The sequence below is a fragment of the Trichothermofontia sp. genome (assembly GCF_053493415.1).
In genome coordinates this window covers 1-49,808 of record NZ_JBRCAD010000039.1, presented here as the reverse complement: position 1 = coordinate 49,808, position 49,808 = coordinate 1, and the positions used below count along the sequence as shown (strand labels likewise).

The 49,808-nt window shown below is 56.3% G+C and carries 39 protein-coding genes; 18 read left to right on the top strand and 21 right to left on the bottom strand.

Annotated elements, in window-relative coordinates:
* A partial coding sequence (locus tag ACWIUF_RS03940; RefSeq protein ID WP_448570924.1) for a glycoside hydrolase family 10 protein occupies nt 1-1,433 on the top strand: 1,433 nt, incomplete at its 5' end.
* Nucleotides 1,434-1,719: 286 nt separating this feature from the next.
* Here ACWIUF_RS03940 and ychF read toward each other — a convergent pair.
* Nucleotides 1,720-2,811 (bottom strand): redox-regulated ATPase YchF, encoded by a 1,092-nt coding sequence (ychF, locus tag ACWIUF_RS03935; RefSeq protein ID WP_448570923.1) that lies wholly within the window; start codon nt 2,809-2,811, stop codon nt 1,720-1,722.
* 226 nt (nt 2,812-3,037) lie between these two features.
* Between ychF and ACWIUF_RS03930 the strand changes: the two genes are divergently transcribed.
* On the top strand, nt 3,038-6,016 hold the full coding sequence (locus ACWIUF_RS03930) for an MFS transporter (RefSeq protein ID WP_448570922.1): 2,979 nt from the start codon (nt 3,038-3,040) through the stop codon (nt 6,014-6,016).
* A 170-nt stretch (nt 6,017-6,186) separates the two neighbouring features.
* On the top strand, nt 6,187-7,023 hold the full coding sequence (locus ACWIUF_RS03925; RefSeq protein ID WP_448570921.1) for a Uma2 family endonuclease: 837 nt from the start codon (nt 6,187-6,189) through the stop codon (nt 7,021-7,023).
* Nucleotides 7,024-7,094: 71 nt separating this feature from the next.
* Here the strand turns inward: ACWIUF_RS03925 and ACWIUF_RS03920 are convergent, their stop codons facing one another.
* Complete coding sequence (locus ACWIUF_RS03920) at nt 7,095-9,344, bottom strand: CHASE2 domain-containing protein (RefSeq protein ID WP_448570920.1); 2,250 nt, start codon at nt 9,342-9,344, stop codon at nt 7,095-7,097.
* 612 nt (nt 9,345-9,956) lie between these two features.
* Between ACWIUF_RS03920 and ACWIUF_RS03915 the strand changes: the two genes are divergently transcribed.
* Nucleotides 9,957-10,343: a hypothetical protein gene (locus tag ACWIUF_RS03915; protein WP_448570918.1), complete on the top strand. Its 387-nt coding sequence runs from the start codon at nt 9,957-9,959 to the stop codon at nt 10,341-10,343.
* A gap of 80 nt (nt 10,344-10,423) precedes the next feature.
* Nucleotides 10,424-11,641, top strand: coding sequence for a homocysteine biosynthesis protein (locus ACWIUF_RS03910; protein WP_448570917.1), 1,218 nt, complete (start codon nt 10,424-10,426; stop codon nt 11,639-11,641).
* 15 nt (nt 11,642-11,656) lie between these two features.
* Here the strand turns inward: ACWIUF_RS03910 and ACWIUF_RS03905 are convergent, their stop codons facing one another.
* Together ACWIUF_RS03905 and ACWIUF_RS03900 are read right to left on the bottom strand one after the other, a co-directional pair.
* Nucleotides 11,657-12,106, bottom strand: coding sequence for a GNAT family N-acetyltransferase (locus ACWIUF_RS03905; RefSeq protein ID WP_448570916.1), 450 nt, complete (start codon nt 12,104-12,106; stop codon nt 11,657-11,659).
* 43 nt (nt 12,107-12,149) lie between these two features.
* The gene (locus ACWIUF_RS03900) at nt 12,150-13,505 is read right to left on the bottom strand and encodes a hemolysin family protein (RefSeq protein ID WP_448570915.1); all 1,356 of its coding nucleotides are present in this window, start codon (nt 13,503-13,505) and stop codon (nt 12,150-12,152) included.
* Nucleotides 13,506-13,884: 379 nt separating this feature from the next.
* Between ACWIUF_RS03900 and ACWIUF_RS03895 the strand changes: the two genes are divergently transcribed.
* The gene (locus ACWIUF_RS03895) at nt 13,885-14,394 is read left to right on the top strand and encodes a DUF4330 domain-containing protein (RefSeq protein WP_448570914.1); all 510 of its coding nucleotides are present in this window, start codon (nt 13,885-13,887) and stop codon (nt 14,392-14,394) included.
* Nucleotides 14,391-15,878: a lysophospholipid acyltransferase family protein gene (locus tag ACWIUF_RS03890; protein ID WP_448570913.1), complete on the top strand. Its 1,488-nt coding sequence runs from the start codon at nt 14,391-14,393 to the stop codon at nt 15,876-15,878. The genes ACWIUF_RS03895 and ACWIUF_RS03890 overlap by 4 nt, the downstream gene beginning before the upstream one ends.
* On the opposite strand, the gene ACWIUF_RS03885 is transcribed toward ACWIUF_RS03890, so the two are convergent.
* Both ACWIUF_RS03885 and ACWIUF_RS03880 read right to left on the bottom strand, forming a co-directional pair.
* On the bottom strand, nt 15,875-16,441 hold the full coding sequence (locus ACWIUF_RS03885; RefSeq protein WP_448570912.1) for a hypothetical protein: 567 nt from the start codon (nt 16,439-16,441) through the stop codon (nt 15,875-15,877). The genes ACWIUF_RS03890 and ACWIUF_RS03885 overlap by 4 nt on opposite strands.
* Before the next feature lie 130 nt (nt 16,442-16,571).
* The gene (locus tag ACWIUF_RS03880) at nt 16,572-17,516 is read right to left on the bottom strand and encodes a glycosyltransferase family 9 protein (RefSeq protein ID WP_448570911.1); all 945 of its coding nucleotides are present in this window, start codon (nt 17,514-17,516) and stop codon (nt 16,572-16,574) included.
* Nucleotides 17,517-17,829: 313 nt separating this feature from the next.
* Here ACWIUF_RS03880 and ACWIUF_RS03875 point away from each other — a divergent pair, with 313 nt between their 5' ends.
* On the top strand, nt 17,830-18,114 hold the full coding sequence (locus ACWIUF_RS03875) for a hypothetical protein (protein ID WP_448570910.1): 285 nt from the start codon (nt 17,830-17,832) through the stop codon (nt 18,112-18,114).
* Between the two features lie 152 nt (nt 18,115-18,266).
* Nucleotides 18,267-19,394: a HetZ-related protein 2 gene (locus ACWIUF_RS03870; RefSeq protein WP_448570909.1), complete on the top strand. Its 1,128-nt coding sequence runs from the start codon at nt 18,267-18,269 to the stop codon at nt 19,392-19,394.
* 49 nt (nt 19,395-19,443) lie between these two features.
* On the opposite strand, the gene ACWIUF_RS03865 is transcribed toward ACWIUF_RS03870, so the two are convergent.
* From ACWIUF_RS03865 to ACWIUF_RS03845, 5 genes are all read right to left on the bottom strand, one after another.
* Nucleotides 19,444-19,911 carry an SRPBCC family protein gene (locus ACWIUF_RS03865; protein WP_448570908.1) on the bottom strand — a complete coding sequence of 156 codons (468 nt, stop codon included), beginning with the start codon at nt 19,909-19,911 and terminating at the stop codon, nt 19,444-19,446.
* Nucleotides 19,908-21,359, bottom strand: coding sequence for a GTP-binding protein (locus ACWIUF_RS03860; RefSeq protein ID WP_448570907.1), 1,452 nt, complete (start codon nt 21,357-21,359; stop codon nt 19,908-19,910). The genes ACWIUF_RS03865 and ACWIUF_RS03860 overlap by 4 nt, the downstream gene beginning before the upstream one ends.
* A 201-nt stretch (nt 21,360-21,560) precedes the next feature.
* On the bottom strand, nt 21,561-21,740 hold the full coding sequence (rpsU, locus tag ACWIUF_RS03855; protein WP_265902774.1) for a 30S ribosomal protein S21: 180 nt from the start codon (nt 21,738-21,740) through the stop codon (nt 21,561-21,563).
* A gap of 249 nt (nt 21,741-21,989) precedes the next feature.
* Nucleotides 21,990-22,736: a DUF4230 domain-containing protein gene (locus tag ACWIUF_RS03850; protein ID WP_448570906.1), complete on the bottom strand. Its 747-nt coding sequence runs from the start codon at nt 22,734-22,736 to the stop codon at nt 21,990-21,992.
* A 181-nt stretch (nt 22,737-22,917) separates the two neighbouring features.
* On the bottom strand, nt 22,918-23,553 hold the full coding sequence (locus tag ACWIUF_RS03845) for a GerMN domain-containing protein (RefSeq protein WP_448570905.1): 636 nt from the start codon (nt 23,551-23,553) through the stop codon (nt 22,918-22,920).
* A 121-nt stretch (nt 23,554-23,674) separates the two neighbouring features.
* Between ACWIUF_RS03845 and ACWIUF_RS03840 the strand changes: the two genes are divergently transcribed.
* Entirely contained in the window at nt 23,675-23,815 is a 141-nt protein-coding gene (locus tag ACWIUF_RS03840) for a hypothetical protein (RefSeq protein ID WP_448570904.1), read from the top strand.
* Between the two features lie 311 nt (nt 23,816-24,126).
* Here ACWIUF_RS03840 and ACWIUF_RS03835 read toward each other — a convergent pair whose 3' ends face one another.
* The 5 genes from ACWIUF_RS03835 to ACWIUF_RS03815 form a co-directional block, all read right to left on the bottom strand.
* Nucleotides 24,127-25,074 carry a protochlorophyllide reductase gene (locus tag ACWIUF_RS03835; protein ID WP_448570903.1) on the bottom strand — a complete coding sequence of 316 codons (948 nt, stop codon included), beginning with the start codon at nt 25,072-25,074 and terminating at the stop codon, nt 24,127-24,129.
* Nucleotides 25,075-25,168: 94 nt separating this feature from the next.
* Nucleotides 25,169-25,729, bottom strand: a complete 561-nt coding sequence (locus ACWIUF_RS03830; RefSeq protein WP_448570902.1) for a zf-TFIIB domain-containing protein — start codon at nt 25,727-25,729, stop codon at nt 25,169-25,171.
* Between the two features lie 134 nt (nt 25,730-25,863).
* Nucleotides 25,864-27,819 (bottom strand): PAS domain S-box protein, encoded by a 1,956-nt coding sequence (locus tag ACWIUF_RS03825; RefSeq protein WP_448570900.1) that lies wholly within the window; start codon nt 27,817-27,819, stop codon nt 25,864-25,866.
* Nucleotides 27,803-30,979 (bottom strand): ATP-binding protein, encoded by a 3,177-nt coding sequence (locus ACWIUF_RS03820; protein ID WP_448570899.1) that lies wholly within the window; start codon nt 30,977-30,979, stop codon nt 27,803-27,805. Before ACWIUF_RS03820 ends, ACWIUF_RS03825 begins: the two co-directional genes overlap by 17 nt.
* Before the next feature lie 406 nt (nt 30,980-31,385).
* Nucleotides 31,386-35,033, bottom strand: a complete 3,648-nt coding sequence (locus ACWIUF_RS03815; RefSeq protein WP_448570898.1) for a hypothetical protein — start codon at nt 35,031-35,033, stop codon at nt 31,386-31,388.
* 231 nt (nt 35,034-35,264) lie between these two features.
* On the opposite strand from ACWIUF_RS03815, the gene ACWIUF_RS03810 reads away from it, so the two are divergent.
* Nucleotides 35,265-35,951, top strand: coding sequence for a DUF3318 domain-containing protein (locus tag ACWIUF_RS03810; protein WP_448570897.1), 687 nt, complete (start codon nt 35,265-35,267; stop codon nt 35,949-35,951).
* A 60-nt stretch (nt 35,952-36,011) separates the two neighbouring features.
* Complete coding sequence (locus ACWIUF_RS03805) at nt 36,012-36,905, top strand: hypothetical protein (RefSeq protein WP_448570896.1); 894 nt, start codon at nt 36,012-36,014, stop codon at nt 36,903-36,905.
* Nucleotides 36,906-37,012: 107 nt separating this feature from the next.
* Here ACWIUF_RS03805 and ACWIUF_RS03800 read toward each other — a convergent pair whose 3' ends face one another.
* Nucleotides 37,013-37,375 (bottom strand): DUF4351 domain-containing protein, encoded by a 363-nt coding sequence (locus ACWIUF_RS03800; RefSeq protein WP_448570895.1) that lies wholly within the window; start codon nt 37,373-37,375, stop codon nt 37,013-37,015.
* Between the two features lie 73 nt (nt 37,376-37,448).
* Here ACWIUF_RS03800 and ACWIUF_RS03795 point away from each other — a divergent pair, with 73 nt between their 5' ends.
* The 5 genes from ACWIUF_RS03795 (at nt 37,449) to ACWIUF_RS03775 (ending at nt 41,181) form a co-directional block, all read left to right on the top strand.
* Nucleotides 37,449-38,621 (top strand): low temperature requirement protein A, encoded by a 1,173-nt coding sequence (locus ACWIUF_RS03795; protein WP_448570894.1) that lies wholly within the window; start codon nt 37,449-37,451, stop codon nt 38,619-38,621.
* 86 nt (nt 38,622-38,707) lie between these two features.
* Nucleotides 38,708-39,274 (top strand): photosystem II reaction center PsbP, encoded by a 567-nt coding sequence (psbP, locus tag ACWIUF_RS03790; protein WP_448570893.1) that lies wholly within the window; start codon nt 38,708-38,710, stop codon nt 39,272-39,274.
* Nucleotides 39,275-39,286: 12 nt separating this feature from the next.
* Nucleotides 39,287-39,922, top strand: a complete 636-nt coding sequence (locus ACWIUF_RS03785; protein WP_448570892.1) for a Maf family protein — start codon at nt 39,287-39,289, stop codon at nt 39,920-39,922.
* A 41-nt stretch (nt 39,923-39,963) separates the two neighbouring features.
* Nucleotides 39,964-40,638, top strand: a complete 675-nt coding sequence (surE, locus tag ACWIUF_RS03780) for a 5'/3'-nucleotidase SurE (protein WP_448570891.1) — start codon at nt 39,964-39,966, stop codon at nt 40,636-40,638.
* Between the two features lie 9 nt (nt 40,639-40,647).
* Nucleotides 40,648-41,181 carry a Tab2 family RNA-binding protein gene (locus ACWIUF_RS03775; RefSeq protein ID WP_448570890.1) on the top strand — a complete coding sequence of 178 codons (534 nt, stop codon included), beginning with the start codon at nt 40,648-40,650 and terminating at the stop codon, nt 41,179-41,181.
* A gap of 681 nt (nt 41,182-41,862) precedes the next feature.
* On the opposite strand, the gene ACWIUF_RS03770 is transcribed toward ACWIUF_RS03775, so the two are convergent.
* Complete coding sequence (locus ACWIUF_RS03770; protein WP_448570889.1) at nt 41,863-44,100, bottom strand: DUF4347 domain-containing protein; 2,238 nt, start codon at nt 44,098-44,100, stop codon at nt 41,863-41,865.
* A gap of 371 nt (nt 44,101-44,471) precedes the next feature.
* Between ACWIUF_RS03770 and ACWIUF_RS03765 the strand changes: the two genes are divergently transcribed.
* Nucleotides 44,472-45,143 (top strand): class I SAM-dependent methyltransferase, encoded by a 672-nt coding sequence (locus tag ACWIUF_RS03765; protein WP_448570888.1) that lies wholly within the window; start codon nt 44,472-44,474, stop codon nt 45,141-45,143.
* A 19-nt stretch (nt 45,144-45,162) separates the two neighbouring features.
* Here the strand turns inward: ACWIUF_RS03765 and puuE are convergent, their stop codons facing one another.
* The 3 genes from puuE to ACWIUF_RS03750 all read right to left on the bottom strand — a co-directional run bounded on the left by puuE (nt 45,163) and on the right by ACWIUF_RS03750 (nt 49,660).
* Nucleotides 45,163-46,092 carry an allantoinase PuuE gene (puuE, locus tag ACWIUF_RS03760; RefSeq protein ID WP_448570887.1) on the bottom strand — a complete coding sequence of 310 codons (930 nt, stop codon included), beginning with the start codon at nt 46,090-46,092 and terminating at the stop codon, nt 45,163-45,165.
* Between the two features lie 160 nt (nt 46,093-46,252).
* Nucleotides 46,253-47,416, bottom strand: a complete 1,164-nt coding sequence (locus ACWIUF_RS03755; RefSeq protein WP_448570886.1) for a hybrid sensor histidine kinase/response regulator — start codon at nt 47,414-47,416, stop codon at nt 46,253-46,255.
* A gap of 465 nt (nt 47,417-47,881) precedes the next feature.
* Entirely contained in the window at nt 47,882-49,660 is a 1,779-nt protein-coding gene (locus ACWIUF_RS03750) for a R3H domain-containing nucleic acid-binding protein (RefSeq protein ID WP_448570885.1), read from the bottom strand.
* Nucleotides 49,661-49,808: the final 148 nt, after the last annotated feature.

Below are 49,808 nucleotides of genomic sequence, written 5' to 3'. Positions count from 1 at the left end.
CCCCCAGCCCGCCCAGCCTACCGCCCAGCCGTCCATCCCAACCCGGAATTTCCCTTCCCCAGGGCGCGATCGGGCATCAACGGGAATTTCGCGGAATCTGGGTAGCCTCTGTAAGTAACATTGACTGGCCTTCGCGCAAGGGGCTGAGTGCGGCCCAACAGCAGGCCGAACTGATCCAGATTTTGGATCAAATGCAAACATTAAACCTGAACGCCCTGATCCTGCAAATTCGTCCGGCGGGGGATGCGCTGTATGCCTCCCCCTACGAACCCTGGAGTAGCTGGCTGACGGGCACCCAGGGACAGGCCCCCGGCTACGATCCCCTCGCCTTTGCGATTCGGGAAAGCCGGAAGCGCAATATCGAAGTCCATGCCTGGTTTAATCCCTACCGGGCGCGGGTTAGCCCCAATGAGCAACTGGCGGCTAACCACGTTTCTAATCGCTACCCCCAATATACCTATCGCTATGGCAACCAGCTTTGGATGGACCCTGGGGCCAAGGAAGTCCAGGACTGGACCTACACCGTCATCCTTGATGTGGTCAACCGCTACGATATCGATGGCATTCACCTGGATGACTATTTCTATCCCTATCCCCAGAGTGGGGTCACCTTCCCCGATAGCAAAACCTACGCAGCCTACCGTCAGGCGGGTGGCACCCTATCCCTGGCGGATTGGCGGCGGGATAATGTGAACCAACTGGTCCAACGTCTTGCCACGGGGATTCGCGCAACTAAACCCCAGGTTAAGTTTGGCATCAGTCCCTTTGGGATTTATCGCCCTGGCCAACCGGCAGGCGTTCAAGGACTTGATCAGTACAATGCCCTCTATGCTGACCCCAAACTCTGGTTGCAGCGGGGCTGGGTAGACTACCTCGCCCCCCAACTCTACTGGCGGATTGACCCGCCCCAACAAAGCTATGCCCGTCTCCTTGACTGGTGGAGCCAACAAAATTCCCTCGGACGCCACATTTACGCCGGTAACTACCTGAGCCAACTGGATGGCAAAACCTGGACCAAGACGGAATTTGAGCGGCAGGTGGCGCTTTCCCGACAAAAGGCAACCCAAAATTCCTTGGGCAATATTTTCTTTAGTGCTAAGGTGCTGCGCGACAACCGTTTGGGGATTCAAGAAACCTTTAAAAACGCGCTCTACCCATCACCGGCCCTCCCCCCTACCATGCCTTGGCTCGACAATACGCCCCCCGCTCCCCCAACGGGTGTACAGGCCAGAGCGGGTCAAATTACCTGGAATCCAGGGGTTGCGGAGGTACGCGGGTGGACGCTCTATCAGCAGCAAGGCCCCACGTGGCAGTTGCTACAGATCTTGAACGCCAATACCACGAGTATGGCCGTCCCCCCCGGCACCTATGCCCTGCAAGCCGTCGATCGTCTTGCGAATGAAAGTGCCGCGATCGTGGTTACCGTCAATTAGCCTGTATGTAGCCTGCATGATGCATGAGCAACGACCAACAGACCAACTGGCCCTCACGAGTGCCACCAGTTGTAGCGAGTACTCGGTCAGCCGTTTCTAATCGGTCAACTTAGCGAACATTGCTACCACTCCCCGGCGAGGGTGGGATCAGGCGCGATCGCCTGCACCTGATTAACCCTCAGGCCATGCAGCCCAACGCAACAGCCTGAACTTCCATCCCTAAAGCCGCGCCACTACTGCCAACGTGGCCCACACCACCTCCCCTGGCGATCGGCATAAGCGATCGTTAAACATTAAACCGAAAGAGTAGGACATCCCCTTCTTGCACCACATAGTCCTTGCCTTCACTGCGGACGAGGCCCTGTTCCTTGGCGGCCTGCATCGAGCCAGCCTTAACCAGATCGGCATAGGCAACGGTTTCCGCCCGGATAAAACCCTTCTCAAAGTCCGAGTGGATCACCCCAGCGGCCTGGGGGGCCAACATCCCAGCGCGGATCGTCCAGGCGCGGGTTTCCTTAGGGCCAGTGGTCAAATAGGTGCGGAGGCCCAACAGATCATAGGTCGCTCGAATGAGGGATTGCAGACCTCCTTCCGCAACCCCCAGGGCAGCCAGATAGTCAGCCTGCTCCGCTGGGGGGAGTTCCACCAATTCCGACTCGACTTGGGCAGAGACGACCACCACCTTAGCCCGCTCCTGATTGGCGATCGCCCGTACCCGTTCGACTTGGACGTTCCCGGTGGCTAATTCATCTTCAGCCACATTGGCTGCATAGATCAGGGGTTTGGCCGTCAACAAATCGAGGGGCTGGATCACGCTGGTCTCTTCTGCCGTGAGGGGCAGTTGCCGGACGGAAGTTCCCTCGTTCAGCGCAGCGCTGAGTTTATCTAAAACAGTTAACTCAAATTGGGCTTCCTTGCTGGTGCGGGCCTGTTTGCGAGTGCGCTCCATGCGCCGTTCAATCTGGGCGAGGTCCGCCAGGGCCAATTCCAGGTTGATCACTTCGATGTCCCGCACAGGATCGATCGACCCGGACACATGGATAATGTCGTCATTCTCAAAGCAACGCACCACCTGGACGATCGCATCAACCTGGCGAATGTGGGAGAGGAACTGGTTCCCCAAGCCTTCCCCCTGGCTGGCCCCCTTCACCAAGCCCGCAATATCCACGAACTCAATCCGGGTGGGGATAGTCTGTTCCGAGTGGGAGAGTGCCGCCAACACGGCTAAGCGCTCATCGGGGACTGCCACAACGCCAACATTGGGTTCGATCGTGCAAAAGGGGAAATTAGCGGCCTGGGCCTTGGCATTGGCGACGAGGGCATTAAAGAGAGTGGATTTCCCCACATTGGGCAGTCCAACAATTCCGGCTCTTAACATGACGCTTAACGGGTTAGGGTGAAATTCAAAGGGTGCGGCAATGGGCCAAGCTGACTGATGCTACCATGTTCGCCGCCTAGCTCACGGCCACACCCTTTGGGTTTGCCCCTGGGCTTAGCGCAGTTTTAGCCCAGACGTAACTTGTTCTCGGCGGCGGCGCGTACAAGTCAGCGTAGGCAGGCTAAATTAAAGGCATTCCAACTAGGGGTGTCTCGACTTAGCTGGCATGATTTCAAAGATTCAGCGGCAATTCACGACCTCTTGGCTTGAGCAATACCTGCCTGGCTGGCTGAGGCAACGGCTAGACGCAGCACTGCAACAAGTCTTAACTTGGGTCAACCTGCGTCCTGACGAAGCCGGACGGACGTTTCTCATGTTTGCCTTCTATACCTGTTCCTCCGTGGGGTTGATCTGGTTAGAAGCGTGTGCCGTTGCCCTATTCCTCGATCGCTATGGGGCCAACTCCCTAGCCTGGATTTATATCGCCAGTTCGGGGATTGGATCGGGGCTGGGGTTCCTCTATGCCTGGTTACAGACAGTGTTGCCCTTGCGGCGGGTGGTGGTGCTCATTGCCCTGCTGCTGGCGGTGCCCCTCCTCTTTTTCCGCGTGGGGTTGGGGGTGGCAGCCTGGGTTGTGGTGACGGTGCCGCTGATGCGGTTGTGGGTGGAGGCTATCTATGTCCTCAGTGATTTGAACACCTCCATTACGGCAAACCAACTGTTCAATATCCGCGAGATCAAGCGCTCCTATCCCTTGATCAGTAGTGGGTTACTGGTGGCCGATGTGGTCAGTGGCTTTTCACTCCCCTTGCTGTTGCGGTGGATCGATCTCCCCAATGTCATTTTGGCTGCGTTTATTGTGATGACGATCGGGGTACTGATTCTGTTCTATGTCAGCCGTGCCTATCGTCAATCCTTTCCCGACACAGTGCGGAAACAACCCAAGCGCTCAGACTTTAATCGCCGCGTTCAGGGACCTCTGCGCCGCTACGTGGTCTTGATCCTCACCTTTTTCGTGTTAGCCCAAGTCCTCTTAGTCCTGATTGATTTTCAATACCTGACGCAGATTGAAAAGCGCTTTAGTGGAGCCGAAATTGCCAGCTTCTTAGGACTCTTTGGCGGTATTCTGGGGCTATGTGAATTGGGGGCGCAGTTATTTTTGGCTAGCCGCGCGATCGAATGGCTAGGGGTGTTCTTCTCCCTCATGCTACTCCCGGCGGTGATTATCCTGATTGGTCTGGCCTCCTTCCTCAACCTCTTTGTGGGGTTGCTGGGGCTGAAGTTTTTTGATGAGTTGCTGCACTATACCCTGGTGGCCAGTGTCGGCCCAGTGCTCTTCCAACCCATCCCAGGTTCCCTCAGCGCCCGCGTCCAGTCGGCAGTGCGGGGCATTGCGGAACCCCTCTCCAATGGGTTTACGGGCGTAGCCATTCTACTGCTCATTTGGCTCACGGGCCTGGCCTTCCCAGAACAGTCAGCCGCTTTTTTACAGCTCATCCAAAGTCGCCTATTTGTCTCTGGCATCATTATTCTGGCCGCCATCTGGCTAGTCGTGATTACCCTGCTCCAGCGTAACTATGTCAATCTGCTGGTCCTCAGTGCCGAGCGGGGACAACTGAGCTTACCGGACTCGGAGTCGGGGCTAAAGCAATATAAGGCTGCCTTTGTCAAAACCCTGGAGCGTCCTGGTCCGGATGCCGAAAAACTCTCCTGCATTGAACTGTTGCTCCAAATTGATCCCAAAAATGTGGGGGAGGTGCTGGCCCCACTGCTGCCTAGTTTCTCGCCGACGCTTCAGCGGAAAAGCCTGGAGGCGATGCTCACCCATCCCAATCCGGTATATCTGGCCCCGGTCCAAGCCCTGATCAGTCGATCGCTGCCGCCGGATGTCCTGGCCATTGCCCTGCGCTATGTGTGGCTGACGGACCCGGAACCGGATCTTAATCTCAACAAACTACGCCCCTACCTGCGTCCAGAGGTGGACCCGATCGTGCGCGGCACGGCAGCGGCCCTGATGTTGCGGCGGGGCAATCGGGACCAAAAAGCCGAAGCCACCAACTGTCTACGCCAAATGGTTACCCACAAGCGGGAACGGGAACGGGTCATGGGCTGCCGTGCCCTAGGGGAGGCCGACTATATGCAGGCATTGCGGCTGTATATTCCTAGTCTGCTTCAGGATGAGTCACTCCGGGTGCGGTGTGCCTTACTAGAGGCGATCGCCGCTACCCGCCTAGAGGAATACTATCCCTCCTTACTCCGGGCGTTGCACTACAAGTCCACCCGTAAAGCCGCCATGCAAGCGCTCGTGCGTTTAGAAAATGCTGCCTTGCCCATGCTCCTGGAGGTGGCTGCCGATCCGAGCCGCCCCCCCCGGATGCAGGCCGATGCTTGGGATGTGATTGGTCAAATTGGCACCCTGGAAGCCCTCGATGCCCTGGTGACTCATCTGGAGACTGCCTGGGATGCGCCTCGGCGGAATTTGTTGCGCATTCTGCTGAAACTTCCCTATGAAGCAGGCATTGAGGCCGTACTCGATCGCCTAGGCCGCAGTGGGGTGGAGCAGCTGATCAACCAGGAGATTATGTTTGTGGGCCAACTCTACGCCGCCCTGTTGGATTTTGACCCCATGCGGTTAATGGGGGCCGAGGCGGACCTCCTGCGACGATCGCTACGGGATATGATTACCGACGCCGAGGAGCGGCTCTATCTCCTCATGCGTTTTCTTTACCCAGCAGAGGCGATTCAAGCGGCCCGGTTTAACCTGCGGGATGCCTCCCATGCCAGTAAGGCGCGGGGGTTAGAAATCCTCGACAATACCCTGGATATTCGCAGTAAGCGGACCCTACTGGTTTTGCTCGATCGCCGCTCGGATCAGGAAAAGCTGCAAAGTTTAGCCGCCGATTTCCCCTATCAAATGCTCTCCCCCAGCGATCGCCTGCGACACTTGGTGGACCTGCGCCATTTTCTCGCTGAGTGGCCCCTGGCTTGCTGTTTCCATCTAGCCCGTCGGGAACGCTGGAGCCTAAGCCCTGAATCCATCCTGGCCTGTTTACACCATCCAGCCGGAGTGGTGCGGGAGGCCGTGCTGGCCTATCTACGCATGGCGTCCCCACGAACATTACGGGAATTGTTGCCGCAACTCAACCATGATCCCAACCCCATCGTCCTTAGTCTCGTACAACAAATGGTCGCTGAACTGGGTTAAAGGCGGACTCGGCCAGGGGCTTTATCCCCACGGCTCAGTATCCTCACAGCCCGGTATGGGTTTGGCCACCGTGTCCCCCCCTTAGCCGTGGGGATTGCGGCTGCCGATCGGTCCCTATGTTTCAGGCAAACCGATTAAAGTGAAAGATAATACCCATGTGCTAACTGCCTATGCCTGCGTCCGCCCATCCCACTCCGCCCCAAGAGGCCCTGCCGGTTATCGTGCCAACCTCTGACACTGACTGGCCTGAAAGCAATTGGGACCCGTTCGCGGGTGAAGAAATTATCATTCCACCGAGTGCTCTGGAGAGCGACGAACCCCCCTTGGAAAGCGACCTACATCGCAGTCAGATTGACCTGCTGATCCGCCTACTGCACTGGCTATGGCGAGCGGGGCAAACAACCCCACCCGCCAACTATCGCACGGATTACTATGTTTCCGGTAACACGACGATTTACTACAGTCCGAATCGGCAGAAAACTGAAAGGTTTCGCGGTCCCGATTTTTTCGTAGTCCTTGGCACCGAGAACCGTCCCCGCAAGAGTTGGGTCGTGTGGGAAGAGAAAGGCCAGTATCCCCATGTGATTATTGAATTACTGTCCCCCTCAACGGCTAAGGTCGATCGTGGCTTAAAAAAACAACTCTACCAAGAGACCTTCCGCACGCCTGAATATTTCTGGTTCGATCCTTATAGCCTCGAATTCGCGGGTTTTTATCTCGTGCAGGGGACCTACGAAGCGATTGAACCCACCGCACAGGGTTGGTTGTGGAGCCAGCAGTTGCAGCTATATTTAGGTATTTATCAAGAGCGGCTGCGGTTTTTCACGCAAGCGGGTGAGCTAGTGCCCACCCCCGAGGAAACAGCCGCAATCGAACAACAGCAGGCAGAGGCAGAACGGCAACGGGCCGAAGCGGCCCAACAGCAGGCAGAGGCAGAACGGCAACGCAATCAAATGCTGATGGCCCAATTACGAGCGTTGGGGGTTGATCCAGATCAGACAATCTAGTGCTAGCGCGATGGCGGGAAGGTCAAACGGCATCTCCCCTAGGCGGTGAAGGCGTGGGGGAGATGGGGTGCTTAACGGTTATCGGTTAATTGTTTTAAATCCTGGAGAACTTCCATCGCCGATCGATAGCGATCGGTAAAGAAATACCAGGTCATTTTGTCAATAATCGCCCCAAATTCTGGGGTAACCTTTGCCAACGGTCGCCAGTTCAGTTCCCCTGAATCCTCATCCCGTGGCAACTTCGTAGGGGGAATGCCCGTGAGTGCCTGAATGCAGATCATTCCTGTGGCATATAAATCACTACTGAGATTGGGTGAACCTAACAATTGCTCTGGCGGCGCATAGCCACGGGTTCCGATCGCGACCGTCAGCGCCTCCTCATCTTCATTTGCATAGGGGTTGAGTTGTTTGACCGCACCAAAATCAATCAAAACGGGGTGCTGATCACGCTTGCGAATAATGACATTACTGGGCTTAATATCCCGATGAATGACATGGGCGGCATGAATCGGAACCAAAATTTCCAGCATCCCCTTCAGCCAGGTCAATACCCAATCCTCCGGCTGGCGTTTATCCGCTGGCAATAAATCACACAAAGATTGACCTTCAATAAACTCTTCAACCAAGTAAAAATCATTCTCCGCTTCGTCTTCAAAATACGCCAGAAGTTGAGGAATATATTTTTGCTTACCGAGGGTTTCCAGGATCTCAGCTTCCGCCTTAAACAACCGTCGAGCAATCTCCATATGGCGGGGATTCTTTTGCGCCAGCAGTAATCGCTTCACCACACAAATAGGTTTGCCGGGACGGTGGGTATCCTCCGCCAGGTAGGTTTGGCCAAATCCCCCGGTTCCCAGTAATTGGGTGATCTGATAGCGATCGGCCAGCAACGGTTGGGTATGGCTATCCCGCAATATCAACGATACCGGGCGATCGACTAACCCGGTGTGTTCTTCCAGGACGGTCTGCATCAGCAGCAGTTCATCATCCCGCACCTGCACCAGCTTCGCCAGCCGTTGTTGTTCCTGGTAAAGCTGATAGGTGACACAGGCCATGACACCGCCCCCCGTGGCTACCCATGCGATCGCTGGGGTGACGACGGGAATCCAACCGCCCAGCAAAAAGCTGCCCATGCCGATGCCCGTGATCAGGCCCAAGCCCACCAGGAACAGCCCGCCCAAATGGAGGGGATGGCGAACCCGATAGGCCAGGATGGCACCGCCAATACTCCAAGCGCTAATCCAAACCACCTCTAGCCATTCCGGCCAAAACCAGAATAGGGGCCGCTCCCCCAGGACTGCCGCCATAATTTGACTGGCTTGCTGGGCATGGATCATCACCCCCGGAATCATGAAGTCCCCCGCCTCCGTGGCACTATACGGGGTCGGAAACAGATCCTTGCCGCTAGGAGCCGTTGTTCCAATCAGGACAATCTTATCGGCGATCCAACTGGGGTCAACTTCCCCTGCCAAGACCTCACCCAAACTGACAAGCCGCGCCCCTTGCTTATAGTTGCGGTAGTTCAGCAGCAGTTGATAGCCCGCTGCGTCGGCATGACGATATCCACCAGAATGGGGTTGCAAGGGCTGAAAGTGGGCTTGGCCCCATTGGAAGCGACCCCGGGAGTCGGCGGGAGTCGGCAATAGCCCCTCCTGGGATAAGTAGGCTTGGGCCAGCCGCAGCGAGAGGGAATACATGGTTTGATCGTCATCAACCGTGCCAAACAGCAGATTCCGCCGCACCACATTGTCCGTATCCACCACCACGTCGTTAAACCCAATTTGCTCTGGATCAACGCCCGGTGGGGGAGGCACTTGGGTTGTTGCTAAATCGCCCAAGCTGGTAATGACGATGACATTATCCAGTTGAAGTTGGTGAATAAAGGCCGCATCCTGGGGATTATCCCGCAGGATATCTAAGCCAATCAGGCGAGCCTGTTGCGCCTGCAAGGTAGCCAGAAGTTGGGCCAGGATGGCGTCAGGGATCGGCCAGCCATGCGTCTGAATATCGGCTTCGGTGATCCCCACCACCAACATACGCGGATCAGGGGGGAGCGGTCGCCGTAAACGCACCATTTGATCGTAGGTGGCGACTTCCCCTGCTTCTAGCCAACCCAGTTGCCGTGTCCCCAGCACTAACCCCAGGGTAATCACCGTTGTGACCACGATCGGCTGCCGTAACCCGTGGCCCAGTTGGCGGAAGGCGGCCCCCGATCGGACCTGGGCCATCACCACGTTCGCCGAGCGGGTGATGAACGATCGCACCCCCTGCCAGGATTTCAGCAGGCGATCCTTACGGGTTTCTGAGAGCGGTTCGTTCATGGACTCAGACAGCACTTAGGTTCTTCTGACAATCCGTAAGCATCCCTCCAGAATCAATGTCTGGGGAGGTTGAAGCTGGGCCAACCTCATGGCCAACTCTTCTCTAGTCTAGGGTAGTCTAGTCTAGGCAACGCAGGCAGCGATGCACCCATCCCTACACCGCATCTCTGCACGGCATCCCTGCACCGAACACCCCCTCCCGCATGGGACAAGGATGGGCTGATTGTCTTGCGATCGCTGAACAGGGCGGTCTATGCCCGCTGTCTCAATGTCATCCCGGATATCGCCTATCCCAGATATCCCCCCAACTGACAACTTCCCCCCATAACAACAGGGATGAAATATGAAAAAAAACAACACTCAGTCAGAGCAGCCTATCCACAGGGTAGACTACGAATAGTATAGATAGTGCGTCAGTGAAATTGCTGAGTACGCCCAGGACAACACCGGATAATGGTTATAGAAGTTTATGAGAGAGTGTTGACATTACTACTTTTACATTCTTGATTGATTGCTAATTCCGATCGCTCATTCAGCCGTAAAGCGCGTCAGAATTTGTGTCAGATTTGCATCAGATTTGCGTTAAGTTTGTTGGAACTTCGGAAACTGCTCATGACTGCTCACGCCTTTGATAGTCACGCTGCCACCTGCCCGGTCTGTAATCGGATTCGGGCGGAGTTATCAGGCCAACTTTTGAGTGGTTTGTTTGTTTGTCACCAGTGTCAGGAACGGTTAGTGATTAGCCAGAGTGGGCATTTTGTGCGCGATCCGTTCCAAGCTTCCCAACGGGCGATCGACCAAATGCTGCGCCGTCAAAGCCACCCGCTTGTCCGGATGTGGCGGGATGTCGGGTTTCAGCGGCAACCGTTGTGGTGGGTGGTGCTGAGCAGCTTTTGCCTGTTGGCACTGGCGACGTTCCTGTTTACGCCTACCTCTGATGCGTTACCGGAACACTTTGATTTTTTTGATCCAGCCATACAGGCCCAGAAGTCGGATTAGTCGGGATTCGTCGGGATTCGTCAGCTTAGTTCGGATTCGTCGGCTGAGGCAGTAGGGGGAGCGGAGCAGGGGGAGAGCGCGTGCGCACGCTGGCCGAAATCAATCAGAAAATCCGTCAGCAACGGGCTGTGGTGTGGACGGTGGAGGAACTTAAGGCGCGGGTGGCTGAGATGGGCATCACCGCAGCGGCTCAGCAAGTGGACGTGATCACCACAGGTAGCTTTGAGCCAGCGGAGTCTTCTGGTGCCATCCTCAACCTGGGACATACGGACCCACCGATTAAGATTCGCCAGTGTTGGCTGGATGGGGTGTTGGCCTATTCCGGCTTTGGGGCCGTTGATCTCTATCTGGGGGCAACCCAGGCGGCCCAAGAGGTCCCTAGCCATGAGGCGATCGATCTCGATGATGGCTATGCCCTCTCGCCGCGCACCCGTGGCGGTGGCCATGTGATTGCCGATCTCATTGCGGGCAAACCGATCGCATTGCGGGCGATCGGGCAGGTGACGGATTGTTACCCTAGGGCTTCGTTTGAAACCACCATTACCCGTGAGACGATTAATCAGTTTTATTTGTTTAACCCGCGCAATCTCTACCAGAATTTTATTGTGGGGGTGAATGGGGGCGATCGCCCATTGGCGACCTACTTGGGGCCGCTGCAACCCAACCTGGGCAATGCGGTCTATTCCAATGCTGGCGAACTGGCCCCCCTGTTTAATGATCCGGAATTGCAATTGCTTGGGATCGGCAGTCGGATCTTCCTGGGAGGAGGGATTGGCTATGTGGCCTGGGAGGGTACCCAACATTTTCCTTTGCAAAAACGCCTGCCTAACCAGACCCCGATCGGACCTGCGGCGACGCTAGCCACGATCGGCGATGCGAAACAAATGGACCCGGCTTGGGTGCGGGGCTGTTACTTCAAGGGCTATGGTCCCTCGCTGATGCTGGGGATTGGCATTCCTCTGCCCGTATTGCATGAAGACGTGGTGGCCCGGTGTACGGTTCGGGACGCGGACTTGGTGGCCCCGATCGTGGACTTTGCGATTCCCCGCCGGGTGCGGCCTACCTTTGGGCTGGTCAGCTACGCCCAACTGAAATCCGGCTGGATCACGATCGAGGGTAAACGGGTGCGCACGGCCCCCCTGACCAGTATTTACCTTTCGCGCCAAATTGCCGGGGTACTCAAACAATGGATTGAAGCAGGGACTTTTTTGTTGACCCAGCCGGTTGCCCCCTTGCCCAGCGATCGCACGTTCCTGCCCCAGGATGTCTGGGGTGCCCAGAGTATTCACGAACCCTAGCCCAGGGAGGACTGGCTAGATTAGCCACTGGGTCATGATGTGACGATCGTGGGCTTCATAACCCGCATTCTGGTAAACCTTTTGTGCCCGTTGGTTGCGATGGGCGACAGCCAAATGGACGGCGCTGATTCCTTCACTGCGACAGGTCGCGGCGATAAAGGCCAGGGTGGCTTTACCAATCCCCTGCCCCCGGTAGGCAGCCCGTAAATACAATTCGTCAATCCAGGCATCGCGCCCGTGGAACTCCAGGCTAAAGCCAAAGGTTAAGACCACATACCCCGCGATCGCGTCCGCCACTTCGATCAAGTAGATTAACCCGTAGCGTCGTTCAGCCAAAATTTCCTGCAACGCCTGACGAGCTACCGCCGCATCAAAAGTCAGGTGTTCGATCGCATAAAACTCCGCCAATAGCCCCAGGAGTGTATCTGTATCGGCGGGGCCAGCTAAGGTAAAGTTGGGTGCCATGCCCTTCCCCCAGAATGCGGCTGTGGCAGTCTCTAGAGACGACCTAGTCTAAATTATCCTTCTCTTTGGGATCTTCACTGGATTCACTGGTTTGGGGATGCAGGGGAATCACCAACACTTTATCCACCCGGTTGCCATCCATATCCGCCACTTCAAACCGGAAATGATCCCACTCAAAATAATCCGCTGCCACGGGAATGCGACCGAGATGGGTGATCACAAAACCGCCCAAGGTATGAAAATTCCCCCGTTGCTCCCCCGGTAACTCTGGCAACAGGAATAACTCGCGAAAATCCTCGATCGCCATCATGCCATCCAACAACCAGGACCCATCCTCCCGCTGGACCGCCTCCGGTTCCTCCGGGGTACCCACCGAGGGAATATCCCCAATAATCGCCTCCAGAATATCGTTGAGTGTCACTAACCCCTGAATCACGCCGTATTCATCCACCACCAAAGCAATGTGGGTACTCGCCTGTTTGAATAATTCCATCACCTTGAGGCCCCGCGTACTTTCTGGCACGTAGACGGGTTGGCGGAGGGCCGAGGTGAGTTCAATGGGTTCGCCCGCTAGCCCCCGCATCAGTAAATCATTCACCTGGACAACACCGAGCAGATGATCCAACCCGCCCTGGCAAACAGGGAAGCGCGTGTGGGGACTTTCAAAAAGCTTGCGGTGGTTCTCCTCGGCGGTATCTTCAAGATCGAGCCAGACAATATCAGGACGGGGGGTCATCAGGGAACTCACCCGCATATCGCCCAACCGAAACACCCGCTCCACCATTGCCTGCTCCACTTCCTCAAAAGTGCCCGCTTTGGTCGCCTGCTGGATCATGACCTTGATTTCCTCCTCGCTGATGGAGGGTTCGGCCTCGGAATGCTCGATCCCAAACAGGCGCAGGATAATTTCCGTAGAGGCACTGAGGAAGGTGACGATCGGATAGGCCGCCGACTCCAGACAAAGCATGGGACGGGCCACGATCATGGCAATGTGTTCGGGGTGGTGTAGGGCCAAGCGCTTGGGAACCAGTTCGCCAATCACCAGGGAAAGGTAGGTGATGCCCACCACCACCGTGACTAGGGCGATCGCATCGGCATAGGGGGCCAGAAAGCGCACCTGTTGCAGAGCCGTCGCCAAGGTTTGGGAGAGGGTAGCCCCCCCAAAGACCCCGGCAACAATCCCAATCAGGGTAATGCCGACTTGCACAGTGGACAGGAACCGGTTGGGGGATTCAGCCAATGCCAATGCCGCTTCCGCCCGACGATCGCCGCGATTGGCCAGGTGTTGCAACCGCGCCCGACGGGCCGAGACAATCGCAATCTCGGACATGGCAAACACGCCATTGGCCAACAGGAGCAAAAAAATGATCAGGAATTCCAGAATCACAACAGGGGGCATGACACCTCAGGACATAACGCGCCTCACGCAATGGGCTAACCCCGGCCAGAGTCCCCTGCCTTTGCCTCGCGCCCATCCCATCACCCGATATTGGGTGTGTAGTTGCCCCGATCGCCAGTGACAACTATGCAGCCCATCTGCCCACGGGGGCAAATCATCGGCACCTGGATGCCGGTGTCCTTGCTTCATGGCTTACTGAGGGACGGTAGGCTATCGTTGGTTATGATCGTATCGCGCTGATTCATTGCGGATAACCTATCCACAACTAGGGTGAGCATACCACACAAAACCCGTGTCACCCTAGCGTTGACAGGCACCGGACCCAAACCTGATACCATAGCAGTCGAGTTAGCAGTCGCGTCATTCTAGGGCAGCGGGTATGAAGATATTAGATGCTCACGGTCGTCTCTTTGGGAAGGTCAATGTTTTAGATTTGGGGGCAGTCCTCATCATCCTTTTAGTGCTGATCGGCATCTTTTTCAGCCCTGGCAATCCCACTTCCTTAGCACAAGTAAGTACCGTTCCGGTTGAGTTTGAGGTGATGGTGCGCGGGTTGAGTGTGCGGAATCCCCAAGCCTTGTTCCAAGTGGGGGACAATACCAGCCTGGTGATTCGGAATCAACCATCAGGCAGTGTCAAAATTACCAAAATTGAAGATCCGGGCCGCAGTGTATTTGTGCCCCAGCCGGATGGGTCGGTCGCCCTTAAACCCGCCCCTGGTCTAGAAACCCCCTTTACGGCGGATTTCCTACTGACCCTCGCGGGACAGGGACAACTCACCGGGGATGGCCCCGTGCTAGGGGGCAGTAAGGTCAAAATTGGCCTACCCGTGCGCCTAGAGGGCAAAACCTACGACTTCAACGGCACGATCATTGATGTCCGGGCATGAGGGACCAGCGGCGGCAGCAATGGGTTGAATCCCGTGCTCAACCAGCTCTTGCCTTTATTCCACCCCAGCTAAACCGTTGGGTCTTATGGGGTGCCTATGCGGCGCTACCGCTGCTACTGCGGGTGCGGTTACGGCGCTGGTTACCGGCGGGTATCTGGCCCATTGTTTGTGACGACCCGGCCCCGTTGGTCCAGTGCTTCCAGCAATTTCAAGCGGGGGAAATCCGTCTACTGCTTGCCTTTCGCCATAGTCAGGTGGATGATCCCCTAGTCATGGCCTATCTGTTCTCGCGCATTCTGCCCCAAGCCGCCCGTCGTCAGGGGATCTCCCTAGGTTCCCCGCTCCATACAGCCTTTATGTACGATCGCGGCATGACCCTGTGGGCAGGGCGGTGGCTGGGTTGGTTTTTCTCCTGTTTGGGCGGGGTCCCGGTACGGCGGGGGCGACAGATGGACCTCAAGGCCCTGAAAACCATCCGGGCCTATCTCCAGCACGGGGAATTCCCCCTCACGATCGCGCCGGAAGGGGCCACCAACGGCCACAGTGATCGGGTCAGTCCGTTAGAACCGGGCACCGCCCAACTCGCCTTTTGGGGGGTTGAGGATCTACGCAAGGCGGGCCAGTCCCAACCATTGCTGATTGTGCCGATCGGCCTGCGCTATAGCTATCCCCACCCCAATTGGTCGGCCCTCGATCGCCTGCTCAGTCAGTTAGAAAGGGATACAGGACTGCCCCTAGCATCATTGGCCCACCCCCACACCGCCTCCCTCACAGCCTACTATCAACGCCTATGCCATCTGGGGGAACATCTGCTAACGCGGATGGAGCAGTTTTATCAACGCTTTTACCCCACCCAAGCTGGAGCGCTTGATCGGCCTGCATCCGTGGGAGCCGCTGGGGAAGGGGCTACGGGTGCAGCCGAGCCGTCTACCGGCGAGCGGGGAACAACCGCGGGGGGAACGCTCGCCCCCCGCCTTGCCCAGGTGTTAGAGACGGCCCTACGGGTGGGGGAAAGCTACTTTGGGTTAGCCAGTCAGGGGAGCCTCGCCAGCCGTTGCCGCCGGTTAGAGGAAGCCGGATGGACCCAAATCTACCGCGAGGATCTGGGTGCCCTGTCCCACTTGCCGCCCCTAGAGCGGGGACTCGCGGACTGGGGTGCCACCACGGCCAGCCTCCACCTGCACCACATGCGCCTAGTGGAAAGTTTTGTCGCCGTTACGGATCACTATGTGCGCGATCGCCTCTGTTTCGAGCGGCTGGCGGAAACCACGTTGATCCTGTTTGATCTGGTGGAGCGGGTGAAGGGCGTAACGATTCCCCGACGCCCCCAGCTTGGCCAGCGTCAGGCGGTTTTTACCATCGGGACACCGATCGAGGTGAGTCAGCGTTGGCCCAGTTATGCCCGCGATCGGCGATCGGCCAAGGCTGCTGTCGCGACCCTCACGGCTGACCTGCAAGCGGCCCTGGAAGCCTTGATTCCCTAAAATTCTTCCTGCGAAGGCGATAGGCCACGCCGTTTGCGAGCTTCCATTGCCCGCTCCAGCAAATTCAGCAAACCGGGAGCTTCCTCCTGCAGTCGCAGCAGCAAACGCTCCCCCTCTTCCAAATCGCCCGGATCTTGGCCGGTGCGCATCACCTCACGCAGACGGGGCATAGCAATCTCATCCACAATGCGGACAAGGGCATCCAAACAACGATTAAACTGGCGCTCCGTGAGTGTGGCATCCTCTAGGGGGAATTCAATAATGGCGCGAATTTCACCATCCGAGGGATCATATTCCCACTGCAACATCTTGGTTTCCCAGGAAATACAAAGCATCGTCTGCAAAATTGCCGCCTTATAGGGATGATCCTTTACTCCCGTGAGAACCTGGGGCGCATAGATCTCGAAGAATTCCCCCTCTTCACCTAACTCAATGACGATCAGGAACCGCTCGACATTCTCAGCTTGGACGCCCGTGATAATTTGCGAGGCTTCCGTATCAATGCGATAGGTCCAACCGTGGTGATCGAGGTAGCCAGCAATTTGCTGTAACGTTGCGCCCATAAAAGTTTAGTGGTCGTTGTCCGCGCCGATGGTGTGTAGTGTACCCCAGATTGACATCCTTCCCTGCTGGGTCGCACTGCGTTTGACCCAGCCTACCGAAATTAAGTTGACAGGGCACTGGGCGATGGGATTAGCCGCCAAACATTTTAGCCAGAATGGTGTCCGGGCTGATATCCGCCAGCTTCGGGGTCGTCGATCGCACAGTCAAGTACTTATCGCCCTTGGGCACAACGGGGAGGGCGACGCTGCTTAAGAGGGCGATCGTATAGGACTGCACCGCTATGGCTAGCTGTAGGGGAGCGCTATCGGGCGCAATGACTAAGTTAGCCGCCGCAATCATGGCCGCTTGTTGACCGATCGCCGCCGGGGCCGTCGCCTTGATCGTTGGGCAAAGCTTCAGCACTTCGGCCACGATCGCCGAATTGTCTGGGGTTTGCAAGATCACGACGGGTTGTTCTGGCTGACGCGCCTGAATCCCTTGAATGACCTGCTGCCAAGCACTGGCGGGATAGGTGGAGGTTGCCGCCTCAACCAGTTCGTCATACAGCAAAATATAGCCCGTATCTTTAACGCCGAGGCGGGTTTGTTCCGCTTCCGCCCAGTCAATATCCTTACGCGGGACATTGATGGCCAGGTCGGGGCAAGGGGTGGCGATCCCTAGCCCCTGGAGCAAGTCATGGTAGGTATGGGCGAGGTACTGCTCTGGTTTGAGGGGGACCGGATGGGTGAGGAAAAGACTGCCCGGTTGCTCGGCATAGCCGACCCGTACTGGAATCCCCGTTAGCCAGAGTAAAAAGCCCGTCACCCAACCGGAGGCCAGGGAAATCACGGCGTCAAACTCCCGATCGCGCATAATACCCAAAAGGTTGACCAGATCCGCTGGACTGCTGCGATCCTGATAGTCAAAGGGCAGCGCCTCATGGACCGATCGACACACCCGATAGGCCGCCTTGGCACGGGGTTCCACGAGGACATCCAATTGCGCCTTGGGGTAAATGTGCTTGAGATCGTCCAGGGTGGGAAAGCAGAGAATTTGATTGCTGATGTCACCGGGAATAAGAACTAGTATCCGCATGGGGGCTAGGAAGAGATAGGACACGGGACCTAACTAATATACTCTGATCCTTCCACCCCAAACGGGGTGATCGAGCGGGGAGAGCGGGGGAAATCAGGTTGGCAGTTCTGGCGGATCTCCGGTTTATGTCCATGCCCAGGGTACCCACAACGCTTGCGATCGGGACTGTTTTCCGGTCCTGTGCGTATTTGCCTATGGACATTCGGGAAAATTTTTGCTCGATCGGGACCCCTAAGCAGATGTTCCTGGGGAGAGGGCGCTAAACTATGAAATGATCGTTAACGATTAAGGTGTGGTGGGAGTGGACGTTCAAATGAATCGCCTTGAGGCGATCGTGCAGCAAATCGGCGATGCCGTGCTGGCGACGACGGAAACGGTCGAACGGCTTTCCGAACGGGTTGATGCGCTGTCGATCCAGGTTGAGCAGCAGGCCAATCAGGTGCAGCAGCAAGGTTATCAAATTTTTGCGTTGGGGGATGCCGTGCAAACACTCGCCAATAATCAGGATAACTCGCTCCAACGACTAAATCAGTTGACTGAGGCTTTGCAATCCCTGTTGGAATTCTTGGAAAACCACGAATCGGTGGGCAGTCCCTAGGGGGCTTGTCTAGCGGAGAATCGGGACGGCTGGTGCGGGCCATTGCCCCTGGCTCGTCCGCAACAGACATCATTAACACCGAACGATTCCTCGCATTGTTACAATCTGTCACTATCATTGAACTTAACGTGCTTATGCAGGTCGCCCCTCCCATGACATTGGCTGCAACTCTGACCGCAGAATGGCAACAGCGCCTTCAGGAAGACTGTCCAACGCTTAAGCCTGCTGCCAGAACAGCCATTATCAACTGGCTCTTGGGGGAGCATCCCGAAACGTTGGAGCAACTGGATGCTGATTTCCAGGTCATTACCCGTCAGGCAATGGACTATCGTTATCGTATCCTCCGCGCCCGCTACTTGGAGGTGTCGCCGGAGGCGGGCCATCGATCGCTGATGAAGCGCTTGGGCAGTCTTTTCTTGATTCGCCAAAAGATCAAAACCTGGGTGGCCCTCAGCCGCGATCGCCAGCGCACGGTGATGGATGTGGTGCAGGAGGTGGTGCAGGAGTTATTGCAAAACGATCGCAAGCTCCAGCGGCAAATGCAGTGGATCTCCCAATGTACCCCCGATCCACGTCTGCGCAATGCCTTGCTATTAGCCAGCCTAGAGGAATATTGCCTGCGGCCCGTGCGCAACCAACCCCTCTTTGTCTATCGTTTTGTCAACTACCTACGACGGACCCAACGGGGGGGCCTCACCCAAGTACCTGCCGGGGATTTGGTGCGGTTGGTATCAGAGGAAGTGGCCCTGGATGAAACGGATAATCCGGTGAGTTTGTTCGATGCCCAGGCGATCGTCCAGTACCAGGAGGCCCAGGAGTGGGAAGAGCGGCAAACGGCGCGTTTGAAGGTGCAGCGGGAATTTATGACCTACCTGGAGGAGCAGGTTGAACCGTTAGCGGCCCAGTGGTTACGGCTTTACCTACAAGGGTGTACCCAAGAGGCGATCGCGGAAACCCTCAAGGTGCCGATCAAGCAAATCTATCGCCTCCGGGAAAAGGTGAGTTACCATGCTATCCGTGTCTTTTCCATCAAGTCCCAACCGGAACTGGTGGCCCACTGGCTAGAAACGTCACTGAAGGAACATAACCTGGGCCTTACCCCCAATCAATGGCAACACTTCTGGGATAACCTCACGCCGACCCAACAGCAACTCCTAACCCTGCTACGGGCAGGGGCCAAGGTCGAAGCGATTGCCCAACAGTTGAAGTGGAAAACCAGCCAGGTGACGAGTGAATGGGGCAAACTCTACCTCGCGGCGCTGGATCTGCGGAATCAGTAAATCGGCGGCTGGAGAGATTTTGCCCCCGAAAGTTGCCTCCTAAAATCGATTAAGGGTGCCCAATGGACTCGGCTACCTGCCGTAACCGCTGCAATTGCGCCTGCATATCGGCCTGGGTTAGCCGACGGGCCAATAACTGAAACCCTAACGCCACGATCGCATTGGGAATGACAAACTCAAACCGGTTCAACAACCGTGTTCCCGTTCCCTCCGGTTGACATACCCAGCGATCGCGGCCTTGGAAAAACCCCTCAAATTCCCACACAATCAGCCCTGGTTGCCGCTCGACAACTCGATTCTGTAGGGTAGGTTTGAACCAGGGAATCTGGATCACAAAGCGACTCTGGCAACCAATGTCGGTACACCACAGCCCGATCGGTTCACAGCGCAACAATGGGTTTAACCAGCGATGCATCAACGTCAAGTCGGTTAAACATTGCTCCACCGCCGCCACTTCAGCCTCAATCCAAATCGACTGCTCTAACACTTGGGGAACATCTGAAGGGGTAACGGTCATGATTCCGCTCCCGCTTGTCCTTGTAACCGCGCCCGTAATTCCGTCTTAATCCGACTCAAAATGGAGGTTTCGTCCAAGGCGGCCAAAATCTCACTCACCACGGCTTTCGGACCATCCGGCCCCCAGGTCGCTCCCTGGGCTAAATAGGTTTTCGTAATCTGCCCAATGCTATAGGACGATACCCCTGCGACCCCGGCCTGGGTCACAGCCACCGATAGGTAGGGGGCTAAGGTTGCTCCGCCGGTTACAGGAGCCGATGCCCCCAGGATGCCCTTTAGCCCACTCAGGCCCAAATTCGCCAGCAGTTCACTTGCGCCTATACTCCCCATGCTCAGGGCGATTTTTTGCAGCAGGTTCACGGCTCCGGTCTCGGTCATGGCAATCCCATATAGCCGGGAGAGGGTCAAAATCATGGCAACATCGATGATCGCCCCGCTGAAAATATCGACCACCGTCACCGGATTCAGGGCGATCGCCAATGCCTTCATCATCACCGCATTCCAAATAACCTGGTTAGCCGCCTGTTCCCGGATGGCTAACTTCCGCTGGACAACCTGCTCATTCACCTCGTCGGCATAAAGCATGGTATTCAGGGCAATGAGCGCCTTGCCTTCACGATCGAGAATCTCCAGGATCTTCAACTTGAGGGCCTCCACTTGCGGGGGACCGGGTTGCAGTTGGAGGCGACTTTGGCCGTCCCGCTGGACCCATCGCGGGACGAGGGGAGCCGCCGCCGCCATGACGATCTCATCCGGGGAGAGGAGTTCCCGTACCCGTTGATCCCGAATGGTGGCGTAGATCAGGTCGCGATCGGTGTCTGGATACTGATCCACCTTGTTAAACACCAGGAGAATCGGTTTACTGGCCTGCCGCAGTTCCGAGAGGGCCTGGTGTTCCACCCGCGTCATGTCACCCGTGATTACAAACAGGATCAGGTCCGCCTGACGGGCCAGTCGCTTGGCGAGTTGCTCCCGTTCCTCCCCAGCGACTTCATCAATTCCAGGGGTATCGATCAGTTGAATCTGGGCCTTACCACGTGCTGATAACGTGACTCGCACAATGGTGCGATCGCGATCGTCGGGATCGGCACTGGCCATACCGGCTAGATTTTCCCGTTCTACTGACCAGTCCACCCGCTGGATCGATCGCGTGACTCCATGTGTCGGTCCGGTGGTAAAGACGGGTTGCCCCACCAGCGCATTCAGCAGCGACGATTTCCCTCGGCCCACCAGGCCAAAGGCGGCAATATGGATCACCGATCGTTCGAGTTTATCCAACATCTGAATGAGGCCCCGAAGCTCCGGCTCTAGGCCCGCTTGCTCCTGGGGTGTCAGATCAAGCCGCACGAGTAACTCCCGCAGGGCATCCTGGGCGTGTTTGTAGTGAAGATCCGCTTGAATCGCGGTGAAATCGAGGATCGTTTGCTCTAGCTCTTGCTCTGCACTCATCACGGGACCCCTGAAAACCAAAACGGACTTTGCCACTCGACAAAGTCCTGTCCAATTTCTGACGCCGATTTTGCCTGACGCCGACTTGATGCCAACGCTAACCCTTTACTGAATACTCAACTGAATACTCAACCGCCGACTGGGTCAGCCCAAGACCGCTTCTGGCGAACAACGCCACTAGCGTGCCTACCCTAAAACGGGTTAACGATAGCGGCGCTTGCGGCGGGCGGCAACGGCTTTGCGCTTCCGCTTTTCTTGGGGGGTTTCGTAATGACGGCGATACTTCACATCTGCCAAAATCCCGGCTTTGGAAACTTGGCGCTTAAACCGACGTAATGCCGACTCAATTCCTTCATTTTCACCGAGAACTACCTGAGTCATTCCTTGACCACTTCCTCCTGTTTTGACACTAACGACAAGGTATGGGTCCCCCACTGCCGCGCGAACCGCGATCGCAGGGGCTAACCGCCGATGATAGCTATTCTCTGATTCTAGGGTACAACGACTCCCTCCGTACTCTAGCAACGATTTCGGTCTCTAGGGACGATCGGGCAGGGCACTCCCTGGAGGTGGCGCACCCCGGCTTATCCCCCTGCGCGACTCTCAACCCTGTAGAACCTCAATTTGATTTTAGGGCGTGGCTACTGTTACCCCATCGGGTTGGCAAGCGTCGGCAGCGGGGGCTTGGGTTTTCACCTGCACAGTATCGTAACCAGACAAGGTCAGCAGTTGGGTGACGGCCACTGCCGCCCGTTCATTGGCGTCCTGCAAAATTCCCTGATTGCAGGCGGTGGCCAGGATACGATCGAGGGTGGTGCGTTGGGCCAGTTGTTGCAGTGCGGGTCCGGTATCGGGGCCTAGGCCCAGAAAGCCGCGATCGTATTCATATACCGACGATTTGGTCACATCAATTTTGCGATCCAACACTTGCGGTGGGGGCAATGTAATGACCACCTGGCGATCGTTCACCTCCACATGGGCCGGGGTTAGTTGGCTCAAATCAACCCCCGCCCGCACCTCACCGTGGGCAAGGTAGAGCAAGGTGGTCGTACCAATAGTCAACTCACCCAATTTCCGCTCCTGTTGGGCTGGCACCATTGTCTCCATTGCAAAGACCGCCGTCGTTAACTCGCTGGCATCCCGAATCTGATGCACGATCAGAGCGCGACGATCGAGCGTTGGCTCCGGTTCCGATAGGGTTAACCACTGCCCCACCGTATTGATCACATTGGCCCCCGTCTGCCACATCCCAAGCAGAATCAGGGCCGTCGTCAAGCCAGCTCCCCCCGCTGCCAGCAGTAGGAAATTACGCAGGAGTAACCCCGTATGGGCAGCGGGGGACGGGGGCGCGATCGGGTCCTGGCTGGATAACGGCATAAGTGTTAAGGGTTCCTTAGATAAGGGTGAAGACTTCGGCGAGCGCGTGACCGACGGTGCCATGCCCCTACAATCGCCTATGCCTATGATGCCGAATTTCCCTGGCCTTTGTGGGGGATTTTGCCTAACTATCCCCCTGCATGAGCTGTCAATGCTACGGCCAGAGCCGTGGGCTGCCAGGTCAAAGATCGTAGTTTTCTTCAAAGGCAACACGGGTCATGGGTTGATCGACCATAATGCCTTCCCCACCTAAGACTTCCAGCGGTTTACCCGCGATCGTCAGCCAAACATTAGCATTGGGATCAAGGGTTGTAGCCGTATAGAGCACCTGGGCCAATCGCCCGGACATGGAGCTACTGCCCCCCCCCGTGGTGAACTCCGGTGACAAATCCACATGAACGCCATCCGGTGCCACCTTCAGGTCGAGGAGTTGGGTACCCGTCGGAATCGTACTGACCATGCCTGCCGTTTGCGCCTGAGGACCCGCCAGCAGTTGATTAAACGCCGCCGCTAGGGCGGCCTCTCCCTTCAGGGATTTGGCAATGCCGACTGGGCTGGGAACGACTTCTAAATGGGTGCCCGTATCCCGTAGCCAGTAAACTGCTAGGGTCTGCTCGGCAGGGGCCGTGACCTTGGGCGGCGTTACAGACGAGACTTCTTCTTCAGGGATGGGGAGCGGTGGTGTCTGGGAGGGATTAAACGATCGCCAGGTCCACCAAGCGGTTACCCCCGTCGTCAACAGCAGGAGAGTTGACAAGCTGACCAGGATGCCGGGAGGGGGCATACGGCGAGTTTTGGGAATCCGTTGGTCTTGCATATATACGCCTCCTGGGAACTGGTTGTCGGCTGGATACCCGATCTGGGCTGGGGTTGCGCCAAGCACGATCGGGCTACTCAAATCTACAGGCTTACGGGAATGGCTTCCTGACAAATTAGCGATGACTCAGCCATTGGTCAAAGCCGCCATAGCGGCGAACCGCGATCGCTCGGCTACACGGGATCTATTCCGATTTTATCGCTGCCCCCCAGCCAATGAGGATGGGATACCCGTGCGGTGCCCCGATCCCAATCCCCTATAGTAGGGACGGATACCCAGCCGATTCGTTTCCCCATCCCCACCGCTCAGGATAGCTGGAGGGTCCCCCTGTCTCCTCGTGCAGCCCACAACGACAGGAGGCCATGTTTGTCGTGCTGGCTTTAACCGACAACAACTAAAGTCGTTACTACGAACGTTGGGAAGCTGATGTTGACTGTACGAGTACAGCGTCAGGCTTAAGATGAGAGGCGCTCGACAAGGCTTCAGCTCGAATGGATAAGTCCCGTTCGCCCTGAGCCTGTCGAAGGGTCTTGGAGTCTATCTACAACCCTACAATTTAAGTCTGACAGCACCCTAGGTCAGGTAGACCAACTTAGCGCTGAGATCCCACACCCGTTGGGCCATCTCGTCATCCCGCGCTTGGGGCGAGACCCGTTGTTGGAACGCCTTGCGTCCTTCCTTTTGGCGGTTCCCCCAACTCCAGTAGGCTCCCGACTGGCCAAACTCTGGATCAGCAACCACCATCGCCAACCGCTCCCCAGCTAGCTCTTGGGACACATAGCCCTTGGTGATGTACTTCTGGAATAGGGGGAAGAGTTTCTGGAAGAGGGGATAGTGGTTGCGGAAGAGCGGCGTCTCGGCCACGCAACCGGGATAGAAGGAACTGAAGACAATGCCCGTAGACTCGTGGTAACGGCGATGCAATTCCCGCATCGTGAGTACATTGCAAACCTTGCTTTCTTTGTAGGCCCGGACTGGCTCAAACTTTTTGCCATCAATCATCGAAATCGGCGGCTTAAACCCAGCGGTAAACCCTTCCAGATTACCCAGATTGGGACGAGGATACACCTTACCCCCCACCTCATCCGGGTTGTGGGTCACCGTCCCCAGCAGAACCAGGCGCTTAATGGGTGATTGTTTCAGATCCTCCAGCATTAAATTACACAGGAGAAAATGCCCCAGGTGATTGGTGGCGACCGTTAGTTCATAGCCCTCTGGACTCCGCAGGGGTTCCTTGAGCAGCGGCATATAAATGGCGGCATTGCAGACCAAAGCATCCAGCCGTCGCCCCGTGGCCCGAAAAGCTTGGACAAAGGTGCGCACACTGTTGAGGTCAGCAGTGTCGATCGGCAAAACGGTATAGCTACCGGCGGGCATCCCCATCTCCTGGGCCGCGTTCTCGGCTTTCTCCAGGTTGCGGCAGGCCATAATCACATGCCAACCGCGTTTCGCCAGTGCTTTGGCCCCGTATAAACCAACGCCAGACGAGGCCCCGGTAATAATGACAGTGTTTTCTCCCATGCTCTTCTAATTCGTTTCACAAACGGCTACATTTTCCAGGATCGCATACCCCTGAACGGATCGCACCGCTTTCCCTAATTTCCCTAGCCCCGACTTACTGATCAAACCGCCGCATGAGGTAGGCCACGCCAAAATCTCCATTGGGATGCTGCTTCAGGGCTTCAGCTAGCTCAAACACCTGCGCCGCCAGTTCTGGACCAAGTTTGGCGATCGTGGCCTGTCGCTCCTGATCGGTTTGGGCTTTCTCCCGTACCCGCGCCTGCCATTCACTGGAAAATAGCCGTTCGATCGTGGTGTGTAGTCCTAATTTCTCCAACACTTCCCACTCGCCGTGATCGCACCAAATCCCGGCACAGTTGGGACAGCGCTCAACATAAAAGGGGGTTGATAGTCCAACCTTGGCACGGGCCAGATAGTGTTGGCATTCGGGGCAAAGGGCGGCCTTCGTGTCAAAAGGTGATTGCACAAAATCCACATCAAGGACCGCTGGTAGCTCCTGGGGTAGCGAGACCAATGGCGGCTGGGTTGCCTGCCAAGCCTCATAGTCGGTAGAGCGAATCCATGTCCCCTTACAGTCTGGACAGGACTGAACTGGTAGCTTCTCGGCTAAGGTGTTGGCCACTAGGGGAGTTTTGCGATCTTTAGGGCACTGCACGGTAATACGACGATAGGGTCTGCAAAGGCCAAAAGCGGCTCGTTCCCCATGATGCTGGATTCAGGGACGTTAAGCAATAAGGCAATGGGTTCACTGGGGGTAGGGTAGGGCCATGAGGCGTGGCGGCTGGTGCCTTAGGGCGCAACTAAGGGAAAATGGACCGTAAATTCGGTTTGATTATTGGCACTGATCAGGCTTAAGCTGGCCCCCAAGGTGTTGACAATCCGTTTCAGGATAGCTAACCCCAGCCCGGTTCCACCATGTTTGAAGGGATCGCTGTTGGGAATACGGTAAAATTTCTCAAAAATACGATCGTATTCGGAAGGGGGAATCTCAACACCCGTATTGCACACGGTGAGGTGGAGATGCTCGTCCGATGCTTCCGCATGAACCTTGATTGTCGCGTCCATCGGCGAATATTTACATGCATTATTGACCAACTCAGCGATAATCCGCTCTAGAAAAGTTTGACTGGTGACTAATTCGGGCAGTTCAGGCGGGACTTCAATCACTAAATGTTGGGATTTCTCCGCCATGCGATCGGCAAAAGCATCTAAAATTTCCGTCAACAGCGAGGGCAGGTAAATGGGCGCTAGTTCTAGGTCATAACGTTCCGCATCTAGACGTGATAACTCCAGTAGATCATCAACCAGATCAGCTTCGCGTTTCGCCTCGGATTGGAGAATCTTTAGATAATGTTGCAAGGAATCTTTATCCCGATCGCTATTCACGGCAATTTCTAGCATTTTGGCTGCCATCCGAATATTGGTAATCGGCGATCGCAACTCATGGGATACGTTACTCAAAAACTCATCCTTAAACTCGTTCAATTTTTCCAGTTCCACCAAATGTGCTTCCGTTTGCTTGCGAGCAGTGATATCACGAAAATAGACCGATATGCCACCAGAGTAGGGATAGGCATGAACTTCAAACCAGGCATTCAGGAACGGGAAAAAATCTTCAAAAGTAAGATCCTGTTTTCCGGCTACGGCGCGTTGGCATTGGCGGCAAAATTCCAGGTTGGTAATATCGGGTAGAGCTTGCCAAATATTTCGGTGCAGCAGGCTTTCGCGATTGCACTTAAACAGTTGAGCGGCTGTTTCATTTAAGTAGGAAAAACACCACTCGTTATCTAAACTGAAAAAGCCATCGTTGATACTGGCTAAAATATTACTAATCGTCTGTTGCGAGTACCGCAAGGCTTCCTCCGCCTGTTTCCGTTCGGTAATATCGGTAATCGTCCCCACAAAGCCCGTTACGCGCCCTTTGCTATCCTTCTCGGCGGTGGCCTGCCCCAGTACCCAGGTCACCACCCCATCGGCTCGCTGAAAACGATATTCCATGCGAAACAATTGGTTACGCTGGGCCGCATCATACCAGGCGGCAATCACCCGCTCCCGATCGTCCGGATGGAGGGCCTGGGTCCACGCAAATCCCTTCGCATTTTCTAAGGAAAGACCCGTAATTTGGCACCACAGATCATTGACATAGACATAATGGCCATTGGCATCGGTTTGCAGGATACCGACGGGGGCCACGGCGGCCAGTGAGGCATAGCGTTGTTCACTCCGTCGTAGGTCGGCTTCTGCCCGCTCTCGCTCCGCAATTTCCTTCAGTAAATTTTGGTTGGTTTTTTCGAGTTCTAGGGTGCGCTCATAGACCCGTTGCTCCAGATCTGCATTCAGTTCTAAAATTTCACTCCGTGCTGCTTGGAGAGCCAATTGGGTTTCAACCCGTACCAGAACCTCCGGTACTTGAAAGGGCTTAGTAATGTAATCAATACCCCCAACCGTAAAGGCTTTTACCTTATCGATCGCCTCATCTAAGGCACTTAAAAAGATCACCGGAATATCCTTCGTCTTGTCCTGACCTTTGATGATTTGGCAAACCTCATAACCGCTGATACCGGGCATTTTAATATCCAACAAGATCAGATCAATCTTGGCCGATTGAGTCACCATCAGAGCCATTTCGCCATTAACCACCCCCCGTACTTCGTAACCATGTACAGTTAGCTCCTGGGATAAGAGGTGCAAATTCTCAGGCGTGTCATCAACGACAAGAATGGTGGCTTTAGGAACGATCGGCACGGCCATTGCTCTCTTGAATCAGGGTCACAAGCTTGTCAAAGCGGAAATTGGTAATCCAATTCTGTAGGGTTTGATAGACATGGGCTTTTTCATCTGGAATATCCTGGATAAGGCGTAACAGGGTTTTGTGGTCAGCTTGACTGGCGGCTTCATACACTGTGGCAATCCAAGCGGATGGCATCATATCCAAGCTATCGATCGGCAAGTCGATGACCAGACCGCTGGCCTCTGTCTCTACGGTTGCGGACTCAGCGTAGATAAACTTAGCCCCTAGATGCTGCTCAAGTTTTTCGACGATCACCTCCTGACGAAATGGCTTGCGGACAAAATCATCGCAACCAGCCGATAGGACAATCGACTTCTCCTCGTCAAACACACTGGCAGTCAGAGCAATAATGGCTGTTGCTTGCCCTCGCAGTTGTTCCTTAATACGACGCGTGGCTTGGTAGCCATCTAAAACTGGCATCCGCATATCCATCCAAATCAAATGGGGTTGCCATTCCTCCCAGACAGCGATCGCTTCTTCCCCATTCGTGGCCTCACGGACCTCAAAACCTAGCTTATTCAGTAATTTGCTCAGAAGCAATCGATTACTGACCCGATCGTCTACTACTAGACTACGATACTCGGGCTGACCAGGGACAAGACCGATCGCCATCGGACGCTTGGCATTGCTCGTGAGCACCGCCGTACTGATGACCTGGACGGGGATCGTAAAGCGGAATATTGAGCCTTTACCCACCATACTACTGACGGTAATCCTCCCCCCCATTAACCGCACAAACTGATCGCTAATCCGTAGCCCCAAGCCCGTACCTTCATGCATCGATCGCCCCAGGTCAGTTTGGGAAAAGGCTTTAAACAGGAGGTTGAGATCTTCCTGGGCAATGCCCGGACCGGTATCTTCAACTTCAAATTGCAGGTACTTGCGGGGGGAAACTTCTTCAGCCTCAGTTGGTGTAGCATTGCTCGTTGCGGCGGGGGCAGTTAGGGGCGGATCGGCTACCTGTACCCGTAAGGTAACGCTGCCCATCTGGGTAAATTTAATCGCATTACTGAGTAGATTTATCAGGACTTGACGTAGCTTCCGTTCGTCAGCTTGGATATAGGTAGGAACCTCAGGGTTGCGCCTGAAGCAAAGTGGTAACTGCTTTGTATTTGCCCGCAGTTGGAACATTTCCTCCAGGGTAATGAGTAATTCATTCAGATTGAAGGCGGTTTCATGCAGACTGAGGTGACCCGCCTCAATTTTGGCCATATCTAGCACATCGTTGATCAAATCCAGCAAATGCTCGCCACTGTGAGCAATCAGTTCCAACTCAGCTTGATGGTTAACCAGCGCTGGCTCATTGCGTAGCAGTTGGGCAAATCCCAGGATGGCATTCAATGGCGTTCGTAATTCATGGCTCATATTGGCCAGAAACTCACTTTTGGCTTGATTGGCCACATCGGCAGCCTGTTTGGCCCGTTGTAACTCCTGGAATTTTTCGGTTAAGGTAGCGGCCATTTGCTGGAAGTTGTTGACCAACGACGCCAGTTCGACAACGGGGCTGGCGGGCCACTGAATTGCCCGCTCTGATTGCAGAACTTGATTAGGCAAGTTCGTTGTCACGTGGGCCAGTTGGAATAAGGGGGTGACTAGCCGCCGACTGAAGCCAGTTGCCAGCAATAGCCCCAGCCCGGAGATGACTAACAACAGGGTGAGGTTTTTGATATGAACCTGCTGGAGCGTTTGGGCATCGGGGCGTGCCGGAGACTCCAGCAGCAACTGCCAACCATCTAGGTTAGGGATGGGGGTCTCGTGAACAAAAAAAGAATTGGTCCAACGCACCATGAACAGGGGGCTGCCACGGGTTGGTAGCCACTGGTAGGTTTGGCGATCAATGGGGATGATTTCTCCGGTTTGCCGTAAATCGAGCGGTTCGCCCCAGGGGCGATCGGGCAGGGTACTCACCATGATTGTTTGACCAGGCCCCAGCAAGGTAATCCGGAACTGTTGCATTTCCGTTCCTTCCGCCATCAGGGTCTTGAGCCACTCTGGATTAATGGCACTGATGACCCAGCCTCGGAGTTGGTCCTGGGTGCGGACGGGGTAGGTGAGGAAGAGCGTGGAGGGTGGGGAGGCGCTCTGGCTTAAGGGTAGGCTGGGGGCGAGGCGGGGGGCTTGTCTGGCGATCCCTAGTGTGGCGAGATCGGGCGCGATCGCGCGGGGATCGGGGGCCGCAGTGATAACCCGCTCCTCTGCATCCACGAGCCAAAGTTGGGTCAGGGACGGATGCAGCCGTTGAATAACATTGGTATAGGATTGCCAAGCTTGCGGTGAGTCGCTACTCGCGACTAACTGGGCAAGGGTATCTGCCGCCCGTAGCTGACGATCGTACCAATTTTGCAACTTGCTACTGAGGTGATCAGCGGCAATTTCGAGGCGAGCCTGTTGCTCCTGCTGAATCGTATCGACAACCCGATAACTGTCAATCACCATTAGGGCCAGGGTTGGAAAAAAGACAAACGCAACTAGCAGGTTAAATAGGGTTTGCTGGAGGGAAAGGGTGGCGGCGGCAGGGGGACGACCAAACCATTGGTGGACAGGGGTATAGGCCATCAGCAAACTCGCCACCAGTGCATTAAAGATGCCATTGACAGCCTGTTTAAGCAGGATGATCTGGGTTTGCACCGGATCAACCTGCAACACCTGGCCATAGAACAGCCATACCAGGGGCATCCCCAAGAGTAACCAGTACAAACTATCCAGCAGGACTAAGTTCTGGTGATAGCGCCGGTACAATCCCCCAACGACTAAAACTTCAGCGGTAAAGATCACGATCGCGTAGGGATGATTCCACAGCACATAGGTATAGCTAGCCGATACAACCCCAGCCACAATGCTCCAACGCCAGCCATACAAGCACAACACAATCCAAACCGCGATCGTGCCAAACAGAAAGTCAATATGAAAGAAAAAAGACCAACGGAAATAGTTACCCAAAACCCCCAAGATTAACAGCAGGATAAGTCCCCCGATCGTAGAGAATGGGGGGGGCGGAACTTCTGCTGTTCCCAGATGAGATGGCGTCGTGGTCACAGTGATGGGTAAACTCTCCAGGCTATGCAACTGGCCGGCGATCGTGGGCAGGCAACCGTGGCGATCGCAGGATGACAATTGGGTATCGGCTCCCTAGGCAGAGACAGCCTCCCGCAGTGATGCCAACCCGGTAACATTCTTAACCAGGCATTCCCAGTGTAATGGGTAGGGTTGCCGACGCACCCAAAATATTCCCCAATCTAACCTACCCCAATCGTTGCGTTCGCCTTGGCCTAGGGATACTTCAGGCCATTCCGGCTCTCGGCCATCCGCAATCCCCCCGCAATCGGGCCGGGTGGGCGGTCATGCTGCACTTGACGGGGGGTGGGTTGAGGGCGAGCCGACGCCACCCAATGTCCCCCCTAGCTGGGGTCGCACGGCATTGCAACCCCTCGACACGATTAATCTAATAATCTAAGTTTGACAGCGAACGCTTCTCGTTCTGCGGGAGCTTTCTCTAGAGTAACATCCAGCCAGAGGGACCTTAGGGCTGCCAATAGCCCTGGCTCCCCAGATTGGGCAGGGCTAAGTCCGGTGGCATCACAGAGCGGTTCAGACTTGTTTTATGGCTCTCTCGCTGGCTATAGATTTCGATCGCGATCGCCTCGAACTGGATCTCCAGGCAGCCCAAGGGGACGGTTAGCTGCGTCCAGGCTTCCACCACCGCTTGCCCACAGGGGAAGAAATCGACCAACCAGCGGGGGCCATCCAAAACCTGCCGGGTTTGGCGATCCTGTACCCACACCTTGACCTGGATACGGGCAGGCGTTTTGGCCAGCCGGACACAAAGCGTTATTGATTGGCCAGCAACGAGTTCCTGGTTGGGCAACGAGATCAGGGGCACGGGCACGGGTTCATCATCCGCTAGGCGGTAGAACAGGGAAGGGTGGGAAAGAACTCGCCCTGGGGATAGGGAAGTGGGTAACGGTGCCTCATCTTCAATCAGGATTTCCGCATGGGGTGATGGCCGAGGGGCCGGGGGCGGTGGGACCGCGATCGCCGCTTCAGGGGTCAACATGGCTTCGATCTCCCGTGCCGTGAGGCCAGCCGCCGCCATTGGATTAGATCCCGGCTCTGGCGCAGCAGGCCCCGCGACGAGATCGGCTACCCCCGCGTTCGCTGAGGCCGGGATATCCTCAGATTCTGAAGCTTCTGAAGCTGGGGCTGCATCGGGGCGGGATTCCCCATCAGGGCTGGCTGCCGCTGCTGATTCTGGGGGTGTTTCAGCGTGACCCACCTCGGTCGGCGACCAGTCTGGCCCTTGCGCCAGGAGGTCTAGGAAGATTTCCATCTCAGCCGTCAGGGTGGGATCGGGAGTGAGGGCTTGTAGGGCTTGATACGGGCTAGATTCGCCAGATGCCAGTGCCCCAGCCCCAATTTCCCCGACTTCGCGATCGTGTAGCGTCTCGGTAGGAGAATCGCTGGCCGCCTCGCCCGTGGCTTCCCCGTTGTCCTCGAAGTCATCATCATTCCAGACAACCTCATGCTCATCCGCCAAGCTATCCTCGAAGCCATCGTCATCCCAGGCATCTGCCAAGGTTGCCGCCTCATGCTCTGCCCAGTCATCCCCTTCCCCATCGGCTTCATCCCCGTCATCCCAGGCATCTGCCAAGGTTGCCGCCTCATGCTCTGCCCAGTCATCCCCTTCCCAGTCGGCTTCATCCCCGTCATCGGATTCCCACTCAGGCGTCGCGTAGGCGTCAGCCGCCGCTGGCCAGCCTTCCGCAACGGTTGCCGCCTCCCGTATCCGCACCATATCCCGCATGACCGCCCCTACGGCGGGGGAGTCCGCTTCGGCTTCGGCCTGTTCACGCAACCAATCCGCTAACGCCGCATCGGCAGCGATCGCATTCAATCGGGACCAGAAACGCCGTCCCAAGTTCAGCGATCGCAGGCTGGGCGGCTGGGCGGCTGGGGTGTCCCCCTGATCCGCAGTCCCGTCCCCAGTGCCCTCAGCGTCAGTCAACGCCTCTGGCTGAGCGGGAGTAACCCCTTCCCGGTCAGATGGCTGAGTGAGGTCAGCCCTGTGGGCAAGGGGGGGTAAGGCAACCGATGCATGGGTAAGGACCAATTCCACCTGGGAATTAACTGCGGCGGCAGCAGGGGACTCGATCGCCGCTGGGTCAGCCTGGGCCGCAAATTGTTCAGAGAGGCTGGGGATGGCGGGCAGTTTAGGCGAGATTTGCCGTAGGGTATCGGGATCGGGATGATAAATTTGTTCGGGTAAGGGCTGGAGAACCGCTGGTTGGGTCGGCACGGATGCCGCGGGCGATCGCTTGGAAATTTCGATAAATGAGACACTCAGGCGATTCACCGAACGGACAAGGGACTTGGGCCGCTGGGGTTGGAAGTCACCCGCAAACACCGGTAAATCCACCGCATCCGGCGTTGTAATCACCGGGGGATGGGGCAGTAAAAATTCCTCGGCCCCTGGAGCCTTGGCGGCGGGGGAGGAGCGTACCGACCGGGGGGCGTGGGGTTGACCGTTGGTCAAGGGTAACGCTAGGGCGGGCCGTTCCGGGCGGGGCGGGGTCGGCGCAATCACCTGGGGATCGGGCACGAGAACGCCATTGGGCAGGAGATCAGCCACATCTGCCGCGATCGTGAAGGCATAGGTAGCCAAGAGGTGGGCGGTCTGGGCCGAAGAGTGGGCCAAAACCCGTCCAGTCGCAGCGGCCTCCTGCTGCAAGCGTTGACGCTCGGCCCAGGGCATGTCATCCACGCTTCCCCCTTGGGGAGGCTGCGCGAACGGTGGGGCGTCGGCTTGGGTGAGTTGGACCAAATTCACCTCTCCCAACAACAGTTGGGTGGCACAGTCAGTCGGAATATTCACCTCGCAGCAAAAGTCCACGGGCAGGGTGGCGATCGGCAATAACTGCCAGGTATGGGCCAGCACCTTGAGGGTTTGCGGATCGCGCAGGCACAGTTGCAACTCCCCGATCGCCGCCGTGGTGATCGCGGTTACCGCGCTACTGGGACTCACTTGCCCCTGCAAACGCAGGGGCTGACCTCGGCGCACCACATAGGCTTCCTGCTCCAACGCCAGTTGCAAGGGACCCAACGGCAGCAAATCCGCATCCGGCAGGGGGCTGGGTTCAGGAATCAGGGAGGCGATTTCTTCACTCCCCGGTGTCGCCTCACCCCCCCGATCGTAGGGGAAGGCTTCGCCTGGGGCTGCCTGTGGCCCTGCCGCTAGCGGGGACAGGCTAGGGTCGGCTGGGACAGTTGCATCCATCCCCCCTTCCAACAACTCCTGGAGGCCAGAGAAGACCGCATCCAGGTCAAATTCCTGAAGGGCACGCTCCACGACCTGGTCTGAAATTTGCTGCGCGATCGCCTGGAGCCGTTCATCCAGTAGCTCCCCAGGCACAGGGGGGGGCATCGTTGCCGACTCGGCCTGATCCGCCGGGGTTAAGGGACCAAGATCCGCTGCCCCAGGGGGCGCGGCGAGGTCTAGGGGTGAGGTCGCTAGGGCCGCCAGGAGGGTTTGCATGGCCTGGTCCAGATCAGCCGCCAGGGTGGATACTGCCGCGATCGCGGGCTGGGGGCTGGGATCAGGAACACTAGGGGTTGACTCGGTTGGCGTGGTGGCAACCAGGGGCAGGTCACTAGGCGGCACGAGGGCCGGGTCTAGGGCCGGGGCGATCGGTGAAGGGCTAGGCAGCAAGGGCGTTGGGGCCACCGTCGGTTTCGGTACCACCACAGCAGTCGCGGCAATCTCAACGGTAGCGGGTTCCGATGTCAGCAGGGGATCGGGATCATCCCACTCCTCCTGGGTTTCCGAGTTAGCGAGGACTTCCAGACGCACCCCATAGGACCAGCTTTCACCAAAGAAATCGGCCATGACATCCGCCATGCAGCGCACTTCCCATAGGCCCGGTTTCAGCAAAGTGAAGGGCAAAATCATCATTAACCCATCGGCATTGACGCGACTGGAGCGTCGTTGCATCCGCCGTTTCGGTGGAATTTCCGCGATCGCGTAGTGGGTAATGCGAATTTCCGCTGGGGTATTACTTCGATCGCAACGGGCCACAATGCGGTAGCGCCCCTCCAGAATTTCCGTACTGGATGCATCCAGGGGCAACCAGGCGCGATCGCCCGCCTTTTGGATTAGGAATTGCCAGTCGGTCATCCTTGCCTCCAGAAACCTTGTAAATCGTTGATGTGAGTCTTGGCTGACTTCCGCCCTAGCCGTTTTGCCGACGGCAGTGGGTAAAGCTTGGGCATAGTCTATAGCACAGATTTTGGAAAACCGCCCGCGCCCCTAAGGTTTTCGTCTGCCCTAGACAAGGGGATGACGGTCTGGCAAGTTAGAATAGGAAAGGACTATTCAAAAATCTTTACAGATTGGCACAGATTGGCTATGACTTCCTATGCTGCTTCCACGGCTCGATCCGAGATGAGTGAACTTCGGCGCTTAAAAGGGTTGTTGCCCCCGGAGTTACAAAGCTGGGTAGTGGTGGAGGCAGCAACGGGGGTGAATCCCCCCCTGATTACCTGTGAGGAGTTGGGCAAGGACGAGGTCGAAATCCAAATTGATCTAACCCGCTGGGACCAGTTCGCCCTGGATCAACGCAATCTTCTGTTCTGGCACGAAGTCGCCCGCATCCAAAACGACACGATTCCCAGGGATGGTTGGGAAATGGCCGCCCTCGCGATCGGCCTGGGGGGAGCCGTTGGCGAACTTTGGGTGCAGGATGGCCTGCTGTTGCTATTGGCGTTGTCCCTCTCTGGCTTTGCCGGTTGGCGACTGTATGTCAAAAACAATGGGGAAAAGCGGCTCCGGGAAGCGATCGAGGCCGATGATAAGGCGATCGCCCTTGCCGTGCGGTTTGGCTACTCCCTACCCAACGCCTACAAAAGTCTAGGCAGCGCCCTGAAAACCTTGATTGAACAAACTCCGAAAAAGCGCCAACGCAGTCGCTACGAATCCCGCCTGCAATCCCTGCGCAAGAGTGCCGCGAAGGCCAAAGCCAAGCTGAAGACCAATGCCGAGGGGAGTTCTGAAACGGGAGGAGGGCGATCGCGCCCCATCGAGGCAATCGACTAACCGCCGCCCCCCCCCGGCTGGCAACTGTAAGATTTGTTAGACCCGAAACCCCAATCCCTCATGGCTAATCCGACCCGCATCCTGCTGCAAACGACGATTCCCCCCACTGAAGACGACTGGCACATTGGCCGCTTTGCCTGCCTACGGGACTGCCTGGCCTCCCTCCAGGACGAGGCGGGGCATCCCCTCTATGCGGTGACGGCTCGCGATCGCGAGGCGGACGCCCAGGGGAACGATCGGGTTTTGAGTAACCTGGAGCGATCGCAATTTGATCAACTTTGGCTGTTTGCCGTCGATGTGGGTGAAGGGCTAACCGAAAAAGACTGCGCGGGGATTACCCGTCTACGGCAACAGGGTGGGGGCCTGATGATTACCCGCGATCACCAGGATCTGGGATCATCCCTGTGCTACCTGGGGGGGATTGCCGCCGCCCACTATTTCCAAACCCGCAACCCCGACCCTGACCCCTCCCGCCACTGTATTGACGACACCTGCACCACCTATATTTCCTGGCCCAATTACCACTCCGGCCTCAATGGCGACTATCAGCGAATCCAGATCCTGGACCCGGTGCATCCCGTTCTGAAAAATCCGAATGCCCCCAATGGGGTGATTGAATTCTTCCCCGCCCATCCCCACGAGGGGGGCATCGGTGCGCCCGCCAGTGACCCCACCGCCCGCGTGATCGCCAAGGGCACCAGCAAAATCACCGGTCGGGACTTTAACCTGGTCGTCGCCTTTGAACATAGTCAGGATGAGCAGGGCAATCTATTGGGGCGGGGGATCGCCCAGTCCACGTTCCATCATTTCTGTGATTACAACTGGGATACGCGCCTGGGCTGCCCCAGCTTTGTCTCCGATCCCCCCAGCGATCGCATTCAAAATACCCCCAGAGCGATCGACGATATTCACACCTATGTGCGTAATGTCGCCCAGTGGCTCACCCCCATCTAACCGTATTAGGTAGGACGATATTAGGCAGGGCGATGCTCCTAGGGAGACGCGGCGCGAACGTGCGGTTTCAAACGGTACGATTCATGTTACCCAGCCACTGCCTCTCCTCACGGCAGATGCCTATCTGCCTGGGAGTCAAGCCAATTGACTAAATCCGCCAATTCGGTAAACTCTAGCAACGCCTCAGCCAAGACCTCCAATTGCGCCAGCGATAACACTTGCACCTGGGCAGTCAGATCTGGCGGCAGGTCTCCAACCCGGCGGCGGAGCAGTTTCAGAACAAGGGATCGACTTTCTTCTTGTCGGCCTTGGCGTTCCCCTTCCCGGAGAATTTCCTGGTACCAGGGTGATTCACGGAGGACTGCCATATCCCACCTCATGATTTGCCGTACAACATCACTATCCAACACAAAACTAGCAAAAAAAGCCAGCAGGGCTTCCATCTCCACCTGTGGCAAGTTTGGACTCACTCAGCCATCCATGCGTGAAAGACGGTATCGTCTTGTATGATGGCCCGCGCGATCGCTCAGGAAATAACGCCCTATGTCAAAACCCCTTTGGGAACCGCCCCGCTTGCGATCGGGTAACGAAACGGCAGAAGAAGAACGCCATGCCACCTGGCTGGAATTGTTCTATGACCTGATTTTTGTGGTCGCCGTTGCCGAGTTGGGGCACACCTTCGGGAAACACGTCACCTGGCTGGGCTTTTTGCAGTTTGTGGGGCTGTTTATCCCCGTCTGGTGGTGCTGGGTGGGGGCCACATTCTACGCCACCCGCTTTGACACGGATGACCTAGGCCATCGGGTGTTGACCCTAATGCAGATGTTCATCGTGGCGATCATGGCCGTCACGGTGCATGATGGCTTTGGTAAAACGTCTGTGGGGTTTGCCCTCTGTTATATCGCTGTCCGGAGCATTCTGATTTTTAAGTACCTCCGGGCAGGCTACCATGTTCCGATCGCCCGTCCGTTGACCATCACCTTCGCGATCGGCTTTGGGATTGCCGTGGCCCTCTGGCTACTGTCGATTTTTGTGCCCCCTCCGTGGCGTTTTGTCCTATGGGCGATCGCAATGGTGATTGACTTAGCCACGCCGATCGTGGCAGGGCGATCGTTTCAACAAGTGCCGCCCCACATGGCCCATGTCTCGGAGCGATTGGGCCTGTTTACGATCATTGTGTTGGGGGAATCCGTCGTCGGCGTGGTGGGCGGTATTTCTGGCCAGACCCTAGGGTTATTTGCCGGGGAAACGGGGCTGCTGGGTTTGATTATTGCCTTCAGCCTGTGGTGGATTTATTTCGATAGTGTGGATGCTTCCCCCCTGGAGTCCTATCGTCAGGGGCGTTTTGTGTCTGGCGTGATTTGGCTGTATACCCATTTACTCTTGATGATTGGGCTAGCGGCAACCGGGGTGGGGGTCTATCACCTGATCTTTAGTGAACCGAATTTACCTCTGCACACGGCAGAGCGCTGGCTGATGAGCGGTGCCCTGGCCCTGTGTTTCCTGGCGTTGGGGGTATTGCACCTGATCACCGTTTCCTGGGGGCATCCGCGCCAACGCACCCTGATTGCCAGCATCCGCTTTGGGACAGCGGCTTTTCTACTGGTCCTGGCGATCGCGGGCACCCAGTTACATCCGATTAGCCTGATCCTAATTTTGGCGATCGTGAGCGTGGGGCAAGTGATCCTCGATTTGTTCATCAAACCCCGCCCCTGATCGATCCCAGGTCCTATGCGACAATGGAAAGGGCTTATGCAGCCAAATTATCAAGTCAGCATCAGGAATACATTAGGACTTCATACATGCGCGGTTTGCAACGCTGGTTCGTGCTGTTATTGGCGATCGTGGGGGTTGTCTTACAAAGTTGTGGCTCCCCGGCCAGTGGCCTGAATCGCTATACCGATCAGGCCGATGGCTACGAATTTCTCTATCCGCCCGGTTGGCTACAGGTGCAGGTGACCAATGGCCCAGATGTGGTCTTCCACGACCTGATTGAGACAACGGAAAATGTCAGTGTGGTGATCAGCCCGATCGCACCGGGGAAATCCTTGAGTGCCCTGGGGACGCCCTCCCAAGTGGGGCAGGAATTAGTCAAACGCGCCTTGCAACCGGCATTAACGGCCCAATCGAACTCGGCCACCCCGACCAGCGTTGAACTGGTGAATGCCGAGGCTCATGAGATGGCAACCAAAACCTACTATGTTCTGGAGTATGCCGTGGAGCGCGAGGGGCAACGGCGGCATAACCTCGCCAGTGTCGTGGTGAGTGGCGATCGCCTCTTTACCTTCAATCTCTCTACCTCGGAGCAACGGTGGCCCCAGGTTCAAGGCTTGTTTAAAACCGTGGTGAACTCGTTTACAGTGTCCTAACCCCTAATGGCTATGCCCCAAGTCGTTTTGGCATCCGCGTCGCCAGCACGGCGGCGGTTATTGCAGGCGATCGGGATTGAGCCGATCGTCCGTCCCAGTGATTTTGATGAATCACAGGTGGCGATCGCGGCTCCCCAAGCCTTAGTCGAAACCCTGGCCCGCTGCAAGGCGACAGCGGTGGCGGATCGCATTCGGGATGAATATCCCCTGGTGGATTTGCCACCGTGGCTCGTGGTGGGCTGTGATTCAGTCCTGTCGATTCATGGGGAAGTCCACGGCAAGCCAGCGGATGCCGCCACCGCGATCGCCCGCTGGCAGCAAATGCGGGGGCACGTGGGGAAACTCTATACAGGCCACGCCCTGATCGATTTGCAGCAGGACCTGACCCTGGTGCGCTGCCAGGTGACGGAGGTGTTTTTTGCCACCCCGACGGATGCCCAAATTCACGCCTATGTGGCAACGGGGGAACCGCTCCAGTGTGCCGGGTGTTTTGCCCTGGAAGGGAAAGGCGGGGTTTGGGTGGAAAAACTAGAGGGTTGCCACACCAATGTGATTGGCCTGAGCCTGCCCCTGTTCCGGCAAATGCTGCATGACCTGGGCTACGATGTGAGTAATTTTTGGGTTGCCCCTCACCCACACCACCACTGAGGTGGTCACGACGCTCCTTACCTCCCTGTGACGGTTCATTCATGTTGCTGCTGTTGACCAATGATGATGGCATTGATGCCCCTGGCTTACAAACCCTACAACGGGCGATCGCGGGGCAAGGCGTGGTGGTTGCGCCCAATACGGAGTTTTCCGGCTGTGGCCACCAGGTAACCACCCATCGCCCGATCACGGTGGAGCAGCGTACCGAGATGGCCTGGGCGATCGCGGGCACCCCTGCCGATTGCGTGCGGGTCGGCCTTCACCTCCATCCCCAAGTCCATTGGGTTTTAGCGGGGGTGAATGCCGGGGGAAACCTGGGCGTCGATATCTACACCTCTGGCACCGTCGCCGCCGTCCGGGAAGCCACGTTTCATGGCATCCCCAGCATTGCCCTCTCCCAATACCGTAAGGGAAAACATCCCGTGGATTGGACGATCGTGCAGCGGTTGACGGAACGGGTATTGGCGACGCTCCTCGATCGGCCTCCCCAACCCGGCCACTTTTGGAATGTGAATTTTCCCTACCTGGAAGCAGCAGAGGCTGACCCCGAAATGGTATTTTGCCAACCCTGTGTGCAACCTTTACCGATTCATTACGCCATCGAAGGTAGCACATATCACTATGTGGGTGAGTATGCCAAACGTCCGATCGTGGCAGGGACAGATGTTGCCCACTGCTTTGGCGGTAGCATTACCATTAGCCAAATTCCCGTTTAAGTCACAGCTTTGGGTAACCTTCGCCCAGCACGCTTGTCGTCCACAATCCCAGTTCCCTATATGAGCGATCGTCGGCCCCCGCAACCCTTACCCGATCACCTCTGGGGCGACCAATGGCGTTTTGCCAGCCTACCAGCGGCTGAGCTAATGGCGGCTTTTCGCGATCGTCCCATGCCAGTCCTAGAGCTACCGGCAACGCGATCGCCCCTGCGTTTGGGATTAGCGGCAACGTTGCCCATCCCAGGCGTCATCATCGATGGCGGGCGGCGCTCGTTGGCCCTAGCCCTTTGGTTGCAGGACACCCAACCAGTTGCCTTGAAATTCATCCCAGGACCACTCAATGGCTTGATCCTAGAGGCAGGAGAGACCGATCGTTGGGTATTAGCCACTTTTCAGGATGCCGAGGTGACCGCCGCCGCCCAGTTATTTGTTGAGCGCAAATATCGCAGCCGGGGCCTCCACTTTCTCCTCGTGCAACCGGATAACGCTGGCGTCACCTATAGTGGCTTTTGGCTGCTGCAAGACCACATTTCATCGTCCTAGGCACGGGTTACCACCCACTGCACCACCTGCACACGCCTAACCCTAAGGCCCGCTGCCATTGGATGCGGTTGACGGTCTCTCAGGAAAAATGGGCTGACTTTAGACAACTTTACGCAAAGTGTGAACTTTTGTCGTAAAACTGATCCCCGCTAGAAAATTGCGATATCTTGGCAATAGGAGCTCCAAGCTTCTAGATCACAAAACGTCTAATTCACGGAAATTAAGGAGGTCAGTTATCGATTTCCACGTGAATGTGTCTCGTTTAACGACAACAGCATCCCAGTTGATTGCGGCCATTTCCTCGCTCTAAAAACAGGAAGTTTGGGGAGTGACTATTACTCAGGTAATTGCACATTAGTCCCACTTCAAATAGACTCCAGCAGATAGAGGAAAAGGGATAGCGGTCCTGCCGGTGCTGTTGTTGCTTTTAAAGCATTTAAATCAATCGCGGTTTGAGGCACTCTGTGTGGGGGTACCCGAATACTGAACAACGGTAGCAATTCTCAATGGCTCGTGAGTGTTTTAAAAGCCCAGAAACCAGCCGTTTTGGCGACTGAAGTCGCCACTACAAACGCAAAACAACGCTTAGAACAATCAAACGCCGAGGTTCGTAGTCGCGGTTTTAACCGCGATCCCCCTTTTAAAACATCCTCTTAGGCCGGCCAACTGAAACGGACCAACTTAAACAAAGATAAAACGCGGTGTAATATTGGCTGCGGGTGAAATGTTATCCAGCACCGCAATCAGCTCATCATTACTGCTGGTTCCTGGCGAGCCATCGTTGTCGATATAAATAGCAGCCGTATTAAACGCAGAACCAATGTAGTAGTCAAGTCCACTCTTGAGTTGAATAAAATCTTCAGCAATATTAAAGTCAGCAATGCGGGCAAAAGCATCGATACCAGGACTACTGGAGCTGCCGTCATCATAATAGGCTTGGAAGCTATTGCCCAAAACAAAAAGATCAGCGCCTGCACCACCAATTAGCACATCGATTTCGCCAAACCCAGCAAACTTCTCATTGCTGCCATCCAGCGTATCATTGCCATCATCGCCACTGAGGGTATCGTTGCCCCGATCGCCATACAGCCAATCATTTTGCTTGCCGCCAAAGAGCGTATCGTTGCCTTGCCCTCCAAAGAGGGTATCGTTATCAAGGTCGCCGCGCAGCACATCGTTGCCATCATCCCCAAACAAACGATCGCGTTGTTTACCGCCATACAGGGTGTCGTCTCCCCTACCCCCGTGCAGGGTGTCATTATCCTGACCGCCAAAGATGCGATCGCGTCCCTGATTGCCCAGCAGGGAATCATTACCCTGATAGCCAAAAATTTCATCATTGCCACTGGTGCCCACGATCGTTTCACTAGCATTGGTTCCCAAGATCTGATTAAAGGGACCATTGAAACTGGGAATGCTAATGTCAATCCCCGGTGGCAAAGGATTAGAGGGATTCGTGGGGAACCCTGGTCCGGTAATCAAATTACCCACATTGATCGTAATGATATCGGTATCCACCAGGGGACCACCCGTACCCGTATTGCCCAGATCATTCGTGGCAATCGATAGGGTTGCTGTTCCACTGAAGTTGGGATCGGGATCAAAGCGGAGGCCATTCAGGGCAGCATTCACATTGGCAAGGCTACCGTTGAAGCTCATGCTGCGATCGTTGATCCCATCCCCCTCGTCCTGCCGGAAGGAAAGCCCATTCGTCCCATTGAGCGTGATGGTACCGTTGGTGGCAATCAACGAGATCAAAACCGGATTATTGCCCGCATCCGGATCAGTTACCGTAATGCCATTCCCTGCATTGGGCGAAAACAACAGGGGGGTATTAGGGCGGGTGGCCTGGGTAGCAGGGACAAAGTTGACAGGGGGTTGATTGCTGCCAATCACATTGACATTGAGCGGTTCAATACGAACGGCATCCGCAATGACGACGCCATTGGCATTATTCGCTAATTGCACCGTGAGGCTATTGCCCACAATGGTATAGGACCCCAAGACATCCTGGAACGTTGCCCCCCCTGTCACGATCTGACCGCTAGGGTTCAGTTGTTGGTTCACATTCACCGTTAGGGGGACACCTCCCGTCAGGGTAAAGGGGGCGTTACTGGCCGCACCCGACTGCGGCACCCAGGTTGTCGATACCCGGTAGGCCCCCGGTGCTAAGCCCGTGAAGGTCCAGATGGCCAGATTGCCGGGTGTATCCGCTGGGGCACCCGCACTGGCGGTACGCAGATCATTCTGAAACCCGATGCCATTCGCAATTGACCAGGCACCCGTTTGAAGAAACCCTGAGTCGCCATCATCGATAATGGTGAAAAACACACCGGGATAGTCCTGCAAGGTGGCGGCTCGAAAGGCAAGGGGCGATCGCATCGGCCCAGTGCGATAGGCTAATTCCCAATCCCCGCCAAGGGCTGCATTTCCCGTTAACCCCAAGGAAGCCGCCACACTTGCGCCCGTCAAACGGCTTAATTGTTGAACAAAGATCTGCCCGCGCCGTTCACGGGCCACATTACACCCATAGATAAACACCTCAGCCGACTCGGCTAGGGCATAACTCCAGCGATGAATCTGGCGGGCATAGTGCATCAAATTCTGAAGGTCCAGGCGAGTTGTCCCCAACCAAACTCGGCCCGGTTCCCCGTGGGAGACCAAATGCAGGCTCGTGACCCGTTGTTGTTGCCGCAATAAATGCTGGCTGATCTGGTCAATCCCATCCTCATCAGGGTTTAAAACCACCACCTCAACCCCCGGCAACACACCCGCCGCCAATTGCTGATAAGCCTCAACCCCCGGATCAATAAAAACGAGGCGATGGGGAGGCACCCGTCGTCGAGCAGGTCGATCGAAGGCGAGGACCTGTGACGGGATAGAACGGGGTGTAGAGAGATTGATGTGAGACGGTGACATAATTGCTTCTTCGCGATTATCGCATTAGCATTCGGGCATGGGGACTGACGCGGGTAAGCCAACCAGTGGGCATCCTTGAGGGAAATTCACTAACCGTTGCCAACGATTAAAAAGTGGCGGCTTAATTGCATGGTGAGAAGATCCCAATACCAATACGAAAAAGCCACAACACTACTTGTGGGGTGAACAATCTATAAAAGATAGTTCCTGCCACTATAATTAGTGGCACAACGCGACTAGCGTCAAGTTGTGGCTAAACAATAGCCTAAAAATTGGAATTGTCAAGAAGATTTTGGATACCCGTTCAATCTGCGATCAACAGGCAGGAGGAATGGGGAAGCGTACCAGCCGCTATCGGGGGAGGGGTAAGGATGGAACGGGTTTTGGAACCGGAAGTGATGGATACCTGGGCAGAGGCGATCGCCTACGATGCGATGGACTTCACGGCGGTCAATACCGACTTTGCGGCATTAGCGATCGCCCTGGGGCCACCAGGCGTTGCCCAGGTGCTGGACTTGGGCACGGGTACGGCGCGGATTCCGATCCTGATTGCCCAGCAGCGCCCCCAGTGGCAGATCCGCGCGATCGATCGATCAGAAAATATGCTCAAGGTGGGAGCCAATAATGTACAGGCCGCCGGTTGTCAGGGCCAGGTGATCCTGGTGCAGGCCGATGCCAAGCAGTTACCCTATACCGATGCCCAGTTTGACCTCGTGATTGCCAACAGCATCCTACACCACCTTCCCGATCCCTTGCCTTGCCTGCGGGAGTTGCAACGGGTACTCAAACCGGGTGGGGGTATTTTATTGCGGGACTTGCTGCGTCCGGCGGATCGGGCCACAGTAGCGGCGTTGGTTGCCCAGATTGGCCCAGACTATGATGCCCATCAGGCCCAACTGTTCCACGATTCCCTCTGTGCCGCTTTTACCCTAGCGGAAGTGACCGCAATGGTCCAGACCGTGGGTCTGGCGGGGGTGGAGGTCTATCAATCCTCCGATCGCCATTGGACGATCGCCCGTTCTTCAACCCTGCCGTCGGCCTGAGCAGCCCCCCGGCGATCGCCTACCCTGGATTGAGCGCTGGATAGGGATGATACTGAAGCCAATGCTGGGCGATATCGAGGCGGCGGCAAATCCAGACCAGATCGTGGCTTTGCACATAATCGAGAAAGCGGGCCAAGGCTGCTGTGCGTCCGGGGCGTCCCGCGAGGCGCGTATGCAACCCCACCGACATCATTTTCGGAGCCGTTTCCCCTTCTTGATACAACACATCAAAAGCATCTTTCAAATAGGTAAAAAAGTCATCCCCGCTGTTAAATCCCGGTGCAACCGAGAATTTCATATCGTTATTATCGAGGGTATAGGGAATCACCAGATGGGGCTTCCCCACCACTTCAACCCAGTAGGGTAAATCATCATTGTAGGCATCAGAGTCGTAGAGGAAACCGCCTTCTTCCACCACCAAACGGCGCGTATTCACACTCGGTGCATAGCGGCAATACCACCCCAGCGGTCGCGATCCCGTGAGTTTTTGGAGCGAAGCGATCGCCAACTGCATCTGATGGCGTTCTTCCACCTCGCTCATCTCATGAAACCCGAGCCACCGCCACCCGTGGCAGCAAATATCGTAACCCGCTGCAACAATGGCCTGCGCCGCCTCCGGGTTTCGCTCCAACGCCAGAGCTGCCCCAAACACCGTAATGGGTATCTGGCGGCTTTGAAACAATCGCATTAACCGCCAAAAACCAGCCCGACTGCCATATTCATACACTGACTCCACGATCAAATCTCGTTGCCCCGGTCCCATCGATGCACCTGGTACTTCCCATAAATAGGTTTCGGAGCGATTATCCCCATCTGGAATCGAATACTCTGAACCTTCCTCATAATTCATCACAATTTGCAGCGCCAAACGGGCATCTCCTGGCCAGCGGGGATGGGGAGGATGGGCACCGTAGCCAGTGAGATCACGGGGATAAGAAGACAAGGACATAGGCCAAAGGAACGATTTTAGGGGCGGGCATCTTGACTGCTGTTGCTTGATTTTAGATTTTAGATTTTAGATTTTAGATTGGCAGTCGAGACGACTACCGTAATTTCAATTTATGATCTACGGCTTGTGCGTGCCTTCTCTAATTTAGTTGAGAGTTGTGTCAAGTTTGGAGGGCTGGTAAGCGCACAATAAAGGCACTTCCCTGGCCAGCTAGGGACTCAACTTCGATCGTCCCCCCATGCGCCTCCACAATTTGTCGGGAGAGATGCAAACCCAGGCCACTGCCCGATCGGGTATGGTTGCCCTGGCGAAAGCGCTGGAATAGGGTTACTTGCTCCGCTGCGGGGATACCGGGACCCGTATCCTTCACCCGAATGACTAACCAGGCTTGATTAGGAAATGGGTCATTAACCGGATCAGCCATCACGCAGGCGAGGGCCACTTTTACGGCTCCGCGATCGGTAAATTTAATCGCATTCCCCACCAGATTCGTGAACACCCGCCGCAACTCCTGACGATCGCCCGCGACTTCAAACCGGGTGAAGGTCGTGGGACCGCAGGCGGTGGCAAACCCAAGCGCGATATTTTTGGCCGTAGCGAGAGGCCGTAGTTCCAGCACCACTTCCTGTAACAAGTCCTGAAGATTGACCGTAGAAAAGGTCAACGACTTGGCCCCCGCTTCATAGCGATAGACCTCCAGCAATTGGTTCACCATCTGGAGCAAATTTTGATTGCTGCGGATCATGCTGGGGATGACCTCTTGCATTTGGGGCGTCAACTCCCCTAGGGCACCCTCTAAAAACAGGTTGAACATGCGATCGGCGGCAATCAACGGTGTTCGCAAGTCATGGGTCAAACGCGAGACAAAATCCTCCCGTTGGCGGGCAATTTGGTTACGTTCCTCGATCGTGTGTTTCAGACGCAGCAGCGATCGCACCCGCGCCAGCAGTTCATCAAACTCGACGGGCTTACGGATAAAATCATCCGCCCCCAAATCCAGCCCCCGCACTACACTGGGTTGATCCGATGCCGTGATCAGTAAAATCGGGACAAAGGGTAAGCGGGGATTATTGCGAATGCGCCGGGTGACTTCGTAACCATCAATCTCCGGCATCATCACATCCAGCATGATCAGATCCGGCGGCGCCTGCTCGACCTGACGCAATGCCGTATAGCCATCCGCAGCCACCTCAACCACATACCCTTCTGAATCCAGTACGGCCTGAATGAGATAGGCATTATCGGGCGAGTCATCAACAACTAGAATGCGATCGGTCGTCACGCTGCGTTGGGGGAGAAGCGGTTGCGGAAGAGCAGTCAACATGATTGCTTACGTCACTGTATCGAGTTGCGCGGAATTCGGGAAGGGCGTGGGGCAGCCAGTCAGAAGTCCCAACCCGGTGTCGGTGATGCCGCCTGATCCGCTGGCAGAAAGGGGTCCCCAGCGTTGTAATCCTTATGATTACGATCTTGCAATTAATACTCAGGATTAACGTCATCCCTGTGACAGATTTTGTCCCATCCTGCGGGGGAAGAGGGGGATGTGAGTAGGGTTAAAATCCCAGCGGGCGGGTTAATCAAGCCACTCGCTGGGCTGTGGGGATGCCAGAAAATCCCAGGGGGCGGGTTAATCAAGTCACTCGCTGGACGGCGCGGATACCCCAAAATCCCAGGGGGCGGGTTAACCAAGTCACTCGCTAGGCTGCGGGGATTTCGGCGCAACCCGCCCCTACAGTTTCAATATTTCGGAATATCAGATTCCCTGTTACTGTTACCTGTCACTGCCTCCCTAGGCCGGATAAATCCGTAGCCGCCGATTGGGTTCCTCACCAAAACTGGCGGACTTGAGGTGATAGTGTTCCACCAACTCGTGTTGCATTCGGCGCACCTTGGCCGATCGCGGTAGTAACTCCACTGGTTGCCCCTTCGGTAAGACAATTTGCTCCACCGCCAGACGGGTTTCTTCTAGGGCTTCCAACTCGTCATCGCTGCCCGTGGAGGAGAACAGGCTGAGATCAAGACCACTGGCCGAGACTGGCTCATCCACGTTGAGCATGCGCCGCAAGGCACGGACAATATGGGGTAAGGTGCTGGCCTTGATGGCGTGGATCGGGACTTGGCGCATTTTGGCCAAGTGCTTGAGTTTGGAGTGGCCCTTCACCTGCGATCGCACCGTCAGGATCACATCGGCTTCATCAATATTTTTCGTGATCGCCACGGGGAGGGCGAGGGTGTGAATAGCCTGCTCCAATTGTTGACGACCGACGGCATAGGGGTAGATACACAGCGTATCGCCCCCCGGCGCGATCGGGATAGCAGCGGGAAAATCCACGATCGACTCCCGGCCTGGCCCCGATTCGCCCTCAAATGCCGCCAACTCGGCTGAGGGAAGTGGTTGAGCCGTGAGGGAGGCATCGAGCAGTTGGGCAAAGTATTGCTCCTCCGACAGGGGAACCGACGATCGGGCCGCCTTCCGGGAACTGGGGCTGCTGGGCAAGGGCACCATGCGACCAGAGGCTTGCCACCCCTTAGCAAAGGGGGGCATCGTAGGGGGAGCAGCCTGGGCCGGAGCCAGTTCGCGGGTGATGGCGACGTTACCCGCTTCGTTCAGGGTGCGAATTTGGGGGCTGACAGGCCGTCCGCGCAGGATGGTATCGACGGTTTCAGCAACCTGCTCATGCACGACCCAGCGTTGCCGTTCCAGCATTTCGATCGCGATCTCAAAGGTGGGGGGCGCCTTGCGCTCCAGGACCGTTTTCTGGCTACCACGACGGCGAGCTTCCTCATCCCCTAGTGTGACGGACTGGATGCCGCCAATTAAATCGGAGAGGGTGGGGTTTTTGATCAGGTTGGCGATTTGATTCCCGTGGGCCGTGCCGACCAGTTGTACGCCGCGCTCGGCGATCGTTCGCGCCGCTAGGGCCTCTAGTTCCGTGCCAATTTCATCAATGATGATCACCTCTGGCATGTGGTTTTCCACGGCTTCGATCATCACCTGATGCTGTAACTCCGGACGGGCCACCTGCATCCGTCGCGCCCGCCCGATCGCCGGATGGGGAATATCCCCATCGCCCGCAATTTCGTTGGAGGTATCGATAATCACGACGCGTTTGCCCAGTTCATCCGCTAGGACCCGGGCAATTTCGCGCAGGGCCGTCGTTTTGCCCACCCCAGGCCGACCCAGGAGCAGGAGCGATCGCCCGGTTTCCACCAGATCGCGAATCATGCTGGTGGTGCCAAAAATAGCGCGGCCCACCCGGCAGGTCAAGCCGACCACATCCCCCGTCCGATTGCGAATGGCGCTAATGCGGTGCAGGGTTTGCTCAATCCCGGCCCGGTTATCACTGCTGAAGCTGCCCACCCGCTGCACACAGGTGGCCAAGACTGGGCGCGTCACCGGATTCGCCGACAGTTCCTCCACCCGATGGGGGAAGCGAGCCTCTGGCACCCGGCCCAAATCCATCACCACCTCCACCAATTGATCGCGATCGGGGTGGTGGCGCAGGCGCGACTGCAATTCATCAGGCAGAATATCGAGCAGTTGATTCAGATCGTCAGTAATTTGCATAGATGCTTCGGGAAGTTTCAACCCGTCAAGGCAATAAAAGTGACTGAAATCGGGACATACTAACCCCATCACAACGTCAGCGCCGGGGGCCGCTGGCCCCATCCGGCAAGTGACTAGGGGGGCCTAGCCGAGGGGGCTAACCAAGGGG

Excerpts from the sequence above, each read along its gene's own strand:
- ACWIUF_RS03765 (WP_448570888.1), top strand. The coding sequence starts at position 44,472 with ATGGAACGGGTTTTGGAACCGGAAGTGATGGATACCTGGGCAGAGGCG.
- ACWIUF_RS03880 (WP_448570911.1), bottom strand. The coding sequence starts at position 17,516 with ATGCGGATACTAGTTCTTATTCCCGGTGACATCAGCAATCAAATTCTC.
- ACWIUF_RS03815 (WP_448570898.1), bottom strand. The coding sequence starts at position 35,033 with ATGACCGACTGGCAATTCCTAATCCAAAAGGCGGGCGATCGCGCCTGG.
- ACWIUF_RS03860 (WP_448570907.1), bottom strand. The coding sequence starts at position 21,359 with ATGAGTGCAGAGCAAGAGCTAGAGCAAACGATCCTCGATTTCACCGCG.
- ACWIUF_RS03750 (WP_448570885.1), bottom strand. The coding sequence starts at position 49,660 with ATGCAAATTACTGACGATCTGAATCAACTGCTCGATATTCTGCCTGAT.
- surE (WP_448570891.1), top strand. The coding sequence starts at position 39,964 with ATGTTGCTGCTGTTGACCAATGATGATGGCATTGATGCCCCTGGCTTA.
- ACWIUF_RS03805 (WP_448570896.1), top strand. The coding sequence starts at position 36,012 with ATGGCTAATCCGACCCGCATCCTGCTGCAAACGACGATTCCCCCCACT.
- ACWIUF_RS03770 (WP_448570889.1), bottom strand. The coding sequence starts at position 44,100 with ATGTCACCGTCTCACATCAATCTCTCTACACCCCGTTCTATCCCGTCA.
- ACWIUF_RS03785 (WP_448570892.1), top strand. The coding sequence starts at position 39,287 with ATGCCCCAAGTCGTTTTGGCATCCGCGTCGCCAGCACGGCGGCGGTTA.
- ACWIUF_RS03895 (WP_448570914.1), top strand. The coding sequence starts at position 13,885 with ATGAAGATATTAGATGCTCACGGTCGTCTCTTTGGGAAGGTCAATGTT.
- ACWIUF_RS03905 (WP_448570916.1), bottom strand. The coding sequence starts at position 12,106 with ATGGCACCCAACTTTACCTTAGCTGGCCCCGCCGATACAGATACACTC.
- ACWIUF_RS03845 (WP_448570905.1), bottom strand. The coding sequence starts at position 23,553 with ATGCAAGACCAACGGATTCCCAAAACTCGCCGTATGCCCCCTCCCGGC.
- ACWIUF_RS03840 (WP_448570904.1), top strand. The coding sequence starts at position 23,675 with ATGACTCAGCCATTGGTCAAAGCCGCCATAGCGGCGAACCGCGATCGC.
- ACWIUF_RS03865 (WP_448570908.1), bottom strand. The coding sequence starts at position 19,911 with ATGACCGTTACCCCTTCAGATGTTCCCCAAGTGTTAGAGCAGTCGATT.
- ACWIUF_RS03795 (WP_448570894.1), top strand. The coding sequence starts at position 37,449 with ATGTCAAAACCCCTTTGGGAACCGCCCCGCTTGCGATCGGGTAACGAA.
- psbP (WP_448570893.1), top strand. The coding sequence starts at position 38,708 with ATGCGCGGTTTGCAACGCTGGTTCGTGCTGTTATTGGCGATCGTGGGG.
- ACWIUF_RS03835 (WP_448570903.1), bottom strand. The coding sequence starts at position 25,074 with ATGGGAGAAAACACTGTCATTATTACCGGGGCCTCGTCTGGCGTTGGT.
- puuE (WP_448570887.1), bottom strand. The coding sequence starts at position 46,092 with ATGTCCTTGTCTTCTTATCCCCGTGATCTCACTGGCTACGGTGCCCAT.
- ychF (WP_448570923.1), bottom strand. The coding sequence starts at position 2,811 with ATGTTAAGAGCCGGAATTGTTGGACTGCCCAATGTGGGGAAATCCACT.
- ACWIUF_RS03810 (WP_448570897.1), top strand. The coding sequence starts at position 35,265 with ATGACTTCCTATGCTGCTTCCACGGCTCGATCCGAGATGAGTGAACTT.
- ACWIUF_RS03920 (WP_448570920.1), bottom strand. The coding sequence starts at position 9,344 with ATGAACGAACCGCTCTCAGAAACCCGTAAGGATCGCCTGCTGAAATCC.
- ACWIUF_RS03900 (WP_448570915.1), bottom strand. The coding sequence starts at position 13,505 with ATGCCCCCTGTTGTGATTCTGGAATTCCTGATCATTTTTTTGCTCCTG.
- ACWIUF_RS03875 (WP_448570910.1), top strand. The coding sequence starts at position 17,830 with ATGAATCGCCTTGAGGCGATCGTGCAGCAAATCGGCGATGCCGTGCTG.
- ACWIUF_RS03885 (WP_448570912.1), bottom strand. The coding sequence starts at position 16,441 with ATGGGCGCAACGTTACAGCAAATTGCTGGCTACCTCGATCACCACGGT.
- ACWIUF_RS03925 (WP_448570921.1), top strand. The coding sequence starts at position 6,187 with ATGCCTGCGTCCGCCCATCCCACTCCGCCCCAAGAGGCCCTGCCGGTT.
- ACWIUF_RS03890 (WP_448570913.1), top strand. The coding sequence starts at position 14,391 with ATGAGGGACCAGCGGCGGCAGCAATGGGTTGAATCCCGTGCTCAACCA.
- ACWIUF_RS03870 (WP_448570909.1), top strand. The coding sequence starts at position 18,267 with ATGACATTGGCTGCAACTCTGACCGCAGAATGGCAACAGCGCCTTCAG.
- ACWIUF_RS03930 (WP_448570922.1), top strand. The coding sequence starts at position 3,038 with ATGATTTCAAAGATTCAGCGGCAATTCACGACCTCTTGGCTTGAGCAA.
- rpsU (WP_265902774.1), bottom strand. The coding sequence starts at position 21,740 with ATGACTCAGGTAGTTCTCGGTGAAAATGAAGGAATTGAGTCGGCATTA.
- ACWIUF_RS03755 (WP_448570886.1), bottom strand. The coding sequence starts at position 47,416 with ATGTTGACTGCTCTTCCGCAACCGCTTCTCCCCCAACGCAGCGTGACG.
- ACWIUF_RS03850 (WP_448570906.1), bottom strand. The coding sequence starts at position 22,736 with ATGCCGTTATCCAGCCAGGACCCGATCGCGCCCCCGTCCCCCGCTGCC.
- ACWIUF_RS03915 (WP_448570918.1), top strand. The coding sequence starts at position 9,957 with ATGACTGCTCACGCCTTTGATAGTCACGCTGCCACCTGCCCGGTCTGT.